We start from the raw sequence: 56,585 nt of genomic DNA on the forward strand, positions 1-56,585 counted from the left end.
TGCCGCCATCGGCCATGCGCACAAGGCAGCCATGCGCGCCGGCGCGGATGACGACGCCCTCGGCCCTGGGGCAGTGGTCGGCGAGCAATCGGATGGCGACGGTCTGAGCATCGCCGGCGCCGGCGATTTCGGCGGCCTCGTTGGTGTTGCAACTCAGCCAGGTCGTGCGCGCGAGAACCCTGTCCAGGATCGGCCGCGGAATGCCGGCGATCACCGGCGTCGGGTCGAAGACAAAGGGAATGCCGGCTGGCAGCGCCTCGATCCAGTCGGTGAGCACGTCGCGGCTGCCGGGGTAGCTCAGCGTGTAGCCGGAGGTGAAAACCCAGTCCCCTGCCATGATCGTGACAGGCGCCATCATGTCCGATGTGAGCTGGCTCTCGGCCCCCGGCCACGAAACAAAGGTGCGTTCGGCGTCGCCGCTGATCATGGCAACGCAATTGCCGCTGTCCATCGAGACCGACGGCGGCGTCAGCGTCTCGATACCTTCAGTCGCGAAAGCGGCGCGCAGGAAGTCGCCGTCAGGTCCGGTGCCGAGCTGGCCGCCGAACACAACCTTCATGCCGGTGCGGCTTGCCGCGACCATCATGTTGAAGCCGCCGCCGGCGACCCGCGCGTAGCTCGTCGCGGTCTTTTCCGTGCCAGCCGCCGGCAAGGCATCGATGCGGTAGACATAGTCGACCACAGCGCTGCCGACATGGACGAGCCGCCCGCTCATCAGGCGTCCTCCTTGCCTGGACCGGCCTTGGAGTCGCGGGCGGCGACCAGATCGACAGCCAACGCGCGGACGTCCGCGATGTCGATGCCACGCAGCTGGGCGATACGATCCTGCGGCAGCTTCGACAGGCCGGCGCAGGCGCCGGCCATGCCGGCGGCGATGGCGCCGATCGTGTCGGTGTCACCGCCGAGATTGGCTGCGATGACCGCAGCCCGCCATGCATCGCCTTGCGCGACTTCCAGCACCGCGAATGCCGCCGGCACCGATTCCTGGCTGGCGACGCCGGTACCGATAAGGTCGACGATCAGCTTGATTGCTTCTTTTTCCGCCTTGCCGCGAACAAGCGCCTGCGCCCAGAGAATGCGCGCGGCGATGTCGCCGCCGGTGACCCAATGGCCGAGCGCAGCGCCAAGTCGTGCCGCTGCGGCCGCATGGCCGCAAGCGGCACGCCAATCGCCACCCGAGACACCGAGACTGACAGCGGCAGCGACCGCGGCAGCCGATGCAATGGCGATCGAGGTGTTGTGCGTGGCCCGGCAGGTCTGAGCGACCTTGGCGACGAGAGCGTCGAGCGGCTCCGGCGGCATCATGATGCCGACCGGCGCGATGCGCATCGCCGCACCGTTGGTGTCGCCGCTGCGCCCAGCCTCTTCGGCCGGCACGCCGCTGTTGATGGCGTCGATGGCGCGCTTGGTCGATGGTCCAAGCAGGTCATAGCTGCCGCGCGCCTTGACGTCGCGCTCCCAGTCGAGCAGCGCGTTGACCCAGCGCGCATGGTCGAAACGCTCGCCGGACTCGACAAGGATACGGCCAAGCAACAGCGCCTGTTCGGTATCGTCGGTAATCGTGCCGGCCGGCAGCCCTTTCGATACCGGGTGATCGGCTGAAGGCGCGACGAAATCCTCGACATGGCCGTAGAGCCCGGCGATGCGGGCCGGCGACAGAAGCTGCGTCGGCATGCCCAGCGCATCGCCAAGCGCCCCGCCGATCAGCGCGCCCATTGCCCGATCCATCGAGGCAGCGTCCGCCATGCTCAGAACTCCAGATGGAGCGCGAAATGCGCCGGGTTGAGCAGGCTGGTGACGAATTCGATGGCGCGTCCGTCGGCGGCGCGCGTCAGGCGGCGTGTGCGCAGGAACGGCGTGCCGGGCGCGCAGTCGAGGATCGCGGCGTCGGCGGCGCTCAGCATCTCGATATCGACCCATTCCTCGCCGTGGTCGGGAACCAGCCCAGCCCCGCGCAGCGTCTGGTGCAGCGTGCCTTCGCGCAGGCCGCGCAGCGGTATGTCTTCCAATTCGGGCGACAGCGGCAGGCGGCTGCGCTCGATCGAGATGGCGTGGCCGTCATCGGCATTGGTGCGGGCGCGGTCGACGGCGATGAACGACGAGCTCTCGACCCCGAGCCTGGCCGCCAGTTCCGCGTCCTCGATAACCTCGAGCCGCAATGTGCGGGTCTCGGCATTGGCGCCCGCATTGGCAAGCGCGCGTGACCAGCCGATCGCGTCATCGACCGGCATGCCGTCGAAGGTGACGAAGGAGCCGATGCCGACCTTGGTGGTGATGAGCCCCCGGCTCGACAGTTCTTCAAGCCCCTTGCGGACTGTGTTGCGGCTGACGGAGAAGCGCTGGACGAGCTCGTTCTCGCTCTGCAGGCGGTCGCCGAAGCCGAGCAGGCCGGAGCGTATCTCATGCTCCAGAACCGTCGCGATCTGCTCCGGCTTGCCCGTGCCGGGAGTGAGCTGTATCGCGCGACGGGCCATATCGATACCTGTTCAGTGAACCTGTATAATCCTGTTCATTATCGTATCTGAAATAAAGCGTCAACGGCCTTCGCCCAGACGATCGATTGGGCGTTAAACGAAGAAGAACTCCTCGATGCGCCGCTTGGCCTTGCGAAGCACCGGCAAGATGTCGCGCTCCATCGCCTCGACCGAGAAACGGGCCGACTGCGTCGAGACGTTGATGGCAGCGACAGTGCGGCCGGCGCGATCTATGATCGGTACCGCGATCGAGCGCAGTCCGAGTTCGAGTTCCTCGTCGACGATGGAAAAGCCATCTGCCCTCGCCTTGTCGATGGCCTTGCCGAGCGCGGCGCGGCCGGTGATCGTCTTCGACGTTCGCCGCTCGACCGTCATTTGCGTCAGGAAGGTGTTCAAGTCATCCGCCGGCAGGCCGGAAAGCAGCACCCGCCCCATCGAGGTGCAGTATGCCGGCAGCCTCGTGCCGACATCCAGCGCCACGCTCAAGATACGCCGTCCGGGAATGCGCGCGACATAGACGACGTCCTCGCCCGACAGCACAGCCGCGTTGCAGGCTTCGTCGAATTTGCCGGCCACCTCGCGCATGATGGGCGCCGCGAAGGTCCAGAGCGAAGCGCCGCCGAGCCAGGTCCGCGCGACGGTCAAAAGACGCGTCGAGAGCGAAAACAGCCGGCCGGATTGCGTTGCGTAGCCCGTGGCAACCAATGTCAGCAGAAAGCGGCGGGCGCCCGCGCGGGTGAGATCCGCCTCCTCGGCCATCTCGGTCAGCGTCATGCCGGCCGGATGGCGCGCGAGGATTTCCATCACCGCCAGGCCGCGTTCCAGCGAGCCGACATGATCGCGTGAAGTAGCTTTCTCTTCCACGAACGTCTCCAGGCCGGCGTTGACTCTTCGCAACGATTGGAGCTAGAAGTATCTCATATAAAACATATGTTCGCAATACGAACTTCTTCAATCGAAGGAGCCTGGAGATGGTCAAGTTCCTGCCGCTGAAAGAAGCGGTCACGGAAAATCTACATGACGGCGATGCGGTCGCTTTCGAGGGCTTCACCCATCTGATCCCGACCGCCGCGGCGCATGAGGCGATCCGCCAGGGCTTTCGCGATCTGACGCTCATCCGCATGACGCCCGACCTGATCTACGACCAGATGATCGGCATGGGCATGGCGAGGAAGATCGTTTTTTCCTATCTCGGCAATCCGGGCGTCGGCCTGCTCAGGCGCGCCCGAGACGCCATCGAGAACGGTTTTCCCCGCGCCATCGAGGTCGAGGAGCACAGCCACGCCGGCATGGCCAACGCCTATGAAGCGGGCGCCGCTGGCCTGCCCTGCGCGGTATTCCGCGGCTATCGCGGCGCCGGTCTGGCTGAAGTCAATCCGAACATCAAATCCGTCACCTGCCCGTTCACCGGCGAGGTGCTGGCTGCTGTCCCGGCGATAAGGCCGGACGTCACCTTGATCCACGCGCAGAAGGCGGACCGGAAAGGCAACGTGCTGGTCGAAGGCATCATCGGCATCCAGAAAGAGGCAGCTCTTGCCGCAAAGCGCGCTGTGGTGACGGTCGAGGAAGTGGTCGACAATTTCGACGACCTCCACCCCAACCTCACCGTGCTGCCGAACTGGACGATCGCGGCGATTTCGGTCGTGCCGGGCGGCTCGCACCCCTCCTACACGCATGGCTACTACGAGCGCGACAACGCCGCCTATCTCGAATGGGACGAGATCGCCGCCGACCGCGACCGCTTTCAGGCGTGGATCCGCAAGAACGTCATCGAGAGCAGCGCGGACGACTTTGCCGGCCGTGTCGAGCATCTGAGGAAAGCCGCATGAGCGACGCTGACAATCTGGGGTTCACCCCAAACGAGATGATGACGATTGCCGCCAGCCGCGCCTTGAAAGGCGACGATGTCTGCTTCGTCGGCATCGGCGCGCCGTCGGCCGCCTGCAACGTCGCGCGGCTGACGCATGCGCCTGACATCACGCTGATCTATGAGAGCGGCACCATCGGCACAGCCCCGAACGTGTTGCCGCTGTCGATCGGCGACGGCGAACTGTGCGAGACGGCGGTCACCACCGTCGCGGTGCCGGAGATGTTCCGCTACTGGCTGCAGGGCGGCCGCATCTCGATCGGCTTCCTGGGTGCCGCCCAGCTCGACAAATTCGGCAATATCAACACCACCGTCATCGGCGACTATGCGCATCCCAGGACCCGCCTCCCCGGCGGCGGCGGCGCGCCGGAGATCGCCACCTCGTCGAGACAGGTCTACATCACCATGGCGCAGTCGAAGCGCGGCATGGTCGAGAAGATCGACTTCTTCACCTCCTTCGGCCATGGCGACGGTGGCGATCACCGCAAGCGGCTCGGCATCGACACGGCCGGCCCGACGCTTCTGATCACCGACCTCGCCATCTGGAAACCCAATCCGGTCACCAAGGAATTCACCGTCGTCTCGCTGCATCCCGGCATCACGCGCCAGCAGGTTCAGGACACTTGTGGCTGGACGGTCAAGTTCGCCGAGGCCCTTGACGAGACGCCGGCGCCGACGGAACTCGAGCTGAAGACATTGCGCGACCTGCAGGCCCGCACCAAGGCGGCGCATGCGGGAACCGCCAAAGGGAAAGCTGCATAAATGGCTGAAGCCTTCATCTGCGATTACATCCGCACACCGATCGGCCGCTTTGGCGGTTCGTTGTCCTCTGTGCGCGCCGACGATCTTGGCGCCATCCCGATGAAGGCACTCATGGAGCGCAATGCCGGCGTCGACTGGGCGGCAATCGACGACGTCGTCTATGGCTGCGCCAACCAGGCCGGCGAGGACAACCGCAACGTGGCGCGCATGGCGCTGCTGCTTGCCGGCCTCTCGCAGGAAATCCCGGGTTCGACCGTCAACCGCCTGTGCGGCTCGGGCATGGATGCCGTCACCATCGCCGCGCGCGCCGTCAAGGCCGGCGAGGCCGAGCTGACGATTGCCGGTGGCGTCGAATCGATGAGCCGCGCGCCCTTCGTCATGCCGAAGGCCGACACCGCCTTCTCACGCAATGCCGAAATCCACGACACCACCATCGGCTGGCGTTTCATCAACCCGCTGATGAAGAAACAGTATGGCGTCGATTCCATGCCGGAGACCGGCGAGAACGTCGCCGAGGATTTTTCCGTCAGCAGAGCCGATCAGGACGCCTTCGCCGTCCGCAGCCAGGACAAGGCGGTGGCCGCGCAAGCCAATGGCCGGCTGGCGAAAGAGATCACGCCGGTGGCCATCCCGCAGAAGAAGGGCGATGCAATCATTGTCTCGAAAGACGAGCATCCCCGCGCCGGCACGACCATCGAAGCACTGGCCAAATTGCCGACGCCGTTCCGCCTGGGTGGCACTGTCACCGCCGGCAATGCCTCCGGCGTCAATGACGGTTCCGCCGCGCTGATCATCGCCTCCGAAGTGGCGGCGAAGAAGCATGGCCTGACACCGATCGCCCGTATCCTCGGCGGTGCGGTCGCAGGTGTGGCGCCGCGGATCATGGGTATCGGCCCGGCGCCGGCCACGAAGAAACTTTGCGCCCGCCTCGGCCTGACGCCGGAGCAATTCGATGTCATCGAATTGAACGAAGCCTTCGCCTCGCAGGGCATTGCCGTGCTCCGCCAACTCGGAATTTCCGAGAAGGCGGAGCATGTCAACCCTAATGGCGGCGCCATCGCGCTCGGGCACCCGCTCGGCATGTCGGGCGCGCGCATCACCGGCACGGCAGCGCTCGAGTTGCGCGAACGCGGCGGCAAACTGGCTTTAGCCACCATGTGCATCGGCGTCGGCCAGGGGATTGCGATCGCGCTGGAGCGGGTTTGACCGCTCACGCAGATCAATACGGCAGCCCGACGTAGTTTTCGGCGAGTGCCGTCGATGCAGCTTTGGAATGCACGAGGTAATCGAGCTCGGCTTCCTGGATGCGCTGACCGAATTCGCCCGTCTCGGGAAAACGGTGCAGCATCGTCGTCATCCACCAGGAGAAGCGCACCGCTTTCCAGACACGCGCCAGCGCCTTGGCTGAGTAGGCGTCGAGCCCGGCCTGCGATCTGTCGGAAAAGAACTCGCGAAGCCCGGCAAAGAGATAGCGCACGTCGCTGGCAGCGAGATTGAGGCCCTTGGCGCCGGTCGGCGGCACGATGTGGGCGGCGTCGCCGACAAGGAACAGCCGGCCGAAGCGCATCGGCTCGGCGACGAAGGAGCGCAGCGGCGCGATCGACTTCTCGAAGGATGGACCGGTGGTGACGGCGGCGGCCGTCCGCGGCGGTAACCGACGGCGCAACTCATCCCAGAAGCGCTCGTCCGACCAGGCCCCGACGCGCTCATCGGCGGGAACCTGCACATAGTAACGGCTGCGCTGCGGCGAACGCATCGAGCAGAGTGCAAAGCCGCGCTCGTGATTGGCATAGACCAGCTCGGGGTCGGCGGGCGGCACCTCGGCCAGCACGCCCAGCCAGCCGAACGGATATTGCCGCTCGAAAGTCTTCAGCGCGCCCTCCGGCGCCGAGCGGCGGCTGACGCCGTGGTAGCCGTCGCAGCCGGCGATGAAGTCGCAGTCGATGCGATGCGTCGCGCCGTCCTTGTCGTAGGTGACGAAGGGCGATGCGCCGCCGAAATCATGCAGCGCGACATTCGACGTTTCATAGACGGTGACGTGTCCCGCCGCCTCGCGCTTATCCATCAGATCGTGCGTCACCTCGGTCTGCCCGTAGACGGTGACATGCCTGCCGCCGGTGAGCGCCGTGAGGTCGATGCGGTGCAGTCGCCCGTCGAAGGCGAGCGAGATGCCGGAATGCGGTAGCCCCTCGGCGTGCAATCTATCCGCGGCGCCCGCTTCGCCGAGCAGGTCGACCGTGCCCTGTTCGAGCACGCCGGCGCGAACGCGCCCGAGAACATGCTCGCGGCTCGACCGATCGAGGATGATTGTCTCGACGCCGATGCCGGCGAGCAACTGGCCAAGCAGCAGGCCGGACGGTCCGGACCCAATGATAGCGACCTGCGTGCGCATTAGATCCCTTCACACATGTCGTTCTCCCGAAACCACCGCGCACTTTTGGGCGACATGCGTCAGTGTCCAAGACTTTCAATCTGGGCAGCAAGCTCGGCCGCAAGCCTGAGCGCGGCCGCCGTCGCCACCACCATTTGCGGCAGGATGAGCCATTCCAGCGTCCAGGCCGCACCCGACCGTTCCTGCTCGTGCACCAGCGCCTGATGCATCCCGGAGAGCTGGACGGCATTGAAGCGCGCCAGCGTCACCAGCGCTTCGGCCTTCACCGGGTTCTGCTTGTGCGGCATGGCCGACGAGCCGCCACCGCTGGACAGCCTGATGTCGGAGGCCGTCTGCGCCATCAGCGCAACGTCGTGCCCGAACTTGCCGAGGCTACCGGTCACCAGCGACAGCCAGCCGGCGAACTCGGCGAGCGCGTCGCGCTGACTATGCCATTGCGACGCGTCGGTAAGACCGAGCTTCGCGGCAAGTGCGGCGCGGACAGCGGCGGCCTTGTCGCCGAGCTTTTCCAGCGTGCCGGCGGCACCGCCGAACTGCACCACCATCAATCGGCCGGAGAGCTCTTTCAAGCGTTCCTGGTGACGCTCAAGCGGCGCTCGCCACGAAACGATCCGATCACACGCGGTTACGGGAATCGCCGGCTGCATGCGCGTCATCGCCATGAGCTCACGGTTTCCGAACTCCAGCTCCACGCCGGTGAGGCGGACGATGTTCTCGCCAAGCAGCAGGCTGATATGGTCGATAACCTGCCGCAGCCGCAGCATCAGCGAAGTGTCGATGACATCCTGGCTGGTGGCGCCGAAATGGACGTATGCATCGTGCGGCACGCCGACCGCGACTTTGATCTGCCGAACCAGTTCCGGCACCACGACGCCATCCTTGGTAACGCCAGTCCGCAGCTTCGCCGTGTCCGGCCGGAACGACGCCAGCGCTTTCACGATCGCCGCCTCGGCATCACGCGGGATGACGCCGCACCCGGCTTCCGCCGCTGCCAGTGCCCCCTCGAAACCGAGCATAGCGGCGATTTCGGCTTCGACGGAAAAATGCCTTGCCGCCTCTTCGTCGCCGAGCAGGCCGGAAAGCAGCGGGTGATCGAAGGGCGAAACGGTCATGGCGGTTGCGGTCAGCTGTCGAAGAAGACCGTCTCCTTTTCGCCCTGCAGGTGGACATCGAAAACGTAACTATCGCCCTGGCGCTCGGCGATCAGCGTCGGCACGCGCTGGCGATGTTCGATGCGCGCAAGGATCGGGTCCTCGGCGTTGGCCTTTTCCTCATCCGAGAAGTAAAGCCTGGTGTGCAGGCCGATATTGATGCCGCGCGCCACGATCCACAGCGTGATATGCGGCGCCATCAGCCGGCCGTCGCGGAATGGCACGCGGCCCGGCTTGATCGTGTGGAACAGGCAGACCCCGGTTTCCATGTCGGTCGGCTGCCGGCCCCATCCTGAGAAATTCGGGTCGGCGGCGCCGCGCAATTCCGCGGGCGAATTGTAGAGACCATCGGCATCCGCCTGCCAGACCTCGACGAGCGCATCCTTGAGCGGTGTGCCGGTGCCGTCGAGCACGCGGATGCGCAATTCGATCCGCTCGCCCTTGGTCTCACCGTCGACCATGGTCGAGCCGAGGTCGCTCGCATAGACGCCGCCGATGCCGCAGAAATTGGGCGTCAGCCCGATATGCCCATAGGGTCCGGCGGTCTGCGAAGGGCTTTCCTTCAGCCGGTCGAGCGACTGCGCCATCAATTGCCCTCCGGCCGGTTCTCGAACAGCGTCGAGCGGCGCCCGCGCAGCACGATGTCGAACTTGTAGGCAAGCGCGTCCATCGGAATGGTCGAGTGCATGTCGAGCGCGGCGATCAGCGCCTCGACCGCGGCCTTGTTGGAAATGCCGCCGACGATCGGACAGCGCCAGATCAGCGGATCGCCCTCAAAATACATCTGCGTGATCAGCCGCTGCGCGAAGCCGTGGCCGAACACGGAAAAATGGATATGCGCCGGCCGCCAGTCATTCGGGCCGTTCGGCCACGGATAGGGCCCGGGCCTGACGGTGCGAAAGGCATAGCCGCCATCGTCACCGGTGATCGTGCGGCCGCAGCCGCCGAAATTCGGATCGAGCGGCGCCAGATAGCCGTCCTTCTTGTGCCGGTAGCGTCCGCCGGCATTGGCCTGCCAGAATTCGAGCAGGACGCCGGGCACGCCCTTGCCGCGCTCGTCGAGCACGCGTCCATGGACGATGATGCGCTCACCGATGGCGCTCTCGCCGGCCTCGGCGAAGTTGTGAATCAGGTCGTTGTCGAGCTCGCCGAGCATCGCGTGCCCGAACACCGGGCCGGTGAGTTCCGACAGCGTGTTGTCGAACGACAGCAGCGCTTTTTGCGGCGAGCGCAGAACCGAGCTCTTGTAGCCCGGCGTGAACGCCGCCGGGTGCCATTGGCGGTCGCGCTGGAAGAAGACGCCGGTCTCCGGCGCCCGGTTGGAGCCGGGCTCAGCCATGGTCGGCTTCGTCCATCTGTGCGAACACCTCCTTGGCGATCTTGAAGGCGCGGTTGGCGGCCGGCACGCCCGCATAGATCGCGACATGCAGGAAGGCCTCGCAAATGTCGTCGCGCGAGGCGCCCGTATTGGCGGTGGCGCGCACATGCATGGCGACCTCCTCGTCATGGCCGAGCGCTGCAAGCAGCGCCAGCGTCACGATCGAACGCTCGCGTTTCGACCAGCCGGGCCGCGCCCATACCGTTCCCCAGGCGGCTTCGGTGATCAGTTGCTGGAAAGGTCGGTCGAAATCGGTCGCGGCATCTTCGGCGCGGTCGACATGCGGACTGCCGAGCACCGAGCGGCGGACCTCGATACCGGTCCGGTAGCGGTTCTTCGCAACATCATCCATGAGCAGACCTTCCCTCAGGCAACGAGGCGACGAAATCGCGGATCAAAGTGGCGAGCGCTTCGGGCTGCTCGATGCAAGGGATGTGTCCGGCATTGCGGATCACTTCGAAGCGTGCGCCGGGGATCAGCTCGGCCAGCGAGCGGACAAGGTCAGGCGGCGTCGAACTGTCCTGATCGCCGACGATGCAAAGCGTCGGCACCGCGATGCGCCGCGCGCTGTCGGTGAAATCGGCATCGCGAACCGCCATGCAGGTGCCGATATAACCAGGCAGCGCCTGCCTGGTCAGCATGTTGCGGCAGCCGGCAAGCTCGGCGCCGCGCCTGGTATGGAACTCCGGCGTGAACCAAACTTTGAGCACGCCGTCGGCAATCGCCTCGATGCCGTCGCGCTCGATGGTTGCGATGCGCGTTTTCCAGCTTTCGGCGGTGCCGATCTTATGCGCCGTGTCGCTGAGGATCAGCGCTTCTACGCATTTGGGATGGCGGGTATAGAGCCGCTGCGCGATCATGCCGCCGACGGAGAGGCCGAAGAGCACGACCTTGTCGAAGCCGAGGTGATCGATGAGGGCGACCAGATCATCGACATGGTCGTCGATCGAGCGCACGCCGCTCCCGATATCGGAAAGCCCGTGGCCGCGCTTGTCATAGACGAGCATCGGCATTTCGCCCGTCAGTTTCGCGACGACGTCGTCCCAGATCCGGAAGTCGGTGCCCAGCGAATTGATGAAGATGATCGGACGCGACGCGCCGGTCGCCTCGATATGGCGGTGATGCAGCGTGACGCCGCCTATGCTGACGAATGGCACGATTTCGATCCTCCAAAGCCACATTGCACGAGCTGTTTGGTTCGGTAAAATGATATTTTGCGGCGTTTCATTAACTCTGAGGTTATCGAACTATGGCCGAAAGCCGGATCCGCTTCCGCCATTTGCAGGCGTTTCTCGAAGTCGCGCGGCAGGGCAGCGTCGCGCGTGCAGCCGACTTCCTGCATGTCAGCGCGCCGGCCGTGACCAAGACCTTGCGTGAGCTGGAGGAGGCGCTCGGCGTGGCGGTGGTCGAGCGCGACGGGCGCGGCATCCGTGTCACGCGTCTCGGCGAAATCTTCCTCGGGCATGCCGGTTCGGCGATTTCGGCGCTGAAGCGCGGCGTCGATTCCGTGCGCCAGGACGGCGCCCTCAATCGCGACCCGATCCGCATCGGCGCGCTTCCGACCGTATCGGCGCGGGTGATGCCGCTCGCAATGAACCTGTTCCTCGGGGAAAACACCGGCGCCGCGCTCAAGATCGTCACTGGCGAGAACGCGGTGCTGCTCGAGCAGCTGCGCATCGGCGCGCTCGATCTCGTCGTCGGCCGGCTCGCGGCGCCCGAGCACATGACCGGCTTCTTCTTCGAGCATCTCTATTCCGAACAGGTGCTGTTCGTCGTGCGGGCCGGGCATCCATTGGCAGAGCCGGGGACAGACATCTTCGCGCAACTCGACGAGTTTCCCGTCCTGATGCCGACGCGGGAATCCGTTATCCGGCCTTTCGTCGACCGTCTCTTCATCACCAATGGCATGACCGCGCCGGCTACGGAGATCGAAACCGTCTCGGACTCCTTCGGCCGCTCCTTCATGCGCCAAAGCAATGCCGTATGGATCATCTCAGCCGGCGTCGTCGCCAACGAAATCGCAAGCGGCGCCTTCGTCGCCTTGCCCGTGGATACGCAGGAGACCAAGGGGCCGGTGGGCTTGACCATGCGCACCGACACCGCGCCCTCGCCCGCCTTCACCATCCTCTTGCAGACCATCCGCGAGGCAGCACGGCACCACGCCTGACAGTCCGGTTAGTGGTTCGAATTCCGCTAACCCAGGGGTTAATGAAACACCGTAAAATATCATTTTACCGAACCAAACTGCTAGTGCAATGTCACTTCGGAGGATCGAAAGCCGTGCCGTCCGGCCGCAAACGGAAGACCCGTTTGCCGTCGCGCCGGGCGGCCACTGAGGGAGGAGCAGATGTCTCACATTATCGGCACCAAACCCGTCATATCGGGCATTTCACGACGCCAGTTCATCGCCACTTCGGTGGCCGGCGGCGCAGCGGTCGCATTCGGCCGCGGCAAGGCCTTTGCGCAGGCCCCCGACACGCTCAAGGTCGGCTTCGTCAGCCCACGCACCGGCCCGCTCGCCGGTTTCGGCGAGACCGACGGCTATGTGCTCGATCTTGCCCGCAAGGCTCTGGCCAATGGCATCGAGCTCGGCGGCAAGAAATACAGCGTCGAGATCATCGATCAGGACACCCAGTCGGATCCGTCACGCGCCGGCCAGCTCGCCAAGGACCTGATCAACAACCAGGGCATCGACCTAATGCTCGCGGTCTCCACACCGGAGGTCATCAACCCGGTGGCGGACGCCTGCGAGGCGGCCGGCGTACCTTGCCTGTCGACGGTGATGCCATGGGAGGCCTGGTATTTCGGCCGCGGCGCCAAGCCGGGCGCCCCCTCGCCTTTCAAATGGACCTATCATTTCGGCTTCGGTGTCGGCGAGTTCTTCAAGACCTATATCTCGCAGTGGAACCTGATCGAGACCAACAAGAAGGTCGGCGTCATGTATCCCAACGACGCCGACGGCAATGCCATCCGCGCAAACCTTGCGCCGCTGCTCGCCAAGCAGGGCTTCACCATCGTCGATCCCGGCGCCTACGAGACCGGCACCACCGACTATTCCTCGCAGATCGCGCTGTTCAAGCAGGAAGGCGTCGAGATCTTCAACTCCTTCCCGATCCCGCCCGACTTCGCCGCCTTCTGGCGTCAGGCCGCGCAGCAGGGCCTGACCCGGCAGATCAAGATCGCCCAGGTGGCCAAGACCGGCTTGTTCCCCTCCGACATCGAGGCGCTCGGCGACCTCGGCATGAAGATTTCGAGCGCCGCCTATTGGCACAAGGCCTTCCCCTACAAGTCGCCGCTGACCGGCGTTTCTGGGGTTGAGCTTGCCGATGGCTATGAGAGGACAAGCGGCAAGCAGTGGACGCAGCAGCTCGGCGCCTCGATGTCGCTGCTCGACGCCGGCTTCGAAGCCTTGAAGGCGAGCGTCAACGCCAAGGACAAGGCGGCGGTCGCCAAGGCGCTGAGCACGCTGAAGACCGAAACCATGATCGGCAAGGTCGACTTCACCAGCGGCCCGGTCGCCAATGTCTCGCCCGGCCCGATCATCGGCACGCAATGGGTCGCTGCCAAGGAAGGCAGCAAATTCCCGCTCGACTATGTCGTGACCGAGAACGCCACCGACCCGAAAGTGCCGGTCGAGGCCAAGCTCCAGCCGTATAACGGCTGATCTTTCGAACGCGTGAGGACCGCATCGTGAACGCTATGCCCAACGGTGCGATCCTCAGCGCCGCCGGCATCCACAAACGCTTCGGCGCGCTTGTGGTGCTGGACGACATCGACTTCGCCATGGGCGCCGAAGAGGCGGTCGGCATCGTCGGCCCCAACGGCGCCGGCAAGACCACGCTGCTCAGCGTGCTCTCAGGCGCCTATCCGCCGAGCGCCGGAACGATTGCTTTCAAGGGCGATGACGTGACGGCGCTGCCGGCCACGCAGCGCTGCCGGCTGGGTCTGGTGCGCACCCACCAGGTGCCGAAACCTTTCGGCGGCATGACCGCTTTCGAGAATGTCTTCGTCGCCGCGTCACATGGCGCCGGGCTCGGCCGCGACGAGGCTTACGAGGAAGCGCTCGGCTCGCTGAAGCTCTGCGGCATGCTGGGCGTCGCCAACCGCCGCGCCGAGACGCTCGGACTGCTCGACCGCAAGCGGCTGGAACTGGCGCGTGCGCTGGCGGCAAAACCGACACTGCTTCTGCTGGATGAGATCGGCGGCGGCCTGACCGATGGCGAGGCCGGCGAGCTTGTCGAGACCATCCGCGAATTGCGCCGCCGCAAGATCGGCATCGTCTGGATCGAGCATATCGTCCACATCCTGCTGCAGGTGGCCGAGCGCCTTATCTGCATGGATGCCGGCAAGATCATCGCCGACGGCGAGCCGCAACAGGTCATGGCCGACCCGCAAGTGATCGGCGCCTATCTCGGCGGAGGCCCGAAATGAGCCTGCTGTCGGTCGAAGATCTGGTTGTCCGGCATGGCTTGCTGCAGGCGGTGCGCGGCGTCAGCTTCAGCATCGAGCGCGGCGAGACGCTGGCGTTGGTCGGCGCCAACGGCGCGGGGAAGACGACACTGCTCAGGGCAATCGCCGGCGCGCACCAGGCCGCTTCCGGCCGCGTGGTCTTCGACGGCGACGACCTTTCCGGCGTGCCTTCGCATGAACGTGTCCGCAAGGGCATGGCGTTGGTGCCCGAGGGCCGACGGCTTTTCGTGCAGATGACAGTCGAGGAGAATCTCCTGCTTGGCCGCACCGCCGGGCGACCGGGCGAGTGGAGCGTCGAGCGCGTGCTCGACACCTTCCCCAACCTCAAGCCACGCCGCCACGCCAAGGCCGGGCATCTCTCGGGCGGCGAGCAGCAAGCGACCGCGATCGGCCGGGCGCTGATGAGCAATCCCGACCTGCTCCTCCTCGACGAAGTCTCGCTCGGCCTGTCGCCGCTGGTTGTCGACCGCGTCTATGCCTCGCTGCACGGGTTGATCAGTTCCGGCACGACGATCGTCCTCGTCGAACAGGACCTCAACCGTGCGCTCTCCGTTTCCAACAAGATCATCTGCATGCTGGAAGGCCGGATCGTGTTCGCTGGCGGCAGCAAGGAGATTTCACGCGACGAGGTGACCAAGGCCTATTTCGGCCTGCACCGGAAAGGCGCCGGAGGCGTGCCGGCGTGAGCAATCAGATCCTCCAGGGCATCCTGCTTGGCGGCTATTATGCGCTGATCGCCTGCGGCCTCTCCTTCATGTTTTCGGTGATGCGCATCATCAACCTGGCGCATGGCAGCCTTGCCGTGCTGTCGGCCTTCGCGCTCTGGCTGCTTGCCTCGCGCTTTCACATCCCGCCTTTCCTCGGCCTGCTTGCTGTCCTGCCGCTGATGGCGGTGATCGGCTGGGCCTTGCAGCGCTTCCTGCTCGAGCGCAGCGCGCGCGGCGGCGCGCTGCTGCCGATCCTCACCACCTTCGGTCTCGCCATCGTCATCGACAATGTGCTCTTCGAGCAGTTCGGCGCTGACACCCGCTCGCTGGCGCCCTTCATCGGCAACCTGTCCTACGATTCCTGGGAATGGCCAGGCAGCATCTATGTCGGCAAGCTCGCGGTGATCATCTTCGTTGCCGCCGTCGTCCTGCTCGGCGGGCTGCAGCTCTTCCTCACCCGCACCGGGCTCGGCCGCTCGATCCGTGCCACCTCGGAAGACCCTGACACGGCTGGTCTCGTCGGCGTCGATGCGCGCCGCGCCAACGCCGTCGCCGCGGCCATCGCCATGGTGACGGTCGGTCTCGCCGGCGCCTTCCTCGGCATGCGCGCGACCTTCGATCCCTATGCCGGCGCCACGCAACTTCTGTTCGCCTTCGAGGCGGCCGTCATCGGCGGCGCCGGCTCGCTCTGGGGCACGCTGATCGGCGGCATCGTTCTGGCGCTCGCCCAGACGCTCGGCGCCGAGATACACCCGCAAGGTTTTCTCATTGGCGGCCATGTCGCTTTCCTAATCGTTTTGTTCATCCGGCTCCACACCTCCGGCCTCGGCCTGCGTGACTTGCTGCGTCTCTCCACGGGGAAGCCATCATGAGCGTCGCCTCGCCCGTCATAGAGCGCGGCACCGCCGCCTCGCGCATCGCCGGCATCGGAGTAGTTGGCATCATCCTGCTGCTCGCCATCGCGCCGCAGTTCCTGTCCGCCGGCGCGGTCGACCGCATGACCGCGCTGTTCATCTATGTGATCCTCGCCGCGATGTGGAACGCGCTCGCCGGCTTCGGCGGGCTGGTGTCGGTCGGCCAGCAGGTGTTCTTCGGCCTCGGCGCCTACTTCGCCATCCGGCTTGCCAATGCCGGCATGAACCCGTTCGTCTCGCTGTTTGTGTCGGCGATCATCGTCGGCGTGGTGTCGTGGCCGATCTCGCTGTTCATGCTGCGCCTGAAGAATGGCGAGTTCGCCATCGGCATGTGGGTGATCGCGGCGCTTACGCACCTTCTCGTCAATCTCGACCGGCTGATCCAGGGCGAGACCGGCACGTCGCTGATTGCGCTCAACGTCTACGACGCATCGACGCGCAGACTGACGATCTACTGGCTGGCACTGGCCTCGATGGCGGCGTTGCTCGCGATCCTGTTCGGCCTGCTGCGCGGCAGCACCGGTGCTGCCATCCGCGCCATCCGCGACAATGAGGATGCCGCCGCCTCCGTCGGCGTGCGCGTCACCGGCACCAAGCGACTGCTCTTCGTGCTTGCCGCCTTCGGCATTGGCGTTGCCGGCGCGCTGTGGCTGGCGACCGCCATCACCTTCCAACCAAAAACCTATTTCAACGTGCAGTGGACCGCCTACATGATCTTCATGGTGCTGGTCGGCGGCATCGGCACCTTCGAAGGCGCCATCATCGGCTCGCTGCTCTTCTTCCTCATCGAGACCTGGTTCGGCGGCACCGGCGTCTGGTACCTGATCGGGCTCGGCGCAACGGCGCTCGTCTTCTCGCTGCTCCTGCCGCGCGGCCTATGGGGAACACTCGAGGAGCGCTTCGGTTGGCGGCTGCTGTCTGTCGGCTACCGCGTCAGGCTTCCCGCTATTGGCGCAGCAGACCCTGCCACCGACACAACTGCGCCGACACAGACAACGACACATCGGGAGAAGGCATGAGCATGCTGTTCGGCAAGACGATCCTCATCACCGGCGTCGCCTCGGGCATCGGCGCCCGCACCGCGGAATTGGCGGGCCAGTTCGGCGCCGACGTGATCGGCGTCGACGTGCGCGAGCCGGCCAGCCACCAGGGCGTCTTCGTCCAGGCCGACATCTCGTCCAAGGCCGGCGTCGATGATCTCGTCGCGCGGCTCCCGCAGCGCGTCGACGCGCTCTGCAACGTCGCCGGCCTCTCCGGCAACACCGGTGCCGCGCCGACGCTTGCCGTCAACTTCTATGGCCTGCGCGCGCTTTCCGAAGCGCTGGCGCCAAGGCTTCGCGAGGGCGGCGCCATCGTCAACGTCGCCTCGATCGCCGGCTATGGCTGGCGCGCCAACCTCAACCGCGCCGCCTCGATGGTCAGCGTCGAGGGTTTTCCAGACATTGCCAAGGTGATTGCAGACCACGCGGTGAAGAACGAGGAAGGCTATCCGGTCTCGAAGGAATTGCTGCTTCTGTGGACATTCCGCGCCGCGCATCAGGAGCTGTTCAGGAGCCGCGGCATTCGCGTCAACGCGGTGAGCCCCGGTCCGGTCGAGACGCCGATCCTGAAACAGTTCCGCACCGTGCTCGGCGACGCCCGCGTCGACAGCGATATCGCCCGGGTCGGACGCGCCGGGACCTCCGGCGACATCGCGCCCGCCGTGCTGTTCCTGTGCTCCGACGGCGCGCGTTGGATCAACGGCGCCAACGTGCCCGTCGACGGTGGTCTCGAAGCATCTATAAACGCCGAAGTGCTGGGTTTTTAGACCATGATCCCGAACCGAAGGTCAGCGAACGCAAAAAAGATCATGGTCAAACTGAAATAGGCGAAGGAGAGACCAATGGACATCGGACTTCTGATCGACGGCGACGAGCGGGCAGCGACCGGCAAGGCTTCCTATGAGCGCCTGGACCCGTTCACCGGTAAGCTGGCGACGCGCGCCGCCGCCGCAAGCATCGCCGACGCCAACGCCGCGGTCGATGCTGCGGCCGCTGCCTTCGATGCCTGGTCGAAGACCGGTCCCGGCGAGCGCCGCGCCCTGCTTTCCAAGGCAGCCGAAATCATGGCCTCCAAGGTCGGCGAGTTCACCCGGCTGATGATGGAAGAGACCGGCGCCACGGGCCCCTGGGCCGGCTTCAATGTCATGCTGGCGTCCAACATGCTGCGCGAGGCAGCCGCCATGACGACCCAGATCTCTGGCGAGGTCATCCCCTCGGACAAGCCCGGCACGCTGGCCATGGCGATCCGTCAGCCGGCCGGCGTCTGCCTCGGCATCGCGCCGTGGAATGCGCCGGTCATCCTCGGCACCCGCGCGCTCGCAATGCCGCTCGCCTGCGGCAACACCGTGGTCTTGAAAGCGTCCGAAATGTGCCCCGGCACGCATCGCCTGATCGGCCAGGTGCTGGTCGAGGCCGGCCTGCCCAAGGGCGTCGTCAATGTCGTCACCAATGACCCGAAGGACGCGGCCGGCATCGTCGAGGCGCTGATCGCGCATCCGGCGGTGAAGCGCGTCAACTTCACCGGCTCGACCAAGGTCGGCCGCATCATCGCCGAGCTTTCCGGAAGGCACCTCAAGCCGGCGCTGCTCGAGCTCGGCGGCAAGGCGCCGCTTGTCGTGCTGGACGATGCCGACATCGACGCCGCCGTGAATGCCGCGACCTTCGGCGCCTTCATGCACCAAGGCCAGATCTGCATGTCGACCGAACGCCTGATCGTCGATGAAGGGATCGCCGATGAATTCGTCGCCAAGCTCGCCGCGCGCGCCTCCAAGCTTCCGGCTGGCGACCCGCGCGGCCACGTCGTGCTCGGCTCGCTGATCAGCAGCCAGGCCGCCGACAAGATGGAGGAACTCGTCGCTGATGCCGTCGCCAAGGGTGCAAAGCTTGTCGCGGGGGGCAAGCGCAGCGGTACAGTTGTGGAAGCGACACTGCTCGACCACGTGACACCGGCGATGCGCGTCTACGCGGAAGAATCCTTCGGCCCGGTGAAGCCGGTGATCCGCGTCAAGGGCGAGGAAGAAGCGGTGCGAGTCGCCAACGACACCGAATACGGCCTTTCCTCCGCCGTCTTCAGCCGCGACATCCGTCGCGCCATGGCTGTCGCCGCGCGCATCCAGGCCGGCATCTGCCACATCAACGGCCCGACCGTCGGCGACGAGGCGCAGATGCCGTTCGGCGGCGTCAAGGGCTCGGGTTACGGCCGCTTCGGCGGCAAGGCCTCGATCGCCGAATTCACCGACCTGCGCTGGGTGACGATCGAGGATCCCGGACAGCACTACCCGTTCTGATTCTTCCTTCTCCCCTTGTGGGAGAAGGTGGATCGGCGCGACAGCGCCGAGACGGATGAGGGGTGTTCCAGCAGAGTGAGACGTTGGTGTTCCCTGGAACCCCCCTCATCCGACCTCGCTTCGCGAGGCCACCTTCCCCCACAAGGGGGGAAGGAAGAAATGAGCTCACCCCAGCGTGAGACCCGCCTTCTTCGCTGCCTCGCGCAGGAACGGCAGGCCGACTTCGATGACGTCGCGCGGGTCTTCCGCCACCGGGCGCCACACGGCGAGCCCACCGGCGATGTCGACATCGACATGGTTCATGCTTTCGAGCGTGATCGCGCCCTGATAGCCGACGTCGGCGATCGCCTTCATGCAGGCCGCCCAGTTGAGCATGCCGCGCCCGGGCACGCCGCGATTGGCCTCCGACACATGCACATAGCCGAGGTAAGGCGCAGCCGCCTCGAAGCCTGAGGCAAAGCTCTCCTCCTCGATATGCATGTGATAGGTGTCGAGATGGATGAAGATGTTGTCGGCGCCGACCCGTTCGATGATGCGCGCCGCGTCGATGCCGCGGTTGATCAGATGCGTCTCGTAGCGGTTGCAGGGCTCGATGCCGAGCTTGAGACTGCGCGACTTCGCCGACTTCGCTGCCCGTTCGAGGAAGCGGCACATGCCGTCGATCTCCCTTTGCGTCGGCGCCCGGCCGGTGGTCTTGCCGACCGTGCCGTAGGTGACGCCGCCCAGCGCCTCGGCGCCGACCTCGTTGCAGACCTTGAACGCCGGCTGCAGGAAGTCCAGCGCCTCCTCTGGCCGCTCGACCACGTCGAGCGCGCGCGGCAGGCCCAGCGACGCAATGAGCTGGACGCCGTAGTGACTGGCGAAGCCGCGCGTGCGCTTGGTGTCGATCTCCTCGGGACGCAGCACCGGGATCTCCATCAGGCCGATGCCGAGCTCCTTCAGCCGGTCCATCTGCGGTTCGATGCGGGACAGGTCCCAGACCGGAGCGATGGCGAAGGTGTGCAGTCCGAAAGTATTCATAGGCTCAGCCTCGTTGCTCATGCGCCGCCGCGGCGGCAATGTCGCCGCCGCCGACGATGCGGCTGACGACTTCGTTCATATTGGTCCTGGCGGCGACGAGATCGGCGTCCGCCCTGCCGAGGCGCCGACGACGGAAAACGCAAGCGCAACGCCCATGGCGAGAGTAGATCGATTTATCCTCCGTTGATCCTTCGCGCCGGATGCCTCGGCCAGGGCCGGCGACTGCTTTCGTTCACGACAATGGGGGCTGTTGTCGGTCTCCTCCCCCGGAATGCGGACCGCTGCCTGGCGAGCCAACGGATTCCCGCATCAACACCTGGCAGGGCTCGAGCCGCGCCGTGGGCGGTCCCACAGCACCTTCGACCCTGCGAAACAGAAGGTTCATCGCCTCGCTGGCGATCTGGCGTACCGGCTGCACCACGGCCGCGATCGACGGCCATGTCACCTGCATCCATTCCGCGTCGTCGAAGCCGACCAGCGAGATGTCGTTCGGGCAATGCCAGCCACGCCGGCGGAATTCGGACAGCGCGACAAGCGTGCCCTTGAGCAACAGCGAGTAGACGGCGGTCGGTCGCTCGCCCCTGGCAAAGTAATCGCGAAGCGAGGACCTGAGCGGCTCGACGCTGACTTCCGAGGTGATGACGTCGATGCGCACCGACGGGTTGAGGGCCAGCGCCTGGGCGCGAAACCCCGCAAGGCGGGCGCGCACGGTCGCCGCCTGCTCGGCAAGGCCGATGACCAGGATATGGCTGTGCCCCTTGCCGACCAGCATGCGCGCAACCTCGGCGCTGGCGGCGGCGCTGTCGGCCGATACCGTGTCGAAGGCGTCGTCCGACAAGACGCGGTCTATCAGCACGCCGGTCATGCCGTTGGATTTCATGAAGGCGGCCGCCGGCCCATGCTCGTCGCGCACCGGCGCCAGAACCACGCCGGCAACGCGCCAGTCATGCATGCGGGCGAGGATCTCCTTCTCGCGCGCCTCCGATTCACGGCTCGATGCCGCGACCAGCGTGTAGCCACGCTGCTCGGCAAGGCCTTCCAGCTCCGTGACCATCGAACCGAAGAACTCGCTTTCGAATTCCGGCATGATGGCGCCGATGATGCGGCGCTTGGCCCTGCGCATGTCGGAGGCCAAAGGATCGACGCGATAGCCCAGACGCTCGACCGCATCGAAGACACGCTGCGCGTTTTCCGGCTTCACCGTGGTGACCCCGGCAAGCACTTTGGAGACGGTGGCCGCGGACACGCCGGCATGGCTTGCCACGTCGTGGATCGACGGACGCCGCCGCTGCTGGGCTCCCTGTTGCGCCATTGACCTCCTCCCCGAGGGCAGGCAGCCGATTTGCCTCACCGATCTAAGCGATAAATCGATTTTTCGTTCTTGTAAATCGTTTCATCGGGAGTAAGACTGGAAAAATGTGATTGACGCGATCCAATCGCGCCCGGGAGGAAAACATGTCCGACAAGGCCTTGCCGCTGGTCATCAGCGCGCCCGAACCGCGCACGCTCGACCTGATTTTCACGCCGCCGCAACTGGCTCTGTTTCGCAAAAAATATCGCATCGTCGAGACAACGCCTGAAGGCGTGGCGGAGTTGCAGCCGGAAGTGCTGGCCGAGGCGCGTTACATCATCGGCCAGCCGCCGATTTCAGCCGAAACGCTGGAAAAGCTGAAGGCGCTGCGCTGCATCTTCAACGTCGAGACCAACCTCCTCAACAACATGCCCTATGAGACGCTGTTTGCGCGCGGCATCCATGTCGTCACCACCGGCCTTGTCTTTGCCGAGCCGGTCGCCGAGCTCGGCCTTGCCATGGCGCTGAACCTGGCCAGAAACATCGTCGACGCCGACCTCGCCTTCCGCCAGGGTAAGGAATTGTGGGGCGGCGACGGCAACCAGACCGCGCGGCTGCTCTCGGGTGCCGATGTCGGCATCATCGGCTTCGGCGATCTCGGCCGCGCGCTCAACCGCCTGCTGACCGGCTTTCGCACCCGCACGAAGGTCTACGATCCGTGGCTGCCGCCGTCGATCCTGATCGACAACGGCGTCGAGCCGGCCTCGCTGGACGAAGTGATATCGCAAAGCGATTTCGTCTTCGTCGTAGCTTCCGTCACCAGCGAGAACCAGGGTTTCCTGGGCGCCGATGCCTTTGCCAGGATGCGCAAGGGCACAGCCTTCGTCCTGCTCAGCCGCGCCGGCGTCGTCGATTTTGAGGCACTGATGGCGTCGGTGAAGAGTGGCCATATCGTTGCCGCCAGCGACGTCTTCCCGGAGGAGCCGCTGGCGCAGGCGCACCCTGTCCGCGCCCTCCCCGGCTTCCTGCGCTCGGCGCACCGCGCCGGTGCCCTCGACATCGCGTTCAAGCGCATGGGCGACATGGTGCTGGAGGACATGGATCTCGTCGACCGCGGCCTGCCGCCGCTGCGCTCCAAACGCGCCGAACGCGAGACGGTTTCGCGCATGCGCTCTAAGCCAGTCGACAGAAACTGAGGCTGCAGCGTCAGGCGACGAGATCGTCTCTCGAGGCATGGCCTGCCGGCTGCCCGAAATTGGCCTCGAGCCAGGCAATGGCGCTCGCGACATCTTCGATGGCGAAGCGCGCGGTGGTCTCACCCTGCGGCTTCACGCGGATCGAAATTCCTCCTGCGGCATTGACCGTGTCGAAGCCGTTCTCGTCGGACGTATCGTCACCGAGAAACACAGGGCGCCTGCCGGTAAAAGGATCGAGCTGCATGAAGCGCCGGATCGCGGCGCCCTTGGCGGCTTCGAGCGGCATCAATTCGACACCGGCATTGCCGGCGATCACGCGGTAGCCTTTCGGCAGGCGCCCAAGCGCTGCCTCGACCAGTTCCGTTGCACGCATGAGAAGCTGCGGCGCGGCTCTGGTATGGATGGCGAGCACAGGGCCCTTGCGCTCCACGTAGACGGCCTTGCTTGCCAGCTCCAATTCGATCTCGTCGGCGAGTGCCGCCATGTCCGCCGGTGCGTCGGCGGCCTCGATCTTTCCATCTGGCGCAAGCCTGTGCTCCAGCCCGTAGAGGCCGGCGATCCGCAGCTTCAAGGGATCGAACAGATGGTCCACGGCCGCGATCGAGCGGCCGGTGATGAAAGCGAGCGCCCCGTCCAATCGCCGCTCGACCCTCTCCAGCAATTGCCGCAACTCGTCGCTGACCGACACGCTGTCCGGATGTGGCGCGTGCTCCAGCAAGGTCCCGTCGATGTCGAGGAAAAGCGCCCAGCGACCTTCGGGAAGCGCCGGGGTAAGATCTGCCTGAATGTTCATCGGAATCCGACTGCCTGTTTGCGTTCGAAGATGGAAACGACATTGTCGCCGGTGGGACCCGTCGGCCGGTCGTATAAAGCAGTGGCCCGGTCGAGGTCGCCGCGCTTTCTCAGCCGCGCCGCGTCCAGCAGCATGCTGCCGGCCCAGCGATAGACATTATTGTCGCGCACGATCTCGCGCATGCGCCGCATGCGTTCGTGCTGCTCGTCCGGCCCCATGGTCAGCGCCTGCAGCATGGCCTCGCTCATCATCGCCGCATCGTAAGGATTGACGATCAGCGCCTCCAGCAACTCGCGCGAGGCGCCGGCGAAGGTGCTGAGCAGCAGCACACCCTGCTCGTCGTCGCGCGAAGCGACGAATTCCTTGGCGACAAGATTCATGCCGTCATGGAGGCTGGTGACCATGCAGATGTCGGCCGCGCGATAGATTTCGTAGACACCTTTCTGAGCGTGATGCTCCGCCACCAGCACAACAGGCTGGTAGGTCCCGCTGCCGTAGCGTTCGTTGAGGTCGTCGGCATAGCGCAGACATTCCTCATACAGATGCTTGTAGGCCGGCAGCGTGCCCCGGCTGGGCGCGGCGATCTGCAGGAAGACCACCTTGCCGACCGTTTCGGGATGGCGAATGAACAGCTCCTCCAGTGCGTGAAAGCGGTCGAGAATGCCCTTGGTGTAGTCGAGGCGCTCGACGCCGACACACAGCTTGGCGTCGGCCGTAATTCCGAACCGCTCGCGAACACGCGCGCGGCATTCTTCGACCGGCGGCAGGCTGTTCAGCAGTTCGACAGGCCATTCGATCGAGATCGGGTAGGCATGAATCAACGTCATCTGCCCACCATAGGACACAGCCGCATCCGCCCGCTCGATCCGACTCTCCATGAAGCGGTCGACGCTCTCCGTGAAGTTGTTGGCATGGAACTGGGTGTGAAAGCCGATGATCGAGCTGCCGAGCAGGCCGTCGAGGATGCGTTCGCGCCACGGACAGATGCTGAACACTTCCGAGTTCGGCCATGGGATGTGCCAGAAGGTGATGACGATCGCTTCAGGCAAGCGTTCGCGGATCATGCGTGGCAGAAGCGCGAAATGATAGTCCTGGACCAGCACGATCGGCCGCTCGTTTTGCGCCTCGGCAACCACCGTCTCCGCGAATTTGCGGTTGACGGCCTCATAGGCCTCCCAGTCCGACTCACGGAAGATCGGCCGGGTGAAGGCAATATGGCAAAGCGGCCACAGACCCTCATTGGCAAAGCCCAAATAGTAGCCCTGATATTCCTCGTCGGTCAGCCAGACCCGGCGCAGCGTATAGGAAGGATGGTCGGGCGGAACCTGCACGCGGTCTTTCCCGTCGACCACCGCCCGGTCGGCGCTGCCGCCGCCATAGGCAATCCAGGTGCCGGCGCAGGCGCGCGTGATCGGCTCGAGCGCAGAGACCAGTCCGCTGGCCGGCACCACGAGTTCGACATCGCCGTCCTTGGTCTCGTTGTGGATGTAGGGCTCGCGGTTGGAAACCACGATGACCTGCGCGCCCGGCAGATCCTCGGCAAGGATCTTGCGCAGCGTCTCCGGCGACCAGCTGACGAGAGCCGCGTCGACCGACTGCCCGTTCTTTTCGAATTCGCGCAGCACCTTTCGGGCGGCCTCGGACGCAACATCGTCGTTCGGCAAGATTGCCGCCCGCGCATGCAAGCGACGATGCCGTGAAACCGAAATAAAGATCGCGAGAACGGAAAGTCCGAGACTTGCAAGGATAAGGATCCACAAGAGGTCGATGCCGTATTGTGTCATTGAATGCCAGGTTGCCTCCGGCGGTCCGCTATTTTTGTTTTCGTTCTGCCGGCTGCGGACCGGAAACCGAATCGAGTGTGCAACGCACAAACGGGGCAACCGGTTCCGACATTTTTCGATTGTTGATCGCTACTCGCAGAACTCTGCTCAAGTGCGAACGATCAGCGGCACCTGGCCCTCGTGCCGGTCGGACAGGAAGGCCACGACCCGGTCGCCGACCCGCTGGAAGGTGAGGTCGACCGCCTTGTCGCCGACGGAGAGATGCCGGAGTGTGAGCGTGTCGATACCGATCGGCAGCCTTGGGCGCGTGACATGCAATTCGCCTTCCCAGCCATCGATCTCCAGGCCCAGGCACGCCTGCATCAGCATGAAGGTGGAGCCTGCCGACCAGGCCTGCGGCAGGCAGGCGACGGGATATGCGATCGGCGCCTCGCCGGGCGCGCGGGTAAAGCCGCAAAACAGTTCCGGCAGCCGCATGTTGAAATGCACGGCCGACTCGAAAGTGCCGCTCATCAGCCGCACCACGCTGTCGCGTTCGCCGTAACGCGCGAGGCCCACGCCGCAAAGCGCAGTATCGTGCGGCCAGATCGACCCGTTGTGATAGGACATCGGATTGAAAAATACCGCGTCGTCGGCAAGCGTCCTCAGTCCCCAACCGGAATGGAAGGAGGCCGACAGCAACTGGTCGGCGACCAGCCTGGCGCGCTCGGGCTGCGGCAGCCCGACGAAAAGCAGGTGCCCGGCATTTGATGTTCGCACCTTGCATGGCTGGCCCTCGCCATCGATGGCCAAAGCGTAGAAATTCATGTCGTCCAGCCAGAAATCCCGTTCCACCGCGACCCGCATTTCCTCGGCGCGGTTTTCCCAATGCTCGGCGTCCGAGAATTCGCCGCGGCGGCGCGCGAGTGCCGCCAGGCCACGGAAGGCGGCAAAGACATAGCCCTGCACCTCGACCAGCGCGATCGGCCCCTTGGGAATGCGCCCGTCGGCGTGGAAGACCGAATCGAAGCTGTCCTTCCAGCCCTGGTTGGCAAGGCCGGACTCGGCGGCGCGCTGGTAGGTGACGAAGCCGGTGGCGCGGCTCGCCTCCTCCGTCCATTCGGCGGCGGCCTTGAGCGAGGGCCACAATTTGTCGATGAAGGCCATGTCGCCGGTACGTTCGGCATAGGCCGAGGCGAGATGGATATAGAGCGGCGTGGTGTCGACGCCGCCGTAGTAGCGGCCGAAGGGAAGCTCGCGCAGCGCCGCCATCTCGCCCTTGCGCGTCTCATGCATGATCTTGCCAGGCTGGGAATCGCTGAAGGGCGAGGTCTCGGTCGCCTGATGCTCGGCGAGAAAAGCCAGCACGCCGCGCGCCAGTCCGGGATTGAGCCAAAGCATCTGCAGGCTCGAGATCACGCCGTCGCGGCCGAACGCCGTCGAGAACCATGGGATACCGGCATAGGGATAAGGCCCGGTCGAAAGCTCGGTGGTGAGCAGAGCCACATCGGCGCGGGCGCGCTCGACCCAATCGTTGAAGACGCGGCCGGAGCTGTGCACCGTGGCGCCATGCCTGCGCTTGGCGCGCATGCCGAAGCGGGCGCGTGCCGCCGCGGCGCGGAAACGGTCGCGGTCGGGCGCGCCCGCGACCTCGGGGCCAACTTCGATATAGAGCACTTTTTGACTGCGCTTGGTCACCGCGATGAGGAAATCGGCGCGATTGTCGCTCAACTGGTCGGGCGCCTGCGAAAAGGAGATTGCGGAAAGCCGCGGCAAACCGTCCAGGCCGTCATAGCCAAGTAGCACAGAGGTCTTGTCGGTCTTGGCGACATGCGTCGTGCCGCGCCTCACCCGCGTCGAGCCGCGCACTTCGAACATGTCGCGAAAGTCGGCGGCGAAATGCAGTGAGACGGTGATGGTCGAATGCTCGCGGCTGTAGTTGGAAAGCGTGATCCGCTCGAACAGCCTGTCCTGCCAGATCAGCCTGACCCGTTCGATATGGATCGCGCCCTGCGGGATATCGCGGCCGCCGGCGCTTTGGATCGGCAGGTTGGTCAGGTTGGACGTGAACAGCACATTGTCCTGGCTGAGCGATGCGCCGAGCAACGACATCTGCCTGCCGCCGATGGTCAGCCGGAATTCGGACAGCACGCGCGTGTCGTCGCGGAAAAAACCATCGCCCGAGCCCCTGATGTCGCCATAGCCATCGGCGACGACGAAGCAGTCGCCGTGCTTCAGCGCAAAAAGCCGGTGCGGTTCCCTCGGCGCCGTTTCGTCGAGCGAGGAAAGGGCCACCGCAGGATCGAGCTTGCGCTCGTCGAGCTCCGTCATTGGTCACCTCTTCGTTGGCCCCGCCCTGGGCCGTCAAGGGTCAGGAAGCCTTGGCCTCCGGGATGCCGGTCAGGCGCATATAGGCAGCAAGATAGTCGCGCGCCATTCTTGTCGCCGAGAACCTTGTCTCGAAAACCGCCCTCACCTGCCGTCGGTCGAGACCGAGAAGCGCGGGCACCGACGCGACCGCATCGTCCACATTATCCACGACGAAGCCGGTGACGCCATTGTCGACGATCTCCGGCAGGGCGCCGCGGTTCCAGGCAATCACCGGTGTGCCGCAGGCCATGGCCTCGATCGCGACAAGGCCGAACGGCTCCGGCCATTCGATGGGAAACAGAAGGCCTGCCGCATTGCCGAGGAACTCCGACTTCTCGCTTTCCGTGATCTCGCCGACATAGTCGATGCGGTCGCCATCGATGAGCGCCTCGATGTTGTCTTGAAAATAGGCGCGGTCGTCGTCGCCGATCTTGGCCGCCAGCTTCAGCTTCAACCCGGACCGGCGCGCGATCTCGATGGCGCGGTCCGGCCGCTTGTCGCGCGACAGGCGCCCGAGGAAGGCGAGATACGGCTCTTTCGGCTGCGGCTCATAGGTAGGCCCGTAGGCATCGAGCGGCAGTCCGTGATGGATCGTGGCGAGCCAGTTCGCATCCGGCAAACCGCGCTTCTGGCTGTGCGAAATCGAGATCATCGGGAAGCGCGGAAAGCGTTTATAGGCCGGGGCCAGGTCGACATAGTCGAGCCGGCCATGCGGGGTCGTGACTGTCCGCCCCGCGATCTGCTCGAAGAACGGAAAATGCAGGAAGTGGCTGAGATGGAAATGGATGACGTCGAATTCGCCGGCGCGTTCGCGCACATCGGCAAGCATGGCCAGATGCGCGGCGATCTCCGATTTCTTCGGCCGCGGGTCGAGGCGTATCGCCTGGTCGCGCCCGGACGCCAGCCGCGCCGACGACTCACTGTCGCCGCTCGCGAACAGCGTCACATCGTGTCCGAGCTCGACGAGTGCTTCGGTGATGTAGAAGACGATCCGCTCGGTTCCGCCATAAAGTTTCGGCGGCACGGATTCGTAAAGCGGCGCGACATGGGCTATGCGCATCGAGTCCCTCGGCTGTTGATGCGAAGCAAAATGCGTCAGCCGCGAGATCGTTCCTGTTAATTCGTGTCAGCCAGCAAGACAGTCATGAGACCAGCGCCGTTACCGATCTTTGCAGCGATGCCGGTGTCCGGTGCGCAGATGTCTCTGCCATCGGCCTAATGCGGAGAAGTTGCTTGGGATCCGCCCCAGCAGCAAGCCATTGCCTACCGGTTTTATAGATTTCCGTGACTGGTGACCACCTCATGACCCTCAAGAAAGCCATCTCCGGCACAAATCTCGAGCAGGCGAAATCGCACAACCGGCGTGTGGTGATCGAAACGATCCGCACCAACGGCCCGTTGTCGCGGGCGGCGATCGCCAGGCTGACGGCGCTGTCGTCGCAAACCATTTCCAACATCGTCGAGGAACTGGAAGAGGCAGGGCTGCTGCGCCCGGAAGCGACGTTGAAGGGCGCGCGCGGCCAGCCGGCCTTACCCTACTCCATCAATCCCGATGGCGGCTATTCGATCGGCCTGCAGCTTGATCATCAGCTTGCTGTCGGCGTCGTCACCGACCTTTCCGGCACGATGCGCGCCCGCATCGACAGAAATGTTGACCGTCCGACGCCCGCCGAAGCGATGCCGCTGCTTGCCGCGATCTCGAGCGATCTGATCGCGACATCCGGCCTCGACCTGACGAAGCTGCTCGGCATCGGCATGGCAATGCCCGGCCCTTTCGGCGTCGAAGGCATGACTTCGGTCGGCCCGACCGCGCTCCCCGGCTGGCAGGATTTTCCGGTGGCCGAAGAACTGGAACGGCTGACCGGCATCGCCGTGACCGTCGAGAACGACGCCACCGCTGCCGCAATCGGCGAGCGGCTTTATGGTGTTGCCCGCAAGCTCGACAGCTTCGTTTATCTGTTCATTGGAACGGGTCTCGGCGCCGGCCTTTTCCTCGACGGCCATCTCTACAAGGGCAGCCGCCACAATGCAGGCGAAATCGGCCACATCATCGTGCGGCCCGGCGGCCGGCCCTGCGACTGCGGCAAGCGCGGCTGCCTGGAGCGCTACGTCTCGCTCCGCGCGACCTGTGACAGGCTCGATCTGCCGGATCCCGACCATGCCTCTCCCGAACTGCTGGCGGAGCTTCTGGCAAATGGCGACGGCCGTTTCGAAGCCTGGCTCGCCGAGGCGGTCGATCCGCTGCGCCAGGCGATCGACGTCCTGGAAATGGCGCTTGACCCCGAAACCATCGTGCTCGGCGGCTTCATGCCGCTGCCGGTGATCGAGGCTTTGGCCAGCCGGCTGGAACCACTCCATCTCTCGGTGAGCTCGACGAGTGCCCGCATCACGCCGCGCATCGTGGTCGGGGCCGCTGGAAAGGACACGTCCGTCCTCGGCGCGGCAGCCCTCCCGATCTTCTCGGAGACCAACCCGCAATTCGACGTTCTGCAGAAGCCGGTCGGCCAGAGCAATTCCAGGAAAAGTGTATAACGGTCAGGCTCGGCGGCTTCGCCGTATCTTCCACCTTGCGAAGACGAAAAGAAATGGCGGTTAAGCCGATCATAAAGTTCCCCGATCCCCTGCTGCGTGCTGTCGCAGATCCCATCGAACGGTTCGACGTCGAGTTGATCCGTCTCGCCGGTGATCTCGTCGACACCATGTACGCGGCGCCCGGGATCGGCATCACTGCCCTGCATATCGGCATTTTGAAACGTGTGGTTGCGATCCAACTGCCTTCGGCCTCTAAATCCGGGATCTATGTAAATCCGTCGATTATCCAGGCCTCGACCGAAATGATCCGGCATACGGAAGGCAGTGTCTCGATGCCCGGTGTCACTGAAGACGTTGAGCGACATGCCCGCATACGCGTTCGCTATCAGGATCTTGAGGGCAAGGAGCAGTTCGAGGACGCCGAGGGTCTGCTGGCAGCCTGCCACCAGCACGAGATCGATCAGCTCGACGGGCTCTTCTGGACGCACAGGCTGTCGCGCTTGAAGCGCGACCGCCTGATCAAACGCTACGGCAAGCTGGTGCGGGCATCCTAAAGCGCGTCGCGCTGAAACGGACTCAGGCGACGCGCTTTTAAGTCCTTTTTATGCATGTCGTTGTCCCAGAACCGCGTACACTTCTGGGCGACATGCATTAGATTGGCGGCGACTGGCCCTGATGCCGGCCTCTGGCCTATGATCTCGTCTGACGGCCGGTAACGCGTTCGAGCCCGAGCAGCAGCACCAGCGTCACGGCGACGAGCACCATCGTCAACGCCGCGCCTGCAAAGACATCGCCGCGATCGGTGAGGCTGAAGATCGATACCGGCAGCGTCACCCAGCCCGGCGGGTAGACCATCACGGTGGCGCCGAGCTCGCCCATCGACAGCGCGAAGCTCAGCCCGAAGGCGGCAACCAGATAGGGTGTGAGCAGCGGCAGCGTGACATGCCAGAGCCGATAGGCGGGACACGCGCCGAGGCTCGACGCCACCTGTTCGAAATCGGGCGAGAGCCGCGCCAGCCCCGCCGACACATTGCCGAAGGTGAAGGCCGAGATCAGCACGAAATGCGCGACCATGACGATCGCGATGGTGCCGTTGAGCAGCAGCGGCGGATGGCTGAAGGCAACCAGCAGACCAAGACCGACAGACACGGATGGCACCGCGCTGGGGATGAAGAACAAAAGGCCGAGCAGCCTCGCCAGCGTGGCGCCCTGGACACGCAGCGCAAGCGCCGCCCAGGTGCCGCTGACCAGCGCCAGCGCGCTGGCCAGGAAGCCGGTGACCAGGCTGGCCTTCACTGCCTTCCACGCGGCGCCTTGCATGACATCGCTGTAGTGCTCGACGGTCAGCCCACTCGGCAGCACGCCGTTCCATTGGTCGGCCAGGCTGGAGAGCAGGATCACTGCCAGCGGCGCAAGAAACAGCACGCCGAACAGCAGCGCGAAGACTGCCCAGATCATGATGCGCCGAGAGCGCGACCAGACCAGCATGGCTAAACTCCCAGCCGGCCGGCGGCGAACCGGTAGAGGCCGAACAGCCCCAGCGACAGCGCGATGTTGATGACGGCGATGATGCAGGCGACCTGATAGGCCGATTCCTGGATGGCCTTGCTGTAGATGAGCAGCGGGAGCGTGATGACGCCCTTGGCGCCGATGAACAGCACGATGCCGAACTCGTTGACCGTCAACAGCAGGCACAGGCTGCCGCCGGCAATCAGCGCAGGCACCGCGGCCGGCAGGATCACCTGGCGCACGATGCGAAACGGTCTCGCGCCAAGCACGCTCGCCGCTTCGATCTGGCCGCGGTCGACCAGCGAAAAGGCGGCTAGCAGCGGACGCAGCACGAAAGGCGAGTAGACGGTGACCTCGGCCAGGATCACGCCCCAGGTCGAGTAGAGGAAATCGACGGGCGGCGCCTGCAGCGAGAACACTTCCATCAATCCGGCATTGAGCATGCCGGCGGAGCCGTAGAGGAAGGTGAAGGCAAGCGTCACCAGGAAGGTCGGCAAGGCGATGAACGTGTCGATCAGCCGGGCGATGACGCCGCTGCCGGGAAACGGCACGAAGGCTAGGATCAGCCCCAGCACGAGCCCGACGACCAGGCACCCGGCTGTCGCCGCGACCGAAATGGTTATCGTGTTGAGGAGTGCGTTAAGGAAGAACCGCGCATGCAGCACACGTACGAATTCGGCGACATTGGCCATGCCGCTGTCGTCGAGAAATGCCTGCTGGACGATCAACACCAGCGGGTAGAAAAACAACAACCCCAGCAGTGCCGCCGGCGGCACGATCCAGAACCGGCCGGGCACCTTTCTGGCCATCGGCGCGGGGAGGACGGCCGCGTCAGCCACGGACGTCTTCCGGAACGAGCGACGTGTCGCCAGGCGTGAAGAAGAGCGGCACGGCCGAGCCCCGCTCCGGCAAGCTTACCGGCAGCCTGGTCGCCGACACGCGCACCGGCGTGCCGTCGACATCGAGCACGAGGTGGGTGAGTTCGCCCTGCCAGTGCACTTCCTTCAGCGTGCCGACTATCCTGTTGGTATGTTCCTCGTCGCTGGTGAGGCTGAGATGCTGCGGCCTGATGCAGAGCAGGGTCTTGTCGCCGGGCTTCTCACTGCGTCCCGCACCGGCGAGCACGGCGTCGCCGAGCTTGGCCTTGGCGAACCCCTTCGGTCCGGAGGCGCCCTCCGCGACAGTGACCGGCAAGAGGTTCGCGCGCCCAAGGAACTCGGCCGTGAAGCGGTTCGGCGGCCGTCGATAGAGCTCGGTGGTCGGCCCGTGCGAGGATACCCGGCCGTCACGCATGATGGCGATCTTGTCGGCAAGCGTCAGCGCTTCTGTCTGATCGTGGGTGACATAGAGGATCGTCAGGCCGGGTAGGTCACGATGCAGCTTGGCTATCTCCTCGACCATGTTGCGCCTGATCTGCGCATCGAGCGCCGAAAGCGGTTCGTCGAGCAGAAGCACGCGCGGCCTGACCGCCAGCGCCCGCGCAATCGCGACCCGCTGCTGCTGGCCACCGGAAAGCTCGCGCGGATAGCGCCGCGAAAAGCCCGACATGCCGACGGTGGCGAGCGAGTCCTTGACGCGCTCGCCGATGAGCGCCTTGTCGGCGCCTTGCGCTCTGGGGCCGAAGGCGACGTTGTCCTCGACGCGCATATGCGGGAACAGCGCGTAGTTCTGCACCACCATGCCGAGCCCGCGCTCATAGGGCGGAACATCGGTCACGTCGGTGGCGCCGATGCGGATGCGGCCGCTTGCCGGCCTGACGAAACCGGCGACGGCCCGAAGCGCCGTCGTCTTGCCGGAGCCGGAGGGCCCGATCATCGCCAGGATCTCGCCAGGCGCGATGTCGAGCGTCAGCGGATGCAGCACGACATGCGTGCCATAGGCGACGCTGACCTTGTCGAAGTGGACATTGGAGCCGGCGCCGCGAATTTTCGCGGCGTCGACATCCATGACATTGCTTCCCGTGACAGCGGGCACCGACATGGCTGCTCCTCCGGATCTGGTCACCAGGAGATCAACTTCCGGTCGCTTCATTCCACTTCTTGACATAGTCGGGCAGCTTGGTCAGCGCGTCGTCCCAGTTCGGCGCCCAGACGCTCACGCCTTTCATGGCGTCCTGCAGCTTGCCGAAATTGGCATCGTCCGGCTTCACGTCCTTGCGGGCCGGCAGGCCGAGCGCGACCGAGCTCACCGTAGACTGCGCTTCCTTGGAGAGCAGGAATTCGATCAGCTTCTTGCCGTTGTCGCTGTTGGGCGCGCCGGTGACCAGGCCGATTTCATAGGGCAGCGCGAAGATGGAGCGCGTGCCGTCCGGACCGGCGGGCCAGAACACCTTGATGTTGGGATTGTCGGCCATCTGCGACATGTTCATCTGCAGGTCGCCATTGGCGACATGCAGTTCGCCCTTGTTGACCAGCGCTGTCAGCTTGCCGGTCGAGGCGGACGGGCCGACATTGTTGTCCTGAAGCTTCTTCATGTAGCCGAAGCCCGCGTCCTCGCCGCCGAAGGCGTGGATGATCTGCAGCATGACGGCGGTGCCATCGCCGGCCTGGCCGGGCGTCGAATACTGGATCTTGCCCTTGAATTTCGGATCGAGCAGGTCGTCGTAGCTCTTGGGCGCTTCCGAGAGCACTGAGCTGTTGTAGATGAAGTTCATGTAGTTGTTGACCAGCGGCCGGTACTGGTCGGTGCCGCCGTCGATCTGGTCGGAGCCTTGCGGCTTGTAATCCTGCAGAAGGCCATCGGCGGCTGCGCGCTGGATGAAGGGCGGCAACGTCACCAGGACGTCGGCCTGCGGGTTCGACTTCTCCTTGGCGACGCGCTCGACGACACCGCCCGAACCACCCTCGATATACTGCACGGTGATGCCGGTGGCCTTGGTGAAGGCGGCGAACTCGGTCTCGTACCAGCTGCCATTGCCGTCATGCAGCCCGTCGGCCGAGTAGATGGTGACGACGCCATCGGCGAATGCCGGCGCAACGAGTGCCGACGAGCCCAGCAGCGTCGCGGCGAAGGTCATGGCTATGGTAAGGTTTCGCGATTTCATGGTCAGTTCCCCTTTTGATCGAAGGCACAATCTGCGACGCACTCGTGATCGCGTTCATTGGCCCATCAATGGGCTTGGAGCGTTGGTGCATGTCGTCGTTAGGCTAACTTTGGGGGGCGCCAATCGATAAGTAAAATCTATTTATTTTATGACAGACAAACTTTCCCTGATATTTGTCATGGAACTGTCGCATGCCGGTCGCAGGTCCTGCGAGAGCCAGCCCCGGCTACGAAAAATCGTTAAAAATCAATAAAATGAAACGCCAGCCGTCTGTGCCCGCAGCCTCGGGTCATGCGAGCGGATGGTGACCGGCCTGCCCTCGATCAGCTCGAAGCAGCGAGCGAGCGTGTCATCTTCGAGCCGGCGCATCGCCTCATGCGTGAAGAAGGTGAGATGCGGAAACAGGATCACATTGTCGCGATCGAAGAGCGCGCTCATCGGATGGCCGGACCTGGTCAGCGGCTCCAATGAGTAGACGTCGAAACTGGCTCCGGCGATGCGTCCGGCAACGATCGCTTCGACAAGCGCCGCCTCGTCGATGAGTGCCCCGCGCGACACGTTGATGAGGATGGCCGAAGGCTTCATGCAAGCGAGTTCTTGGCGACCGATCAGTCCGCGGGTCTGCTCGTTCAGAACGCAGTGGATCGAGACGAAATCGCACACACCGAGCATCGCTTGCAGGTCGTCGACCTTCTCAATCCCCGCATCCCGCATCGTCGCCGCGTCGATACCGGGATCAAGGCCGAGCACCCGCGCCCGGAACCCCTGCCCCGCCATGCGCGCCATGCTGCGGCCGATCTTGCCGCAGCCGACAAGGCCAAGCGTGGCGCCGGCAATGTCGCGTCCGAGCCAGCGTTGCTCGGGCCAGATCCAGCCGTCCCGCGAGACCGCCGCCGTGATTGCCGGCAGCCGCTTCGCCAGCGCGATCATCAGCGCGAAGGCGCCCTCGGCAACCGTCTCTTCGGCATATTCGGGGACATTGACGACGGGGATGCCGCGACGCATCGCCGCCTGGATATCGATGGCATCGATGCCGACGCCGTATTTGACGATGCCCTTGAGGTTGCGCGCCGCGTCGATGACGCGCCCGGTGATCGGCGTGTAGCACATCAGGATGAGGTCCGCGTCGGCGACCGCCGCCATCAGCTCCGCTTCGGGGATGCCGTCCGGCAGCGTCACCAGTTCTACGCCGCGTGCTCGAAGGCCCGCGTCGATGCCCGGGCATTCGAGCTCCCTGTCGGTGCGGACAGCCTTCATCCCTCTCAGGCCGCCAGCACGGCGGCCTCGACGATGTCGAGCGCATGGTCGAGATCGTCGCGCGAAATCACCAGCGGCGGCGACAGCGTCAGCACATTGCCCTGGCTGATCTTGAAGCTCAGCCCCTCGTCGAGACAGCGATAATAGATCCGCTCGGCGAGCGCATGCGCCGGAGCGCGGCTTGCCTTGTCCTCGACCATCTCGACGCCGAACATCAGCCCCCTGCCCCTGACGTCGCCGATGAAGGGCGAGCGCTGCATGAGGTCGTTCATGCGGGCGAGCGCATGGGCGCCAAGCTCGGCCGAGCGTTCGACGAGGCCTTCTTCGCGAATAGTGGCGATGGTGGTCAGCGCCGCGCGTGCGGTGACGGGATTCTTCTCATGCGTGTAGTGGCCGATCGCATAATCGCCGGCGACATCGAGGTCGCGCCGCGCGATCACCGAGGCGATCGGCAGCATGCCGCCGCCGAGCGATTTGCCGAGCACGATGATGTCTGGCGTCACCCCATCATGCTCGGAGGCGAAGAATTTTCCGGTCTTGCCGAGACCGGTCGGGATTTCGTCGAAGATCAGGAGCGTGCCATGCCGGTCGCAGGCTTCGCGCACCGCTTTCCAGAAGCCCGGCGCCGGCACCAGCGGCGTCGCGCGCATCGGCTCGGCGATGAAGGCGGCGAAGTCGCCTTCGCGTCCCAGCACGTAAGCGATCATGTTGGCGCAGGCGCGCGCCGACTCCTCCAGCGAATTGGTGCCGTAGGGACAATTGTGCGGCGCCCAGGGCGCGACATGCTCGGTGCCGGGCAGGAGCGGCCCGGCAATGCCGGAGCGGAACGTCGCCTCGCCGCCGACGCTGGAAGCACCGAAGCCGGCGCCGTGGAAAGCATCCCAGAACGACAGCGTCTTGAACCTGCCGGTCGCCGCGCGCGCCAATTTCAGCGACACCTCGATCGCGTCCGACCCACCTGTCGTGAACAGCACCTTGCCGAGGTCTCCCGGCGCCAGCCTGCCAAGCGTCTCGGCGAGCTCGACCGCCGGCTCGCAGGTGAAGCGACGCGGCGAGAACGGCAATTCGTCCATCTGCTTGCGGATGGCTTCCTTGAGGCGCGGATGGCCGTAGCCGATATGATGGACGCTGTTGCCGTGGAAATCCATGTAGCGGCGTCCGGCCGTGTCCTCGATCCAGATGCCTTCCGCCTTGGCGATCGCGGAGACACAGGGGCTGGAAAGGCTCTGGTGCAGGAAGGCGGCGGCGTCGCGCCGCAAAAGCTCCTGCGAGGGCGCGTGGCTCTGCCTGGCGCTCCATTCCTGTCGCGCGGCGGCCTTGTTGGATTCACCTTCGGTATGGACGAGCGTCATTGGCCGAACAACTCCACGATGGTCTCTTCGCCAAGCCCAAATCCGGTGCTGGCGCCGGTGCCGCTGGTGACGATCACCAGGCGCACATCTTCATGCGGAGTGTCGCGCAGCACGGCATTCTTCGCCGAAGCGTAGCTGCCGGTCCAGCGCGCAAGCACGTCCGGCACCGTACCGAACAATGTTTTGAACTCGTCGAGGATCAGCCGGTCGACAGCTTCCGATCCGAACGGATCGAGCGTGAGCCCATACTGATGGGAATCGCCGACCACCAGTGAACCGTCCGCGCTCTGCACGACGATCAGATGGACGCCGTTGGCCAACGCTGCGCCGCGCTGTTCGCCCAGCCTGCCTCGCAACGCGGCAGCTTCTGGCAAACCGGCGAAGCCGCCATAGCGCAAAAGGCTGAGATCGGACATCAGCGCCGACGAAAGCCGGAAGCCGGGATAAGCCAATCGAAGCATCTGCAACTTGCAGCGCTTCACGCCATGTTCGCTGAGGCGCCGCGGATAAAGGGAGCTGAAGTCATCGCCGGGACAGACGACGACTTTCTCCGCACGCAGGCGCCCCGCGCTTGTCTCCACGAAGGGCGGCGCGACATCGGTGACGGATATGCCGGTGCGAAATTCGACTGCAAATCTTTCGGCCAGGAAAGACGCCAGTCGAGGCAGCACTTCGCGCGATTCCACGCGCAATTCGAACGGGCTGAACAGCCCTCCGACGATCGCCTTTCCATTGAGGCTGCCCAGTTGCCCGACGGTCTCCCGCGGCGTCAGAAGCTTGCATTCCGCGCCGTGCTCACCGGCCTTGAACGACTCCAGCACGGCCAGCGCTTCCGGCCGCTGTGCCGCGATCAGTTTGCCGCGATGGAGGATTTCGATCCCCGCCTCGTTCGCAAGCTCGAGCCAGATCTTACGGCTGCGCTCCGCCAGGCGGCGCGACGGACCGGGCTCCTGCCCGGTGACGACGACGAGGCCAAAATTGCGGATGGAGGCGCCGTTCGCTTTCTGGTCGCGATCGATGACGACGACGCGCAAGCCGCGCCGCGCCGCGGCCAAGGCATGAGCCAGCCCGATGATGCCGGAGCCGACTACGGCAAGGTCGAAACTGTTCTTCACGGCACTTACCAAGGCAAGGAGAAGGTCTTGACGTTGGTGTAGCTCTTCATCGCCTCGATGACGCCTTCCTTGTAGCCGTTGCCGGAATCCTTGATGCCGCCGAACGGGCTCATTTCGATGCGGTATCCCGGCACTTCCCAGATGTTGACGGTGCCAACCTTGAGGCCGGTGATGTATTTCTGCATGCGGCGAAAATCGTTGGTGCAGACGCCCGACGACAGGCCGAAAGCCGTCGAGTTCGACAGCGCTATCAGCGCTTCGTCATCGTCCGGCGCGCGCACGATCGGCACGATCGGCCCAAAGGTTTCCTCCATCACCAGCTCGGACTGGTGCGGCACCCGGTCGACGACGATCGGCGGCAGCAACGCGCCCTTGCGGCCAGGATCGTAAAGCACCTCGGCGCCCTGCTCGGCCGCCATGTAGACGCGCTTCTCGAACAGCGCGGCCGCCTTCTCGTGCACCACGGTGCCGAGCTGCGTCGCCGGGTCGCGCGGGTCGCCGAATTTGATGGCCTTCGCCCGCTCCAGCACCATCGGCACGAAACGGTCGGCGACCCTTTCCTGCACCAGGATGCGTTTGACTGCCGTGCAGCGCTGGCCGGAATTCTTCGTGGCGCCGGCGACCGCGAGATCGGCAGCCTTGGCCAGATCCTCGTCCGACAGGTCGTTGAGCACTATCAGCGGATCGTTGCCGCCGAGCTCCAGCACCTGGCGCCTGTAGCCCGCCTTGGAGGCGATCATCTTGCCGACCGGCACGCCGCCGGTGAAGGTGATCAGGTCGATGTTCGGATTGGTGATCATCTCGTCGCCGATATCGGCCGGCCATCCGGTGACGACGGAAAGCATTTCCGGCGGCAGGCCGGCCTCGTAGAGGATGTCGGCCAGCATCAGCGCCGTGATCGGCGTCAGCTCGGTTGGCTTGACCACGACGCAGTTGTTGGTGGCGATCGCCGGCGCCACCTTGTGCGACACCATGTTGAGCGGATGGTTGAACGGGGTGATCGCCGAGATCGCGTTAAGCGGCTCGCGGGTGGTGAAGATTTTTCGCTGCTTGCCATGCGGAGTGAGGTCGCAGGAGAAAATCTCGCCGTCATCCTGGATGCACATCTGGCCGGCAAGCGTGAAGACGTCGAAGGCACGGCCGACTTCGTAGAGCGAATCCTGCTTGGAGATGCCGAGCTCCAGCGTGATGAGGTCGGACAGCTCGTCCTTGCGCGTGTTGAGCAGCTCGGCGGTCTTGAGCAGGATGCGCTGCCTTTCGTAGCGCGTCAGTTTCGGCTGATAACTGGCGGCGATCTCGAAGGCGCGCCGCGCATGCTCCGCCCCGCCCGCCGGCACCGTGCCGATAACGGTGTCGTTCCAGGGGAATCGCACTTCCAGCCTGCGCTCGGCGTCGACCTTGCGGCCGGCAATCCGCATCGGCTCGTGGCGGACTTTGATGGAGGGATCGAGTTGGGTCATCGGTTGGTTCCAGTCTTGGATACGTCGCGGGGTCGACCCCCACTCCGGCCCTTCGGGCCACCTCTCCCCCGATCGACGGGGGAGAGGAAATCAGTCGGCGTCGGCGCTCAGTCCTTCGCAGTCCAAAGCGCTGCGAAACCGACCGGGCGCCCTTCCTCTCCCCCGTCGATCGGGGGAGAGGTGCCGAGCGAAGCTCGGCGGAGTGGGGGTCGACTGCGCCCTCGACCTCAACCTCAACCCTGCGCCGCCGCCATCGTCGCATAGTAGAACGCGTCGAAATTGCGCAGCTTAGGCTCGTTCGGCAGGTCCGGCAGCACGCGGTTGACGATGAAGGGCACGGTCTGCTCAGTGAGTCCGCCATGCGAGCGCAGCGGCTCGTCGAGTGCGGCCAGATTGTGCCGGTGCTGCGAAGTGCCGATCGTCTTGTTCTCGCCGGAGATCAGGATGATGTCGCCCATGCGATCCTCGGGCAGTTCGAAGCGGGCGCAGCCCTCCTCGCGGCCGAGCACCAGGATGATGTCTTCCACCTTGCGCAGCTTTTCCATCACCGCCTCGCGGTCCGCGCCCTTGGGAAGGTAAGCGGTGGCGAGGGAACCCAGCGCGCCGTGATGCACGACGTAAGGGTCGGTGATCGGCAGGATCACCCTGGCCGCGTCCTTGCCCAGCCACTCGTCCAGCAGATCCTGGATATAGACGACATTCGGCGAGCCGTCGGCATGATGCTTCGGCTTCATGCCATGGTCGGCCGTTACCACGATCGCCGCGCCCAGCGCATCCAATTGCGTAAGATACTTGTCGAACATCTCGTAGAAGGCATTGGCCTGGGGCACGCCCGGCGCATATTTGTGCTGCACGTAGTCGGTCGTGGTAAGGTACATCACGTCCGGCCGGAATTCCTTCAGCAACTGCACCCCGGCGGCGAAGACGAACTCAGAAAGTTCCGCGGAATAGACCTCGGGCACGGCCAGGCCAAAATGCTTCGAGGCATTGTCGATCCCGTGCTCGGCTTTCGTCGTGGTGTCGGACCTCTCGGCCGAGAAGCACATGGCCCGGCCATCGTCGAACCTCAGCCCCTTGCCGAGCAGCGCGCGCAGCTTGTCCTTGGCCGTCACCACCGCGACCTTGGCGCCTGCATCGTAGAACGCCTGGAACACCGTCGGCGCGCGCAGGAACTTCGGGTCGTTCATCATCACCTCCTCGCCCGTCTCCGGGTTGTAGAGGTAGTTGCCGCATATACCGTGCACTGAAGGCGGCCGGCCGGTGGCGATCGACAGATTGTTAGGGTTGGTGAAGCTGGGGATCACCGAATGGGCGAAGCGCACCGTGCCCTTGTGCTTGATCCTTTCCAGCGCCGGCATCAGCCCGGTATGAATAGCCTCATCGAGATAGGCCGGCTCGCAGCCGTCGAGGCAGATGGCGATGGCCGGCACGCGCGGCCAGGCATAGGAACGGCCGTTGGCCGTGACGTTGACGGGAGACATCTGGTTCATCGTAGACCTCAAAAGACCCTTTAGGCGGCGAGCTTGGCGCGCTCGGCGATAGCGGCGGGAGACGGGGCGGCGGTGTCGACGCCCATTTCATTCAGCGACTGTGCGGCTGCCTCGACGACACGGCGCATGACATGCTCATCCATCTGGCCGATGCAGCCGATGCGGAAGGAGTCCACGACCGTGAGCTTGCCCGGATAGATGATGAATCCCTTGTCCTTCATCAGCTTGTAAAACCTGTCGAAGGCGAAGTTCGGATGCGCCGGGTTGAAGAAGGTGACGATGATCGGCGACAGCCAGCGATCCTTGAGCAACGTCTCGAAACCGAGCTCGCGCATCCCGGCCACCATGACGTCGCGGTTCAATCTGTAACGCGCGCCGCGCCCCGCAACACCGCCTTCGGCCTCATGCAGGCGCAACGCTTCGAGGAAGGCCGCGACGACATGCGTCGGCGGCGTGTAACGCCACTGTCCGGTCTTGTTCATGTTCGCCCATTGCGCATGGACGTCGAGCGACAGCGAATGGCTGCGCCCCTTGGCAGCCTCCAGTTCGCTCTTGCGGGCGATGACGAAGCCGAAACCCGGCACGCCCTCGATGCATTTGTTGGCCGACGAAACCATCGCCTCGTAGCGGATTTCGTTGACGTCGAGCGGGATGGCGCCGAACGCGCTCATGGAATCGATCAAAAGCTTGCGGCCGTTGGCATAGACCGCCTGCGATATCTCGGCGACCGGGTTGAGGATGCCGGAACTGGTCTCGCAATGGATGGCGATGACATGCGTGATTGCCGGATCGGCCTTCAGCGCCGCCGCCACCTCTTCGCCGCGCGGCGGCAGGTAGTCGCCCTTGTCGATCAGCGTGTAGGCACGGCCTATATACTGCATGGTCTGCTCGGCGCGCAGCCCGTAGGCACCGTTGGCAAGCACCAGCACCTTGCCGTCCTTGGGCACGAAGGAGCCGAGCATGGCCTCGACGCAGAAGGAGCCGCTGCCCTGCATCGGTACGCAGTCGAATTCGTCGCGGGCGTCGCCGGTGAGCGCCAGCAGGCGGCGGCGCAGATCGGCCGTCATCCCTCGGAAATCGCCGTCCCAGGAGCCCCAGTCGCGCAGCATCGCCTGCTTGACGGCATAGGATGTGGTGAGCGGGCCGGGCGTCAGCAGATAGGGTTCGCCCAGCGCCGGCGCATCCAACGGCTTTGTCGCCGCAAGTTTCATCTCAGCGAGCATGCCGCCCTCCCACTTCGAACCTGTCATTGAAATATGACTGTCATTCTCGGCGGTCCTCACGTATTTGTAAAATCGTTATTTTGTATTGATGTATCGATCTGATCGATGCTACCAGCTTGCCGCATAAACGCCGCTTCGGAGAGCACGAGCATGCGTTACGTGCAGCTTAGGGCATTTCACCAGGTCGCCATCTCAGGCGGCTTCTCGCGCGCGGCCGAAGCGTTGTTCCTCACCCAGCCCGCAATCTCGGACCAGGTGCGCAAGCTTGAGGAAGAGTACGACGTGCTTCTGTTCAACCGGAACAAGAAGCAGGTGACGCTGACCATGCAAGGCCAGAGGCTGCTCGAGATCACGCACCGCATGTTCGAAACCGAGCAGCAGGCACTCGAACTTCTGACGGAGTCGCGCGCGCTGCGCGCCGGCACGCTGCGTATCGTCGCCGACGCCGCGCACCATCTTCTCCACATCCTGGGCGCCTTTCGCGCCCGATATCCCGGTGTCCAGGTTTCGCTGCGTTCCGGCAACACCGACACGGTCATCAGCAGCCTCTATAGCTACGAGGCCGACATCGGCGTGCTTCCCGAAGTGCCGACGGGTCGCGATTTCGAGATGCTGAAGCTCAACTCGACCCCGATCATTGCCTTCGTGTCCGCCGACCACCCGCTGTCGGCGAAGAAATCGCTGACGCTGAAAGAGCTGGCGCAGGAGCCGCTGGTGATGCGCGAGCGCGGCTCGAAGACACGCAAGAAGCTTGAGGATCTTGCCGCGGCTTCGGATATCGAGCTCCGGCCTGCGATCGAGGCCGAAGGCCGCGAGGCGGTGCGCGAGATCGTCGCCTCCGGAGCAGGCGTCGGTTTCGTCTCGGCGGCCGAGTTCGGTCACGATTCGCGGTTGGCGCAGGTCGCGATCGATGCCCCTGAAACGCTGATGGATGAAGCGCTGATCTGTCTGCGCGAACGCAGCGGCGGCAAACTGGTGCGCGCCTTTCTCGACATGGCCCGTTCGATGTCAGGGGATTGAGCCTGATTCTTACGGAACCTGTTCAGCCCTGCGGATGCGACAGGACCGCGTCGGGCAACGCACTTCTTGGAGATACAGACAACGTCAACCAAGGTGGCGGGCATGCCACTTCAGATGATCGTCCATGAAGGTCGAGATGAAGTTGTAGGAATGGTCGTAGCCCTCCTGCATGCGCAAGGTCAGATCGATGCCTGCCGTCTTGCAGGCCTCTTCGAGCAACCATGGCCGAAGACCGTCCTGCAGGAAGCCATCCGCCGTGCCCTGGTCGACAAGGAATTCCGGGAAGCGCTTGCCGTCCTCGATCAAAAGCGTCGTGTCGTAGGCGCGCCAGCTTTTTTCGTCCGATCCGAGATACTTCTCGAAGGCCGGCCGCGACCAGCCGGCCGTCGAGGGTTGCACGATCGGCGCGAAAGCCGAGCAGCTTCGGTAGCGCTCCGGGTTCTTCAGCGCGATCGTCAGCGCGCCATGTCCGCCCATCGAATGGCCGAAGATGGCCTGGCGCGACATGTCGACCGGGAAGTTCGCGGCGACGAGCGCCGGCAATTCCTCGGTGAGGTAGGAGTACATGCGATAGTTCTTCGCAAAAGGCTGCTCGGTCGCATCGAGGTAGAAGCCGGCGCCGCAGCCGAACTGCCAATTGTCCTTCTCGTCGGGAACGTCGGCTCCGCGCGGGCTGGTATCGGGGCACACGATGACGAGCCCGAGCTCGGATGCCAGGCGCCGGTATTCGCCCTTGTCCATGACATTGGCATGCGTGCAGGTCAGGCCGGACAGGTACCACAGAACCGGCAAGTGCCCGTCCTTGGCCTGGGGCGGCACGAAGACGGCAAAGGTCATGTCGCAGGCGCAAACCTCGGAAGCATGCGCATAGACGCCCTGGATGCCGCCATGCGATTTGGAGATGGAAAGGACGTTCATCTATTATGCCTGTCGTCGGAAAATCCTGGGCCCGGCATAGCCGTCGGCGCCTGCGCCCGCAACCTGGCGCCTCATGAAACGAGACGGCTCGCGTCGAAGAATTCGTAATCCGCCGGTAACTCGCGCCCATTTCAGACCGTGAACCGGGAACGGTAGTCTTGCGGCTTGACGGCGAGCAGGCGCATGAAGCTGCGGCGCATTGTTTCCTCAGAGCCAAAGCCGCAACGCTGCGCGATACGCTTGACCGGCAGGCGCGTCTCCGACAGCTGACGCCGTGCCGCCTCCACTCGCAGCCGCTCGATGGCGCGGACCGGAGTTTGCCCCGTCGCCTCCGCGTAGTGGCGGCTGAAACTACGCTCGCTCATGCCTGCCTGGTCTGCCAGGGCCGAGAGCGAAAGATCGTCGCTGAGATGATTGTTGATCCAATCATGGAGCGCGCCGAACCTGTCGTCGGCGGCTTGCAAGGCCAGGGCGGCGCTGAACTGCGCCTGTCCGCCGGAGCGTTTGAGGAAAACAACCAAGTAGCGGGCCACGGCGAGCGCCATCGAGCGGCCGAGGTCTTCCTCCACCATCGCCAGCGCGAGATCGATGCCCGCCGTCACCCCGGCCGAGGTCCAGACCGGACCATCGCATATGAAGATCGGATCGGGCTCGACCAGCACGGCCGGAAAGCGCGCCGCCAGCCTGGCGCAATCCTTCCAATGGGTCACCGCGCGACGCCCGTCCAATAGCCCTGCGGCGGCAAGCAGGAATGCACCGGTGCAAACAGAGGCGACACGACGCGATTGCGTCGCCCGCCGCCGCAGCCAATCGACGAGCGCAGGGTTCGCGGCGGCCGCCTCCACCCCCTGCCCTCCGGCAACCAGCAGAGTATCCAGCGCGCCCCTGCTTTTGCCGAGCGCCGCCGCCGCCAGCGCCACGCCGGCCGAGGACATGACGCCTTGGTCGCCCTGCGTCACGAGCTTGAGCCGGTATGGCGGGGCGCCCCCGGCACTGGCAACGAAATCGTTGGCGGAGGCAAACACCTGAACCGGCCCGGTGACATCGAGCAACTGCACCGCCGGGAAAGTGAGCACTTCGATCACCCGGATCAGGTTTGGCGAGGAATGAGGGCGTCTTGGCATTTCCGCCAGATTATGCCCCGGCCGGGTTCGCTTTGTCCACCGCACCGCTTTGGCGAGAACCGAGGGTCTATTGGCGCTCCCGCCAACAGCCCCGTTCCTAGATAAGTCGCGGCGGATCACACGCGAACAACAACAAAAGGCATACTCCCATGACAAAATTTGCCGTTCACACCCTTGAAACCGCCCCTGAAGGCTCGAAGCCGGCGCTTCGCCAATTGCAGTCGGCTTTCGGCATGATCCCGAATATCGCCGGGGCCGTGTCGACCTCGCCGGTTCTGATCAACAGCCTCGTCGGTCTGTTCGGAAACGTACACGGCGGCAGCTTCACCGAAGCGCAGGTCCAGATCATTCTGCTCACCGACGCCGTGACCAACGCCTGCACATGGGCGGTCGCCTTCCACACGGCCCTGGCGCTCAAGGAAGGCATCGATCCGGCGGATGTCGAAGCGATTCGTGCCGGTCGTCTGCCGGCGGACGCAAGGTCGGCCGCGCTGTCGTATCTGGCGAAGACGATGATCGAAAAGCGCGGCCGGCTCAGCGACGAGGACGTCGATCGGTTCCTTGATGCCGGCTTCGGCAAGGATCACCTGCTCGAAGTCATCGCCGCGGTTGCCGCGTCTACGATCACCAACTACACCGGCAGCATCACGAAGCCCCCTCTGGAGGCTCCGTTCCAGCCGCACACCTGGCAAGGTTGAGACAACCAACGGAAGGTGGGCGGCGATCGTTCCGCTCACCGGCGCCCGGTCAGCCCGCCACGACCGGCGCGATCAGGCCCGAGCCAACCTACTGTAAACCGGGCACCCCCGGAAAGCTTCAGGCCGGTCGCGATCTCGTTGCAAAATATCCAGGAACCCGCTCGACGCCGGCCTGTCCCTGCACCGCGCCGAGCAGAGCGGCGAGGGCAGCTTGGCCCAAATGCCGCTTTCACCACTTCGACTGGGCAGCGGACGTTGCACGGTCCGATTATCCGAACGCCCTTTTAGCTTTCCTTGTTTGAGGTCGACCGCACCAGGAGTAATAGTCGCGTCGGAATTGCGAGGAGGAGACGATGACGCTGAACTTCGACCCAAGGGCGAAGGCCACCACGCTCTACCATGGCGAATTCCGGCCGATGTTCATCGGCGGCAAGTGGGTCGCGGCGCAGTCCGGTGAGGTGATGCAGGCGCTGAACCCGGCGACGGGCGAAGTGCTGGCGACAGTGCCGCGCGGCGCGGCCACCGATATCGACGCGGCGGTCGCCGCGGCGCGCGCGGCCTTCGAAGGCCCCTGGTCGAAATTCTCGCCTTACGAGCGGCAATGCGTGCTGCTCAGGATCGCCGACCTGTTCGAGACGCATTGGGAGGAGCTCAGCGTCTCCGACACGCTCGACATGGGGCTGCCGATCACGCGCACCTTGGCCAACCGGCGCCGCGTCATCGGCATGCTGCGCTTCTATGGCGGCATGGCGACAGCGCTGCATGGCGAGGCGATCGACAATTCCATTCCCGGCGAGATCGTCACCTTCACCCGGCGCGAGCCGGTCGGCGTCGTCGGCGCGATCATCCCCTGGAATGCGCCCACCGCCGCCTCGATCTGGAAGATCGCGCCGGCTCTGGCCACCGGCTGCACCATCGTGCTGAAGCCGTCGGAGGATGCGTCGCTGACGCCGCTGCTGATCGCGCGGCTGATGCAGGAGGCCGGCGTGCCCGACGGTGTCGTCAACATCGTCACCGGAACCGGCGCCGAGGCCGGCGTACGGCTTGCCGAACATCCGGATGTCAACAAGATCGTCTTCACCGGCTCGACGCTGACAGGCCAGGCGATCGCCCGTGCCGGTGTCACCAACCTAAAGCGCGTTTCGCTGGAGCTCGGCGGCAAGTCGCCGATCATCGTCTGCCGCGACGCCGATATCGACAAGGCCGTGCCTGTCGCGGCGATGGCGGTGTTCGTGCATTCGGGCCAGATCTGCATCGCCGGCTCGCGCCTGTTCGTGGCGCGCGAGATCCATGACGAGTTCGTGCGCCGGGTCGCCGAGTTCGCCGGCAAGCTGCGCATCGGCCACGGCATCGAGGCGGAGACGGAAATCGGGCCGTTGATCAACGCAAGGCAGGCCGGCAAGGTCGAAGCCTACATCAAGGCGGGCAGCGATGAGGGCGCCCGACTGGTTGCCGGCGGCTCGCGGCTTACGGGCGAGCTCTATGACGGCGGCAACTTTATCGCGCCGACCGTCTTCGGCGCGGTGTCGGACAAGATGACCATCGCGCGGGAAGAAATCTTCGGGCCGGTCATCTCGGCCATGCCCTTCGACACGCTGGATGAGGCCGTCGCGCGCGCCAACGCAACGCCCTACGGCCTGGCGGCAGGTATCTTCACCACCAATCTCGGCACCGCGCACAAGCTCGCGCGGCGCGTCAAGGCCGGCTCGGTCTGGGTCAACATGTACCACGCCATCGACCCGGCGGTGCCGTTCGGCGGCATGAAGATGTCCGGCTACGGCCGCGAAGGCGGCGCCGAGCATCTGCACGAGTATCTCGAGACGAAGTCGGTCTGGATCCAGACCGATTAAACGTCAGTCGACACCGCTGAAGTTCAAGTTCCGGCGGTCTTGGGAGCCAGGACGAAGTCCCACTCGACGGACCAGAAGGGGGCTTCGAAACCGAGCTCGCTCGCCTTTTCCCGATCGGTGACCTTGGTGAAATCGGCGATCAGCGAATCCTTCACGCCGAAGACGGCGTCTTCTGCAAGATAGCGGCAATCGGGCGCGAAGATGTGGGTGATGACGGGATCGTAACCCGGCGCGCTGACGATGTAGTGGACATGGGCCGCGCGGTTCGGATGACGCCCCAGCGCGGCAAGCATCTTTCCAACCGGCCCGTCGTCGGGGATCGGGTAGTAGCGCGGCTTGACCGAACGGTACCAGTACTCGCCCGTCGCGTCGGTGGTGAAGACTCCGCGCAGATTCCAGTCGGGCTGCACATCCTTCTGCTGGACATCGTAGAACCCGTCGTCATTGGTCTGCCAGACGTCGATCAGCGCGCCGGCGATCGGCTTGCCGGCCGTGTCGAGCACACGCCCGCGCACCACCATCGGCTCGCCCTTGCCGTCGAGGCAGATGTTCGCACCGTGCTCGTAGCGCGGAGCTTCGGGCACATAAAACGGGCCAAGGATGGTGTTTTCCGTGGCGCCGTTCGGGCGCCGGTGGTTGATGGCGTCGACGAGCATCGAAACGCCGAGCGTATCGGAAAGAAGGATGAACTCCTGCCGCCAGTCGGAGCACATCTTGCCGACCTCGGTGAGGAACTGAATACCTTGCAGCCACTCCTCACGCGTCGGCTCGATCTCCTTGACTGCGGCATGCAGGTGTTTCACCAGCACGCCCATGACCTGTCGCAGGCGCGGATCGACATCCGGTCCCATGCGCGCATTGACCACGTCGACCGAGGTCTTTTCCTCGAAATAGGGATATTTCGGTCGGGCAGCGTCCGAGGTGCCGGTCATGGCGATAACTCCTCCAGAGATGTTCGGGTTCTCAGGCCTGCGGCGGTTCGCCGGCATAGGCGCGGGCGATAAGGCCCCGGATCGGTTCCCGCTCCAGCGACCGCGGGTTCCAGTAGGGATTGGCCAGCGCGCGGTCCGTCGCGATGTCGATCCGGTCGGGCGGCATGCCTATCTCCGACAGGGCGCGCCTGGCACCTATCCTGCCGGCGAGATCGTAGAAAGCTTTCGCAGGATCATCCGCCTTCAGCAAGGCCCGCAGCGTTTCCATGACGGCCGGAACGGCTGGGGCGTTGTAGGCCAGCGCATGCGGCAGCACGATCGTATGGGTCTCGGCGTGCGGCAGATCGAAACTGCCGCCGAGGGTATGGCAAAGCTTGTGGTGCAACGCCATGCCGACCGAGCCAAGGCAGATGCCGCAGAGCCAGGCGCCGTAGAGCGCCTCGGAGCGAGCATCGCGGTCATGCGGCTTCTCGGCGATGACCGGCAAGGCGCTCACCAATGCGCCGATGGCCTCGGTCGCCATGAGGTTGATCACGGGGTTGCTTTCCCTGGCATAGAGCGCCTCGACGGCATGGGCGATGGCGTTCATGCCGCTTGTTCCGGACAAGGAAACAGGAAGCGTCATCGTCAGGTCGACGTCGTAGATGACCACTTCCGGCAGCACCCTCGGGCTCGATTGGGTGACTTTCACGCCATCCTTCGTCTCGCCGAGGATCGGCGTCATTTCCGAGCCTGCATAGGTCGTCGGCATCACGATCTGCGGCAGGTCGGTGCGCAATGCGACCGCCTTGGCGAGGCCCGTCGTGGAGCCCCCGCCGACCGCAACCAGCCCGTCGGCCTTAAGCTCCGCCACGACCCGCAGGGCGTCCTCGGTCACGGAGACGGGCGTATGCATCGTCGCCCCGGCATAGACGCCGGCTGCTATGCTGCCGAGCGATCCGGCAAGGCGCCGGGCCTTGGTCTCCTGCGGCGGCGTTGCAATCACAAGCACGCGTTTCAGGCCCAGCCGGTCGATCTCCTCCGGCAGCCTTGCGATCGTGCCCGATCCGAAGACGACGCGTGCCGGCTGGCCGTTGTAGACGAAGCTTTTCATTTTGAGCCTCTCCCTCGTCAGCCGCGATTGTCGACGCGCAAAAGGAAGGGATTGATGCTGACGCTTTGCCAGACATTGGCGGCATTGAACGGGTCGGCGGCGTTGAACGCCTTCACCTCCCCGATGCTGTCCGCGGAAAAAACGAAGAGCGAGCCGATCATGGTTGTGCCGTCCGCCGCGACCAGCGGCCCGGAGATTACAGTCGCGACCGAACCAGCCGCAAGATAGGCCTTATGGGCATCGTAATTGGCGAGCCGGCGCGGAAGCGCATCGGCATGGTCGAGACAATGGACGGCAAAGAGCAAGATAAGTCCTCCCGGGCAAGCGCGACGCTTCAGCGAATGTTGCTAATCTACTCCTCGCCGGCGGAACTTAAATCGACTCCTGCCGAGCAGGTCGGTCAATTTGTCCAATATGGACAGACGCGATGACGGGATGCCGCGCCCTGACAGCTTGCGACCAAGAGGCGCGGAAGTGCGCTGGCCGACGGCATGTGGCCGTCCGGGATTTTATCCCCTGCCGGAAGCATGCATCGGCCGATGGCACCGCGCCATCGGGAACCGGCGCGGCCGAAATCGCGGCAGCTTCAGGCGATCCTCTGCTCGAACTGAGCTATTTCCGCGCTTTTTCGCAGACCCGTCGCGACGACCGACACGCGGAACTTGCCCGCCAATGCCTGGTCGAAGATGGCGCCGACGATGATGTCGGCATCGGCGTCGACTTCTTCCCTTATCCGTGTCGCCGCTTCATCGACCTCGAACAGCGTCATGTCCAATCCGCCGCAGATCGACACCAGCAGCCCCCTGGCGCCAGACATCGAGGCCTCGTCGAGGAGCGGATTGGCGATCGCCGCCTCGGCCGCGATCCTTGCACGCCCCTCTCCTGAGGCCTCGCCGGTTCCCATCATTGCCCGGCCCATGTCCCGCATCACCGACTTCACGTCGGCGAAATCGAGATTGATCAGGCCCTCTTTGACGATGAGATCCGTGATGCAGCCGACACCCGCATAGAGAACACGGTCCGCCATGGCGAAGGCGTCGGCGAACGTGGTCCGGGCGTCGGCAACCCTGAAGAGGTTCTGGTTCGGGATGACGATCACGGTGTCGGCGCTTTCGCGAAGGCGCTCTATGCCTTCCTCCGCGGCCTGGGTCCTGCGCTTGCCTTCGAAGACGAAAGGCTTGGTGACGACGGCCACCGTCAAAATGCCGGCGTCGCGCGCGGCGCGCGCAATCACGGGCGCAGCGCCGGTCCCCGTGCCGCCGCCCATGCCGGCGGTGATGAAGCACATATGCGTTCCCGCCAGATGATCCATGATCTCGTCGATGGATTCCTCCGCGGCAGCACTTCCGACCTGGGGCAAGGATCCGGCGCCCAGGCCCTCGGTCACATGCGCGCCCAACTGGATCAGCCGCGACGACTTCGACATGGTAAGCGCCTGGGCGTCGGTGTTGGCCACGACGAACTCGACGCCCTGCAAGCCTTCGGCGATCATGTTGTTGACGGCGTTTCCGCCCGCGCCGCCGACCCCGATAACGGTGATCTTGGGCCTCATCTCCAGGATTTCCGGCTTGGCGGTCATTTTTTTCATCTTTCTACGAAAGCACCTGCTGCTCCGACGCACGATCATGCGGAACCGGAGCAACGAGCACACGAATCAGGCGATCCCCACCAAGCGCAGGGAATCAGAGCAGGCGCCTCCCTGCAAGGTCCGCTGAGCATATGCAAGCGCGATGCCCTCGCTTGAGCTGAAAGCGTCTGGGCGCGTGAGTGACCCGGCGACGGCGTTGCAGAAACTTCTATTGCGTCACCGAGGTCGAGGTGCCCCAGGTGTCCGACAGCACGTAGCCTTGCGGATAAGGGTCCGTCGGATCGAGATAGTAATTGTGCTCGCCCGTAATCCAGGCCCGGCCGGTGATCTGCGGTACGATCGCCTTGCGACCGGCGATTTCGGTGAGCTCGAGTATCTTGCCGGTAAAGCGCGAGCCGATGATCGATTCATGGATCAGCACCTCGCCGGCCTTCATCAAGCCTCGGGCCTGCAGCACGGCCATGCGGGCCGAGGTGCCGGTTCCCGTCGGACTGCGGTCCGAGCGTCCGGGCGAGACGATGCAGGTGTTGCGCGTAACGTTGCCCGGCCCCTGGAACGGCATGGCGAACTGTACGATCGACACACCGCGCACATTGTCGAATTCCGGATGGACGACATCGAGCTGCTCGCGCGCGGCGCGTCGGACCTTTTCGCCGATGACGGCCAGTTCGCGGGCCTCGTCGGGTGTGACCGAGAAGCCGAGCGCCTTGGCATCGACGATCGCGTAGAACATGCCGCCATAGGCGATGTCGACTTTCAAGGTCCCGAGCCCTTCGACCTCGATATCCGCGTCGAGGCGTTCGGCGAAGGCAGGCGCGTTGCGCAGCGTGATCGACAGGCATTTGCCGTCGCGGCATTCGGCGCGCACCTCGATGACACCGCCCGGCATGTCGAGCTTGAAGCGCGTCTCGGGCTCTTGCATCGGCACCATGCCGGTCTCGAGCAGCACCGTGGCGACGCAGATCGTGTTGGAGCCGGACATTGGCGGGTATTCCGTCGGCTCCATGATGATCGCTCCCGCGGCGCAATCCTCGCGCGTCGCGGGCACCAGGAGGTTGACGTGTCGGGCAACGCTGCCGCGCGGCTCGCAGATCAGCATGCGCCTTATATGGTCGTGGTCGCGTTCCATCGTGATCATTTTTTCCATCATCGTGCGGCCTGCCGGCGGCAGCACGCCGCCCACGATGACGTCGCCGACCTCCCCCTCGGCATGGCAGCCGACGACGCGAATGCTGGCTTTGGTACGCATGGTTACTCCCCGTGACCGCGACTATCCGCTTGGCAAGCGGTTCTTTGCGGGACAAACTGGCCAATCCGCGTGCCAGCCTCAAGGAGAATCCGAAATGACCGCCAATGTTTTTTCCGGCTGTATGCCGGCGCTGATGACGCCTTGCACCAATGACCGGCTTCCCGACTTCGACGCGCTGGTGCGCAAGGGTCGCGAGCTGATCGCCGCCGGCATGTCGGCTGTCGTCTATTGCGGCTCGATGGGCGACTGGCCGCTGCTGACCGACGCGCAGCGCATGGAGGGCGTCGAGCGCCTGGTCAAGGCCGGCGTGCCGGTGATCGTCGGCACCGGCGCGGTCAACACCGCCAGTGCCGTGGCGCACGCCGCGCACGCGCAAAAGGTCGGCGCACGGGGGCTGATGGTGATCCCGCGTGTGCTGTCCCGCGGGCCCTCGGTGACGGCGCAGCGCCACCACTTCAAGGCGATCCTTTCCGCCGCCCCCGACCTGCCGGCGGTCATCTACAACAGCCCCTATTACGGCTTCGCCACGCGCGCCGATCTCTTCTTCGCGCTGCGGGCCGAACATCCGAACCTTGTCGGCTTCAAGGAATTCGGCGGCCCGTCGGATCTGCGCTACGCGGCGGAAAACATCACCAGCCGCGACGATGAGGTCGCGCTGATGATCGGCGTCGACACCGCCGTCTTCCACGGTTTCGTCAATTGCGGGGCGTCGGGCGCCATCACCGGCATCGGCAACGTGCTGCCCAGGGAAGTGCTGCATCTGGTGGGTCTCAGCCAGGCGGCGGCGAAGGGCGATGCTGAAGCGCGTCGGCTCGCGCAGGAGCTGGATGCCGCGTTCGCCGTGCTGTCCTCCTTCGACGAGGGCCCGGACCTGGTGCTCTATTTCAAGCACATGATGGTGCTCAAGGGTGACCCGGAGTACAGGCTGCACTTCAACGAGACCGATGCGCTGAGCGACAGCCAGCGCGGCTATGCCGAGCAGCAGCTCAGGCTGTTCGACACCTGGTACGCCCAGTGGTCAAGGCAGCCCGTGATGGCGAGATACGCGGCCTGAGCCGCCGATTCGAGGCCGCCGACCCGCTCGAACCCGGCGGCGGCCTCGAAAATCCTTGTTCTTACGCAATTTCGAACGGGAAATCGCTGCGCACTTTTGCTGGAATTGCCCTAGATCACCGCTTCTTCGAGGAACGGCTCGTTGCGCGGGACGCGCTCGTAGCAGAAGGGCGACAGGTCAAGCGTCTGGAAGGCGCCATGAACAATCAGCTCCGACACCGCCCGGCCGACAGCCGGCGACTGTTGCAGGCCATGGCCCGAGAAGCCATTGGCGAACATGAAGTTCGTCACCGCGGGGTGGAAGCCGACAATGCCGTTGTGGTCGAGCATGTTGTATTCGTAATGGCCGGTCCAGCTGGTTTGCACCTTCAGCGCGTCGAAAGCCGGAATACGGTGCCATAGCGCCGGCCAGATATAGTCGTCGAACTCCTCGAAATGCATTTCGAAATCGTCGTAATCGGCCGGTCCATCGCGCTGCGGCGTGTTGCCGGTGAGGAAAAGGTCACCTTCCGGGCGCACGAAGGTGCCGGAAAGGTCGATGACATTGGGCATCCGTCCCGGGATCGGATTGGCGCTGGCGAAGACGAAGCTGTAGCGCTTGTAGGGCGCGACCGGGATAGAGAGGCCGGCCATGCCGGCCACCTGCTGCGCTCTCGGGCCGGCGGCGTTGACCAGCGTACCGCAAGAAACCGTCTCGCCCGTCCCGAGGCGGGCGGAGACCACCCGCCCATCGACCACATCCAATCCGGTCACCGCATTGTCGATATATTCGACGCCGCTGCCACGTGCGGCGCGGCGGAACCCGTTGAGCATGCCCATGGAATCGAACCAGCCCTCCTCACGGGAACCCCAGGAGCCGCCGCCGAGATCATCGACGTTCAGCCATCGGAAGCGTTCCTTCAGCGCGCCTGGTTCGAGGAAGACGGTGTGGGCACCGAGGCTGCGCTGCAGATCGACCCGTTCCTTGGCCGCTTCCACGCCTTCGGGCGAGCAGCAATAGAGATATCCGTGCTCCTTGAAGCCGAGATCGGGGGCAGGCTCGTCCTTGTAGAACGGCGCCATTCGCTCCTGGAAGCCGCGGATGATCTCGATGCCGAACTGGCTGATCTTCACATTGATCGGATTGGAATATTGCTGGCGGATGGCGCTGGTGGACAGCGCCGTCGAGGAAAACTCGTAGCTTGAGTCGCGTTCGACCACGAGGATCGAGGTGCCGCTGCCCAGCGCCTGGCTCAGCCAGTAGGCCGTCGATGAGCCGACGACGGCGCCGCCGACGATGACAATGTCATAGGCGCTGCGCAAAGGTGCCTTGTAAGGGGGGATAGCCACTTCTGTTCTCCGCTCTACTGGTTGAACGAGGCGATCAGAGCATCCGAGCCCCGCGCCAGCAGGCCGAGGTCCGACCCGACGGCGACCATCATGAAGCCGTCGGCGAGATAGCGGTCCGCGTCAGCCTTCATGGAGCCAGGATGCCGCTCGATTTGCCTGCAGAGGCAGCGGCCTTGTATACGGACGATATCGCTTCCTGCACATGCGCCGCACCTGGATTGCCCATCGCGCCCATATTCGTGGAAAGGTCACCCGGCCCGACGAACAGGACGTCTACGCTATCCACCGCTGCGATTTCGGCCGCATTGGCGACACCAGTCTCGTCCTCGATCTGAACGGCCAGAAGCCGCTGCTCGCGCGCCTTGGCGTGATAGCCGGCAATGCGACCGAATGCGTTGGCGCGGTGGCCGACCGAGAAGCCGCGGAAGCCGCCCGGAGCATAGGTTGCCGCGGCCACGATTGCGCGTGCCTGCTCGGCCGTCCGCACATTGGGGATCATCAGGCTGCGGGCGCCGATATCCAGCGCCTGCTTGATCAAATTGGCATCGTCCGACGGCAGGCGCACGACCGCCTCGCAGGGAAACGCCGCCGCGACCTGCAGCTGCGCCATGATGCTGCGCAGATCGTTCGGGCTGTGCTCGCCGTCGATCAGCAGCCAGCCCGCTCCGGAGCCAGCCACCACCTCGGTGGTCAGCGCCGAGGCCAGCGAGCACCAGATGCCGATGTGCGGCCGGCCGGCCTCGACGGCCGCCTTCAGCGAATTGACGCGCTCCTGCATTTTGCGATCGATCTCCGTGGAAAAGGTGGATTGAAATTTGTATGATGTCCTATATCATACGGCTCTCTTGAGCTGCAAGACGGCTCGAACCCCAAA

Annotated in this window: 53 protein-coding genes (1 of these 53 running past the window's edge); 18 read left to right on the forward strand and 35 right to left on the reverse strand. The window is 64.7% G+C overall.

What is annotated here, in order from left to right:
* From ACWGS9_RS07485 to ACWGS9_RS07500, 4 genes are all read right to left on the reverse strand, one after another.
* Window positions 1-715: the 5' portion of a PfkB family carbohydrate kinase gene (locus ACWGS9_RS07485; protein WP_454504636.1), read on the reverse strand. The gene continues 260 nt to the left of window position 1, outside the view; only the first 715 of its 975 coding nucleotides appear in the window; the start codon lies at window positions 713-715; the stop codon falls past the left edge of the window.
* A complete protein-coding gene (locus ACWGS9_RS07490; RefSeq protein WP_454504637.1) occupies window positions 715-1,746 on the reverse strand; it encodes an ADP-ribosylglycohydrolase family protein in 1,032 nt (343 codons plus the stop codon). Before ACWGS9_RS07490 ends, ACWGS9_RS07485 begins: the two co-directional genes overlap by 1 nt.
* Before the next feature lie 2 nt (window positions 1,747-1,748).
* Window positions 1,749-2,474, reverse strand: a complete 726-nt coding sequence (locus ACWGS9_RS07495; protein WP_454504638.1) for a GntR family transcriptional regulator — start codon at window positions 2,472-2,474, stop codon at window positions 1,749-1,751.
* A 93-nt stretch (window positions 2,475-2,567) separates the two neighbouring features.
* A complete protein-coding gene (locus ACWGS9_RS07500; RefSeq protein WP_454504639.1) occupies window positions 2,568-3,338 on the reverse strand; it encodes an IclR family transcriptional regulator domain-containing protein in 771 nt (256 codons plus the stop codon).
* Window positions 3,339-3,445: 107 nt separating this feature from the next.
* Between ACWGS9_RS07500 and ACWGS9_RS07505 the strand changes: the two genes are divergently transcribed.
* From ACWGS9_RS07505 to pcaF, 3 genes are read left to right on the forward strand one after another with little or no spacing between them, the layout of a single operon-like run.
* On the forward strand, window positions 3,446-4,303 hold the full coding sequence (locus ACWGS9_RS07505; RefSeq protein WP_454504640.1) for a CoA transferase subunit A: 858 nt from the start codon (window positions 3,446-3,448) through the stop codon (window positions 4,301-4,303).
* Window positions 4,300-5,103, forward strand: coding sequence for a CoA-transferase subunit beta (locus tag ACWGS9_RS07510; RefSeq protein ID WP_454504641.1), 804 nt, complete (start codon window positions 4,300-4,302; stop codon window positions 5,101-5,103). The genes ACWGS9_RS07505 and ACWGS9_RS07510 overlap by 4 nt, the downstream gene beginning before the upstream one ends.
* Entirely contained in the window at window positions 5,104-6,309 is a 1,206-nt protein-coding gene (gene pcaF, locus ACWGS9_RS07515) for a 3-oxoadipyl-CoA thiolase (RefSeq protein WP_454504642.1), read from the forward strand.
* 13 nt (window positions 6,310-6,322) lie between these two features.
* Here pcaF and pobA read toward each other — a convergent pair whose 3' ends face one another.
* The 6 genes from pobA to pcaD are packed head-to-tail and all read right to left on the reverse strand — an operon-like array spanning window position 6,323 to window position 11,181.
* Entirely contained in the window at window positions 6,323-7,495 is a 1,173-nt protein-coding gene (pobA, locus tag ACWGS9_RS07520) for a 4-hydroxybenzoate 3-monooxygenase (RefSeq protein WP_454504643.1), read from the reverse strand.
* A gap of 59 nt (window positions 7,496-7,554) precedes the next feature.
* Window positions 7,555-8,607 carry a 3-carboxy-cis,cis-muconate cycloisomerase gene (locus tag ACWGS9_RS07525; protein WP_454504644.1) on the reverse strand — a complete coding sequence of 351 codons (1,053 nt, stop codon included), beginning with the start codon at window positions 8,605-8,607 and terminating at the stop codon, window positions 7,555-7,557.
* An 11-nt stretch (window positions 8,608-8,618) separates the two neighbouring features.
* On the reverse strand, window positions 8,619-9,233 hold the full coding sequence (gene pcaG, locus ACWGS9_RS07530) for a protocatechuate 3,4-dioxygenase subunit alpha (RefSeq protein WP_454504645.1): 615 nt from the start codon (window positions 9,231-9,233) through the stop codon (window positions 8,619-8,621).
* Window positions 9,233-9,985, reverse strand: a complete 753-nt coding sequence (pcaH, locus tag ACWGS9_RS07535) for a protocatechuate 3,4-dioxygenase subunit beta (RefSeq protein WP_454504646.1) — start codon at window positions 9,983-9,985, stop codon at window positions 9,233-9,235. Before pcaH ends, pcaG begins: the two co-directional genes overlap by 1 nt.
* Window positions 9,978-10,376, reverse strand: coding sequence for a 4-carboxymuconolactone decarboxylase (gene pcaC / locus ACWGS9_RS07540; protein ID WP_454504647.1), 399 nt, complete (start codon window positions 10,374-10,376; stop codon window positions 9,978-9,980). Before pcaC ends, pcaH begins: the two co-directional genes overlap by 8 nt.
* Window positions 10,369-11,181, reverse strand: a complete 813-nt coding sequence (gene pcaD / locus ACWGS9_RS07545; protein WP_454504648.1) for a 3-oxoadipate enol-lactonase — start codon at window positions 11,179-11,181, stop codon at window positions 10,369-10,371. Before pcaD ends, pcaC begins: the two co-directional genes overlap by 8 nt.
* 92 nt (window positions 11,182-11,273) lie before the next feature.
* Here pcaD and pcaQ point away from each other — a divergent pair, with 92 nt between their 5' ends.
* The 8 genes from pcaQ to ACWGS9_RS07585 all read left to right on the forward strand — a co-directional run bounded on the left by pcaQ (window position 11,274) and on the right by ACWGS9_RS07585 (window position 19,443).
* Entirely contained in the window at window positions 11,274-12,191 is a 918-nt protein-coding gene (pcaQ, locus tag ACWGS9_RS07550) for a pca operon transcription factor PcaQ (RefSeq protein ID WP_454504649.1), read from the forward strand.
* 180 nt (window positions 12,192-12,371) lie between these two features.
* Complete coding sequence (locus tag ACWGS9_RS07555; protein WP_454504650.1) at window positions 12,372-13,688, forward strand: ABC transporter substrate-binding protein; 1,317 nt, start codon at window positions 12,372-12,374, stop codon at window positions 13,686-13,688.
* Window positions 13,689-13,723: 35 nt separating this feature from the next.
* Window positions 13,724-14,455, forward strand: coding sequence for an ABC transporter ATP-binding protein (locus ACWGS9_RS07560; protein ID WP_320309595.1), 732 nt, complete (start codon window positions 13,724-13,726; stop codon window positions 14,453-14,455).
* Window positions 14,452-15,180: an ABC transporter ATP-binding protein gene (locus tag ACWGS9_RS07565; RefSeq protein ID WP_454504651.1), complete on the forward strand. Its 729-nt coding sequence runs from the start codon at window positions 14,452-14,454 to the stop codon at window positions 15,178-15,180. The genes ACWGS9_RS07560 and ACWGS9_RS07565 overlap by 4 nt, the downstream gene beginning before the upstream one ends.
* On the forward strand, window positions 15,177-16,073 hold the full coding sequence (locus tag ACWGS9_RS07570) for a branched-chain amino acid ABC transporter permease (RefSeq protein WP_454504652.1): 897 nt from the start codon (window positions 15,177-15,179) through the stop codon (window positions 16,071-16,073). Before ACWGS9_RS07565 ends, ACWGS9_RS07570 begins: the two co-directional genes overlap by 4 nt.
* Entirely contained in the window at window positions 16,070-17,134 is a 1,065-nt protein-coding gene (locus tag ACWGS9_RS07575) for a branched-chain amino acid ABC transporter permease (RefSeq protein WP_454504653.1), read from the forward strand. The genes ACWGS9_RS07570 and ACWGS9_RS07575 overlap by 4 nt, the downstream gene beginning before the upstream one ends.
* A gap of 2 nt (window positions 17,135-17,136) precedes the next feature.
* A complete protein-coding gene (locus ACWGS9_RS07580) occupies window positions 17,137-17,922 on the forward strand; it encodes a coniferyl-alcohol dehydrogenase (RefSeq protein WP_454504751.1) in 786 nt (261 codons plus the stop codon).
* A gap of 75 nt (window positions 17,923-17,997) precedes the next feature.
* A complete protein-coding gene (locus ACWGS9_RS07585; protein WP_454504654.1) occupies window positions 17,998-19,443 on the forward strand; it encodes an aldehyde dehydrogenase in 1,446 nt (481 codons plus the stop codon).
* Window positions 19,444-19,608: 165 nt separating this feature from the next.
* Here ACWGS9_RS07585 and ACWGS9_RS07590 read toward each other — a convergent pair whose 3' ends face one another.
* Window positions 19,609-20,463, reverse strand: a complete 855-nt coding sequence (locus ACWGS9_RS07590) for a sugar phosphate isomerase/epimerase family protein (RefSeq protein WP_454504655.1) — start codon at window positions 20,461-20,463, stop codon at window positions 19,609-19,611.
* 232 nt (window positions 20,464-20,695) lie between these two features.
* Window positions 20,696-21,775, reverse strand: coding sequence for a LacI family DNA-binding transcriptional regulator (locus tag ACWGS9_RS07595; protein WP_454504656.1), 1,080 nt, complete (start codon window positions 21,773-21,775; stop codon window positions 20,696-20,698).
* 143 nt (window positions 21,776-21,918) lie between these two features.
* On the opposite strand from ACWGS9_RS07595, the gene ACWGS9_RS07600 reads away from it, so the two are divergent.
* Window positions 21,919-22,950: a hydroxyacid dehydrogenase gene (locus ACWGS9_RS07600; protein ID WP_454504657.1), complete on the forward strand. Its 1,032-nt coding sequence runs from the start codon at window positions 21,919-21,921 to the stop codon at window positions 22,948-22,950.
* A 10-nt stretch (window positions 22,951-22,960) separates the two neighbouring features.
* Here ACWGS9_RS07600 and otsB read toward each other — a convergent pair whose 3' ends face one another.
* From otsB to ACWGS9_RS07620, 4 genes are all read right to left on the reverse strand, one after another.
* Complete coding sequence (gene otsB, locus ACWGS9_RS07605) at window positions 22,961-23,743, reverse strand: trehalose-phosphatase (RefSeq protein ID WP_454504658.1); 783 nt, start codon at window positions 23,741-23,743, stop codon at window positions 22,961-22,963.
* Window positions 23,740-25,527 carry an alpha,alpha-trehalose-phosphate synthase (UDP-forming) gene (locus tag ACWGS9_RS07610; protein WP_454504659.1) on the reverse strand — a complete coding sequence of 596 codons (1,788 nt, stop codon included), beginning with the start codon at window positions 25,525-25,527 and terminating at the stop codon, window positions 23,740-23,742. The genes otsB and ACWGS9_RS07610 overlap by 4 nt, the downstream gene beginning before the upstream one ends.
* A gap of 147 nt (window positions 25,528-25,674) precedes the next feature.
* Complete coding sequence (locus tag ACWGS9_RS07615) at window positions 25,675-27,837, reverse strand: amylo-alpha-1,6-glucosidase (RefSeq protein WP_454504660.1); 2,163 nt, start codon at window positions 27,835-27,837, stop codon at window positions 25,675-25,677.
* A 40-nt stretch (window positions 27,838-27,877) separates the two neighbouring features.
* Complete coding sequence (locus tag ACWGS9_RS07620) at window positions 27,878-28,936, reverse strand: glycosyltransferase family 4 protein (protein WP_454504661.1); 1,059 nt, start codon at window positions 28,934-28,936, stop codon at window positions 27,878-27,880.
* 242 nt (window positions 28,937-29,178) lie between these two features.
* Here ACWGS9_RS07620 and ACWGS9_RS07625 point away from each other — a divergent pair, with 242 nt between their 5' ends.
* On the forward strand, window positions 29,179-30,408 hold the full coding sequence (locus ACWGS9_RS07625) for an ROK family transcriptional regulator (RefSeq protein ID WP_454504662.1): 1,230 nt from the start codon (window positions 29,179-29,181) through the stop codon (window positions 30,406-30,408).
* A gap of 53 nt (window positions 30,409-30,461) precedes the next feature.
* The gene (locus ACWGS9_RS07630; RefSeq protein WP_454504663.1) at window positions 30,462-30,962 is read left to right on the forward strand and encodes a peptide deformylase; all 501 of its coding nucleotides are present in this window, start codon (window positions 30,462-30,464) and stop codon (window positions 30,960-30,962) included.
* 136 nt (window positions 30,963-31,098) lie between these two features.
* Here ACWGS9_RS07630 and ACWGS9_RS07635 read toward each other — a convergent pair whose 3' ends face one another.
* The 10 genes from ACWGS9_RS07635 to ACWGS9_RS07680 form a co-directional block, all read right to left on the reverse strand.
* Entirely contained in the window at window positions 31,099-31,896 is a 798-nt protein-coding gene (locus tag ACWGS9_RS07635; protein ID WP_454504664.1) for an ABC transporter permease subunit, read from the reverse strand.
* A 2-nt stretch (window positions 31,897-31,898) separates the two neighbouring features.
* Window positions 31,899-32,756: a 2-aminoethylphosphonate ABC transporter permease subunit gene (locus tag ACWGS9_RS07640; RefSeq protein ID WP_454504665.1), complete on the reverse strand. Its 858-nt coding sequence runs from the start codon at window positions 32,754-32,756 to the stop codon at window positions 31,899-31,901.
* A complete protein-coding gene (locus tag ACWGS9_RS07645) occupies window positions 32,749-33,897 on the reverse strand; it encodes an ABC transporter ATP-binding protein (protein ID WP_454504666.1) in 1,149 nt (382 codons plus the stop codon). The genes ACWGS9_RS07640 and ACWGS9_RS07645 overlap by 8 nt, the downstream gene beginning before the upstream one ends.
* 31 nt (window positions 33,898-33,928) lie before the next feature.
* The gene (locus ACWGS9_RS07650; protein WP_454504667.1) at window positions 33,929-34,960 is read right to left on the reverse strand and encodes a 2-aminoethylphosphonate ABC transporter substrate-binding protein; all 1,032 of its coding nucleotides are present in this window, start codon (window positions 34,958-34,960) and stop codon (window positions 33,929-33,931) included.
* 246 nt (window positions 34,961-35,206) lie between these two features.
* A complete protein-coding gene (locus tag ACWGS9_RS07655; protein ID WP_454504668.1) occupies window positions 35,207-36,217 on the reverse strand; it encodes an NAD(P)-dependent oxidoreductase in 1,011 nt (336 codons plus the stop codon).
* 5 nt (window positions 36,218-36,222) lie between these two features.
* Window positions 36,223-37,569, reverse strand: coding sequence for a (R)-1-hydroxy-2-aminoethylphosphonate ammonia-lyase (gene pbfA, locus ACWGS9_RS07660; RefSeq protein ID WP_454504669.1), 1,347 nt, complete (start codon window positions 37,567-37,569; stop codon window positions 36,223-36,225).
* A complete protein-coding gene (locus tag ACWGS9_RS07665) occupies window positions 37,566-38,684 on the reverse strand; it encodes a TIGR03364 family FAD-dependent oxidoreductase (protein WP_454504670.1) in 1,119 nt (372 codons plus the stop codon). Before ACWGS9_RS07665 ends, pbfA begins: the two co-directional genes overlap by 4 nt.
* A 5-nt stretch (window positions 38,685-38,689) precedes the next feature.
* Entirely contained in the window at window positions 38,690-40,144 is a 1,455-nt protein-coding gene (gene phnY / locus ACWGS9_RS07670) for a phosphonoacetaldehyde dehydrogenase (RefSeq protein ID WP_454504671.1), read from the reverse strand.
* A 233-nt stretch (window positions 40,145-40,377) separates the two neighbouring features.
* Window positions 40,378-41,634 carry a phosphonoacetate hydrolase gene (phnA, locus tag ACWGS9_RS07675; RefSeq protein ID WP_454504672.1) on the reverse strand — a complete coding sequence of 419 codons (1,257 nt, stop codon included), beginning with the start codon at window positions 41,632-41,634 and terminating at the stop codon, window positions 40,378-40,380.
* A gap of 20 nt (window positions 41,635-41,654) precedes the next feature.
* A complete protein-coding gene (locus ACWGS9_RS07680) occupies window positions 41,655-42,857 on the reverse strand; it encodes a 2-aminoethylphosphonate--pyruvate transaminase (RefSeq protein WP_454504673.1) in 1,203 nt (400 codons plus the stop codon).
* Window positions 42,858-43,007: 150 nt separating this feature from the next.
* On the opposite strand from ACWGS9_RS07680, the gene ACWGS9_RS07685 reads away from it, so the two are divergent.
* The gene (locus ACWGS9_RS07685) at window positions 43,008-43,877 is read left to right on the forward strand and encodes a LysR substrate-binding domain-containing protein (protein WP_454504674.1); all 870 of its coding nucleotides are present in this window, start codon (window positions 43,008-43,010) and stop codon (window positions 43,875-43,877) included.
* An 84-nt stretch (window positions 43,878-43,961) separates the two neighbouring features.
* On the opposite strand, the gene fghA is transcribed toward ACWGS9_RS07685, so the two are convergent.
* A complete protein-coding gene (gene fghA, locus ACWGS9_RS07690; RefSeq protein ID WP_454504675.1) occupies window positions 43,962-44,795 on the reverse strand; it encodes an S-formylglutathione hydrolase in 834 nt (277 codons plus the stop codon).
* 131 nt (window positions 44,796-44,926) lie between these two features.
* On the reverse strand, window positions 44,927-45,919 hold the full coding sequence (locus tag ACWGS9_RS07695) for a GlxA family transcriptional regulator (RefSeq protein WP_454504752.1): 993 nt from the start codon (window positions 45,917-45,919) through the stop codon (window positions 44,927-44,929).
* Between the two features lie 149 nt (window positions 45,920-46,068).
* Here ACWGS9_RS07695 and ACWGS9_RS07700 point away from each other — a divergent pair, with 149 nt between their 5' ends.
* Together ACWGS9_RS07700 and ACWGS9_RS07705 are read left to right on the forward strand one after the other, a co-directional pair.
* Complete coding sequence (locus tag ACWGS9_RS07700) at window positions 46,069-46,617, forward strand: carboxymuconolactone decarboxylase family protein (RefSeq protein WP_454504676.1); 549 nt, start codon at window positions 46,069-46,071, stop codon at window positions 46,615-46,617.
* A 353-nt stretch (window positions 46,618-46,970) separates the two neighbouring features.
* Entirely contained in the window at window positions 46,971-48,467 is a 1,497-nt protein-coding gene (locus ACWGS9_RS07705) for an aldehyde dehydrogenase family protein (protein ID WP_454504677.1), read from the forward strand.
* Between the two features lie 23 nt (window positions 48,468-48,490).
* On the opposite strand, the gene ACWGS9_RS07710 is transcribed toward ACWGS9_RS07705, so the two are convergent.
* From ACWGS9_RS07710 to ACWGS9_RS07730, 5 genes are all read right to left on the reverse strand, one after another.
* Window positions 48,491-49,399, reverse strand: a complete 909-nt coding sequence (locus tag ACWGS9_RS07710; protein ID WP_454504678.1) for an intradiol ring-cleavage dioxygenase — start codon at window positions 49,397-49,399, stop codon at window positions 48,491-48,493.
* 31 nt (window positions 49,400-49,430) lie between these two features.
* Window positions 49,431-50,492 carry a maleylacetate reductase gene (locus tag ACWGS9_RS07715; RefSeq protein ID WP_454504679.1) on the reverse strand — a complete coding sequence of 354 codons (1,062 nt, stop codon included), beginning with the start codon at window positions 50,490-50,492 and terminating at the stop codon, window positions 49,431-49,433.
* 17 nt (window positions 50,493-50,509) lie between these two features.
* On the reverse strand, window positions 50,510-50,797 hold the full coding sequence (locus ACWGS9_RS07720) for a YciI family protein (protein WP_454504680.1): 288 nt from the start codon (window positions 50,795-50,797) through the stop codon (window positions 50,510-50,512).
* Window positions 50,798-51,078: 281 nt separating this feature from the next.
* Window positions 51,079-52,071 (reverse strand): cell division protein FtsZ, encoded by a 993-nt coding sequence (gene ftsZ, locus ACWGS9_RS07725; RefSeq protein WP_320309306.1) that lies wholly within the window; start codon window positions 52,069-52,071, stop codon window positions 51,079-51,081.
* A gap of 217 nt (window positions 52,072-52,288) precedes the next feature.
* Window positions 52,289-53,329, reverse strand: a complete 1,041-nt coding sequence (locus ACWGS9_RS07730; RefSeq protein ID WP_454504681.1) for a proline racemase family protein — start codon at window positions 53,327-53,329, stop codon at window positions 52,289-52,291.
* A 94-nt stretch (window positions 53,330-53,423) separates the two neighbouring features.
* Between ACWGS9_RS07730 and ACWGS9_RS07735 the strand changes: the two genes are divergently transcribed.
* Complete coding sequence (locus tag ACWGS9_RS07735) at window positions 53,424-54,383, forward strand: dihydrodipicolinate synthase family protein (RefSeq protein ID WP_454504682.1); 960 nt, start codon at window positions 53,424-53,426, stop codon at window positions 54,381-54,383.
* 110 nt (window positions 54,384-54,493) lie between these two features.
* On the opposite strand, the gene ACWGS9_RS07740 is transcribed toward ACWGS9_RS07735, so the two are convergent.
* Window positions 54,494-55,711 carry an NAD(P)/FAD-dependent oxidoreductase gene (locus ACWGS9_RS07740; RefSeq protein WP_454504683.1) on the reverse strand — a complete coding sequence of 406 codons (1,218 nt, stop codon included), beginning with the start codon at window positions 55,709-55,711 and terminating at the stop codon, window positions 54,494-54,496.
* Between the two features lie 127 nt (window positions 55,712-55,838).
* A complete protein-coding gene (locus ACWGS9_RS07745; RefSeq protein ID WP_454504684.1) occupies window positions 55,839-56,489 on the reverse strand; it encodes an HpcH/HpaI aldolase family protein in 651 nt (216 codons plus the stop codon).
* Window positions 56,490-56,585: the final 96 nt, after the last annotated feature.

Source organism: Mesorhizobium sp. Arg314 (assembly GCF_053714275.1).

Coding starts and splice junctions, on each gene's coding strand:
- ACWGS9_RS07715 (WP_454504679.1), bottom strand. CDS start 50,492: ATGAAAAGCTTCGTCTACAACGGCCAGCCGGCACGCGTCGTCTTCGGA.
- fghA (WP_454504675.1), bottom strand. CDS start 44,795: ATGAACGTCCTTTCCATCTCCAAATCGCATGGCGGCATCCAGGGCGTC.
- pbfA (WP_454504669.1), bottom strand. CDS start 37,569: ATGACGCTCGTCCATACCGAAGGTGAATCCAACAAGGCCGCCGCGCGA.
- ACWGS9_RS07695 (WP_454504752.1), bottom strand. CDS start 45,919: ATGCCAAGACGCCCTCATTCCTCGCCAAACCTGATCCGGGTGATCGAA.
- ACWGS9_RS07565 (WP_454504651.1), top strand. CDS start 14,452: ATGAGCCTGCTGTCGGTCGAAGATCTGGTTGTCCGGCATGGCTTGCTG.
- ACWGS9_RS07680 (WP_454504673.1), bottom strand. CDS start 42,857: ATGCTCGCTGAGATGAAACTTGCGGCGACAAAGCCGTTGGATGCGCCG.
- ACWGS9_RS07555 (WP_454504650.1), top strand. CDS start 12,372: ATGTCTCACATTATCGGCACCAAACCCGTCATATCGGGCATTTCACGA.
- ACWGS9_RS07580 (WP_454504751.1), top strand. CDS start 17,137: ATGCTGTTCGGCAAGACGATCCTCATCACCGGCGTCGCCTCGGGCATC.
- ACWGS9_RS07495 (WP_454504638.1), bottom strand. CDS start 2,474: ATGGCCCGTCGCGCGATACAGCTCACTCCCGGCACGGGCAAGCCGGAG.
- pcaF (WP_454504642.1), top strand. CDS start 5,104: ATGGCTGAAGCCTTCATCTGCGATTACATCCGCACACCGATCGGCCGC.
- ftsZ (WP_320309306.1), bottom strand. CDS start 52,071: ATGACCGCCAAGCCGGAAATCCTGGAGATGAGGCCCAAGATCACCGTT.
- pcaG (WP_454504645.1), bottom strand. CDS start 9,233: ATGGCGCAGTCGCTCGACCGGCTGAAGGAAAGCCCTTCGCAGACCGCC.
- ACWGS9_RS07630 (WP_454504663.1), top strand. CDS start 30,462: ATGGCGGTTAAGCCGATCATAAAGTTCCCCGATCCCCTGCTGCGTGCT.
- ACWGS9_RS07655 (WP_454504668.1), bottom strand. CDS start 36,217: ATGAAGGCTGTCCGCACCGACAGGGAGCTCGAATGCCCGGGCATCGAC.
- pcaC (WP_454504647.1), bottom strand. CDS start 10,376: ATGGATGATGTTGCGAAGAACCGCTACCGGACCGGTATCGAGGTCCGC.
- ACWGS9_RS07730 (WP_454504681.1), bottom strand. CDS start 53,329: ATGCGTACCAAAGCCAGCATTCGCGTCGTCGGCTGCCATGCCGAGGGG.
- pcaH (WP_454504646.1), bottom strand. CDS start 9,985: ATGGCTGAGCCCGGCTCCAACCGGGCGCCGGAGACCGGCGTCTTCTTC.
- ACWGS9_RS07635 (WP_454504664.1), bottom strand. CDS start 31,896: ATGCTGGTCTGGTCGCGCTCTCGGCGCATCATGATCTGGGCAGTCTTC.
- ACWGS9_RS07585 (WP_454504654.1), top strand. CDS start 17,998: ATGGACATCGGACTTCTGATCGACGGCGACGAGCGGGCAGCGACCGGC.
- ACWGS9_RS07600 (WP_454504657.1), top strand. CDS start 21,919: ATGTCCGACAAGGCCTTGCCGCTGGTCATCAGCGCGCCCGAACCGCGC.
- ACWGS9_RS07595 (WP_454504656.1), bottom strand. CDS start 21,775: ATGGCGCAACAGGGAGCCCAGCAGCGGCGGCGTCCGTCGATCCACGAC.
- ACWGS9_RS07490 (WP_454504637.1), bottom strand. CDS start 1,746: ATGGCGGACGCTGCCTCGATGGATCGGGCAATGGGCGCGCTGATCGGC.
- pobA (WP_454504643.1), bottom strand. CDS start 7,495: ATGCGCACGCAGGTCGCTATCATTGGGTCCGGACCGTCCGGCCTGCTG.
- ACWGS9_RS07510 (WP_454504641.1), top strand. CDS start 4,300: ATGAGCGACGCTGACAATCTGGGGTTCACCCCAAACGAGATGATGACG.
- ACWGS9_RS07735 (WP_454504682.1), top strand. CDS start 53,424: ATGACCGCCAATGTTTTTTCCGGCTGTATGCCGGCGCTGATGACGCCT.
- otsB (WP_454504658.1), bottom strand. CDS start 23,743: ATGAACATTCAGGCAGATCTTACCCCGGCGCTTCCCGAAGGTCGCTGG.
- phnY (WP_454504671.1), bottom strand. CDS start 40,144: ATGACCCAACTCGATCCCTCCATCAAAGTCCGCCACGAGCCGATGCGG.
- ACWGS9_RS07620 (WP_454504661.1), bottom strand. CDS start 28,936: ATGCGCATAGCCCATGTCGCGCCGCTTTACGAATCCGTGCCGCCGAAA.
- ACWGS9_RS07645 (WP_454504666.1), bottom strand. CDS start 33,897: ATGTCGGTGCCCGCTGTCACGGGAAGCAATGTCATGGATGTCGACGCC.
- pcaQ (WP_454504649.1), top strand. CDS start 11,274: ATGGCCGAAAGCCGGATCCGCTTCCGCCATTTGCAGGCGTTTCTCGAA.
- phnA (WP_454504672.1), bottom strand. CDS start 41,634: ATGAACCAGATGTCTCCCGTCAACGTCACGGCCAACGGCCGTTCCTAT.
- ACWGS9_RS07615 (WP_454504660.1), bottom strand. CDS start 27,837: ATGACGGAGCTCGACGAGCGCAAGCTCGATCCTGCGGTGGCCCTTTCC.
- ACWGS9_RS07685 (WP_454504674.1), top strand. CDS start 43,008: ATGCGTTACGTGCAGCTTAGGGCATTTCACCAGGTCGCCATCTCAGGC.
- ACWGS9_RS07700 (WP_454504676.1), top strand. CDS start 46,069: ATGACAAAATTTGCCGTTCACACCCTTGAAACCGCCCCTGAAGGCTCG.
- ACWGS9_RS07710 (WP_454504678.1), bottom strand. CDS start 49,399: ATGACCGGCACCTCGGACGCTGCCCGACCGAAATATCCCTATTTCGAG.
- ACWGS9_RS07610 (WP_454504659.1), bottom strand. CDS start 25,527: ATGACACAATACGGCATCGACCTCTTGTGGATCCTTATCCTTGCAAGT.
- ACWGS9_RS07525 (WP_454504644.1), bottom strand. CDS start 8,607: ATGACCGTTTCGCCCTTCGATCACCCGCTGCTTTCCGGCCTGCTCGGC.
- ACWGS9_RS07560 (WP_320309595.1), top strand. CDS start 13,724: ATGCCCAACGGTGCGATCCTCAGCGCCGCCGGCATCCACAAACGCTTC.
- ACWGS9_RS07590 (WP_454504655.1), bottom strand. CDS start 20,463: ATGAATACTTTCGGACTGCACACCTTCGCCATCGCTCCGGTCTGGGAC.
- ACWGS9_RS07625 (WP_454504662.1), top strand. CDS start 29,179: ATGACCCTCAAGAAAGCCATCTCCGGCACAAATCTCGAGCAGGCGAAA.
- ACWGS9_RS07705 (WP_454504677.1), top strand. CDS start 46,971: ATGACGCTGAACTTCGACCCAAGGGCGAAGGCCACCACGCTCTACCAT.
- ACWGS9_RS07650 (WP_454504667.1), bottom strand. CDS start 34,960: ATGAAATCGCGAAACCTTACCATAGCCATGACCTTCGCCGCGACGCTG.
- ACWGS9_RS07745 (WP_454504684.1), bottom strand. CDS start 56,489: ATGCAGGAGCGCGTCAATTCGCTGAAGGCGGCCGTCGAGGCCGGCCGG.
- ACWGS9_RS07505 (WP_454504640.1), top strand. CDS start 3,446: ATGGTCAAGTTCCTGCCGCTGAAAGAAGCGGTCACGGAAAATCTACAT.
- ACWGS9_RS07575 (WP_454504653.1), top strand. CDS start 16,070: ATGAGCGTCGCCTCGCCCGTCATAGAGCGCGGCACCGCCGCCTCGCGC.